General features: G+C 62.3%; 46 protein-coding genes and 2 rRNA genes (2 of these 48 only partly in view). 13 read left to right on the plus strand and 35 right to left on the minus strand.

Annotation, left to right across the window (positions count from 1 at the left end; genetic code table 11):
* From pseF to KP004_RS16090, 18 genes are all read right to left on the minus strand, one after another.
* On the minus strand, positions 1-461 hold the 5' portion of the coding sequence (pseF, locus tag KP004_RS16005; RefSeq protein WP_216799438.1) for a pseudaminic acid cytidylyltransferase. It extends 235 nt beyond the left edge of the window; the window shows 461 of its 696 coding nt (coding positions 1-461); its start codon is at positions 459-461; its stop codon lies beyond the left edge, outside the window.
* The gene (gene pseC, locus KP004_RS16010) at positions 458-1627 is read right to left on the minus strand and encodes a UDP-4-amino-4,6-dideoxy-N-acetyl-beta-L-altrosamine transaminase (RefSeq protein WP_216799439.1); all 1170 of its coding nucleotides are present in this window, start codon (positions 1625-1627) and stop codon (positions 458-460) included. The genes pseF and pseC overlap by 4 nt, the downstream gene beginning before the upstream one ends.
* Positions 1628-1637: 10 nt before the next feature.
* Entirely contained in the window at positions 1638-2648 is a 1011-nt protein-coding gene (gene pseB / locus KP004_RS16015; protein ID WP_216799440.1) for a UDP-N-acetylglucosamine 4,6-dehydratase (inverting), read from the minus strand.
* A 372-nt stretch (positions 2649-3020) separates the two neighbouring features.
* Complete coding sequence (gene waaC, locus KP004_RS16020; RefSeq protein WP_216799441.1) at positions 3021-4073, minus strand: lipopolysaccharide heptosyltransferase I; 1053 nt, start codon at positions 4071-4073, stop codon at positions 3021-3023.
* Positions 4074-4097: 24 nt separating this feature from the next.
* Positions 4098-5153: a tetraacyldisaccharide 4'-kinase gene (gene lpxK / locus KP004_RS16025; protein WP_216802652.1), complete on the minus strand. Its 1056-nt coding sequence runs from the start codon at positions 5151-5153 to the stop codon at positions 4098-4100.
* A gap of 25 nt (positions 5154-5178) precedes the next feature.
* The gene (locus KP004_RS16030; protein ID WP_216799442.1) at positions 5179-6486 is read right to left on the minus strand and encodes a 3-deoxy-D-manno-octulosonic acid transferase; all 1308 of its coding nucleotides are present in this window, start codon (positions 6484-6486) and stop codon (positions 5179-5181) included.
* 136 nt (positions 6487-6622) lie between these two features.
* On the minus strand, positions 6623-7549 hold the full coding sequence (locus tag KP004_RS16035) for a lysophospholipid acyltransferase family protein (protein WP_216799443.1): 927 nt from the start codon (positions 7547-7549) through the stop codon (positions 6623-6625).
* A 317-nt stretch (positions 7550-7866) separates the two neighbouring features.
* The gene (gene msbA / locus KP004_RS16040) at positions 7867-9609 is read right to left on the minus strand and encodes a lipid A export permease/ATP-binding protein MsbA (RefSeq protein ID WP_216799444.1); all 1743 of its coding nucleotides are present in this window, start codon (positions 9607-9609) and stop codon (positions 7867-7869) included.
* Positions 9606-10724, minus strand: a complete 1119-nt coding sequence (gene lpxB / locus KP004_RS16045; protein WP_216802655.1) for a lipid-A-disaccharide synthase — start codon at positions 10722-10724, stop codon at positions 9606-9608. Before lpxB ends, msbA begins: the two co-directional genes overlap by 4 nt.
* Before the next feature lie 111 nt (positions 10725-10835).
* On the minus strand, positions 10836-11612 hold the full coding sequence (gene lpxA, locus KP004_RS16050) for an acyl-ACP--UDP-N-acetylglucosamine O-acyltransferase (RefSeq protein WP_216799445.1): 777 nt from the start codon (positions 11610-11612) through the stop codon (positions 10836-10838).
* A 15-nt stretch (positions 11613-11627) separates the two neighbouring features.
* Positions 11628-12062, minus strand: a complete 435-nt coding sequence (gene fabZ, locus KP004_RS16055) for a 3-hydroxyacyl-ACP dehydratase FabZ (RefSeq protein ID WP_216799446.1) — start codon at positions 12060-12062, stop codon at positions 11628-11630.
* A 165-nt stretch (positions 12063-12227) separates the two neighbouring features.
* Positions 12228-13268: a UDP-3-O-(3-hydroxymyristoyl)glucosamine N-acyltransferase gene (gene lpxD, locus KP004_RS16060; RefSeq protein ID WP_216799447.1), complete on the minus strand. Its 1041-nt coding sequence runs from the start codon at positions 13266-13268 to the stop codon at positions 12228-12230.
* 216 nt (positions 13269-13484) lie between these two features.
* On the minus strand, positions 13485-14000 hold the full coding sequence (locus tag KP004_RS16065; RefSeq protein WP_216799448.1) for an OmpH/Skp family outer membrane protein: 516 nt from the start codon (positions 13998-14000) through the stop codon (positions 13485-13487).
* Between the two features lie 25 nt (positions 14001-14025).
* A complete protein-coding gene (gene bamA / locus KP004_RS16070) occupies positions 14026-16425 on the minus strand; it encodes an outer membrane protein assembly factor BamA (protein ID WP_437178132.1) in 2400 nt (799 codons plus the stop codon).
* 57 nt (positions 16426-16482) lie between these two features.
* Positions 16483-17163, minus strand: a complete 681-nt coding sequence (locus tag KP004_RS16075; RefSeq protein WP_216799449.1) for an ABC transporter ATP-binding protein — start codon at positions 17161-17163, stop codon at positions 16483-16485.
* Positions 17156-18406 (minus strand): lipoprotein-releasing ABC transporter permease subunit, encoded by a 1251-nt coding sequence (locus KP004_RS16080; protein ID WP_216799450.1) that lies wholly within the window; start codon positions 18404-18406, stop codon positions 17156-17158. Before KP004_RS16080 ends, KP004_RS16075 begins: the two co-directional genes overlap by 8 nt.
* A complete protein-coding gene (gene lysS / locus KP004_RS16085; RefSeq protein ID WP_216799451.1) occupies positions 18406-19884 on the minus strand; it encodes a lysine--tRNA ligase in 1479 nt (492 codons plus the stop codon). The genes KP004_RS16080 and lysS overlap by 1 nt, the downstream gene beginning before the upstream one ends.
* Positions 19885-20027: 143 nt before the next feature.
* Positions 20028-21365, minus strand: a complete 1338-nt coding sequence (locus KP004_RS16090) for an RCC1 domain-containing protein (protein ID WP_216799452.1) — start codon at positions 21363-21365, stop codon at positions 20028-20030.
* A gap of 171 nt (positions 21366-21536) precedes the next feature.
* Here KP004_RS16090 and ettA point away from each other — a divergent pair, with 171 nt between their 5' ends.
* On the plus strand, positions 21537-23222 hold the full coding sequence (gene ettA, locus KP004_RS16095) for an energy-dependent translational throttle protein EttA (RefSeq protein WP_216799453.1): 1686 nt from the start codon (positions 21537-21539) through the stop codon (positions 23220-23222).
* 104 nt (positions 23223-23326) lie between these two features.
* Here ettA and KP004_RS16100 read toward each other — a convergent pair whose 3' ends face one another.
* The 3 genes from KP004_RS16100 to bioF all read right to left on the minus strand — a co-directional run bounded on the left by KP004_RS16100 (position 23327) and on the right by bioF (position 26452).
* On the minus strand, positions 23327-24154 hold the full coding sequence (locus KP004_RS16100) for a methyltransferase domain-containing protein (RefSeq protein WP_216799454.1): 828 nt from the start codon (positions 24152-24154) through the stop codon (positions 23327-23329).
* A gap of 197 nt (positions 24155-24351) precedes the next feature.
* Positions 24352-25131, minus strand: coding sequence for an alpha/beta fold hydrolase (locus tag KP004_RS16105; protein ID WP_216799455.1), 780 nt, complete (start codon positions 25129-25131; stop codon positions 24352-24354).
* A gap of 136 nt (positions 25132-25267) precedes the next feature.
* Positions 25268-26452 carry an 8-amino-7-oxononanoate synthase gene (gene bioF, locus KP004_RS16110; RefSeq protein ID WP_216799456.1) on the minus strand — a complete coding sequence of 395 codons (1185 nt, stop codon included), beginning with the start codon at positions 26450-26452 and terminating at the stop codon, positions 25268-25270.
* A 274-nt stretch (positions 26453-26726) separates the two neighbouring features.
* Between bioF and KP004_RS16115 the strand changes: the two genes are divergently transcribed.
* From KP004_RS16115 to KP004_RS16125, 3 genes are all read left to right on the plus strand, one after another.
* Positions 26727-28034 (plus strand): 4Fe-4S dicluster domain-containing protein, encoded by a 1308-nt coding sequence (locus tag KP004_RS16115; protein ID WP_216799457.1) that lies wholly within the window; start codon positions 26727-26729, stop codon positions 28032-28034.
* 85 nt (positions 28035-28119) lie between these two features.
* Positions 28120-28632: a M48 metallopeptidase family protein gene (locus KP004_RS16120; RefSeq protein ID WP_216799458.1), complete on the plus strand. Its 513-nt coding sequence runs from the start codon at positions 28120-28122 to the stop codon at positions 28630-28632.
* Between the two features lie 133 nt (positions 28633-28765).
* Positions 28766-28951 (plus strand): hypothetical protein, encoded by a 186-nt coding sequence (locus KP004_RS16125; protein WP_216799459.1) that lies wholly within the window; start codon positions 28766-28768, stop codon positions 28949-28951.
* An 82-nt stretch (positions 28952-29033) separates the two neighbouring features.
* Here KP004_RS16125 and KP004_RS16130 read toward each other — a convergent pair whose 3' ends face one another.
* Both KP004_RS16130 and KP004_RS16135 read right to left on the minus strand, forming a co-directional pair.
* Positions 29034-29903, minus strand: coding sequence for a sterol desaturase family protein (locus tag KP004_RS16130; protein ID WP_216799460.1), 870 nt, complete (start codon positions 29901-29903; stop codon positions 29034-29036).
* Positions 29904-29955: 52 nt separating this feature from the next.
* Positions 29956-30471, minus strand: coding sequence for a DUF1440 domain-containing protein (locus KP004_RS16135; protein WP_216799461.1), 516 nt, complete (start codon positions 30469-30471; stop codon positions 29956-29958).
* Between the two features lie 216 nt (positions 30472-30687).
* Here KP004_RS16135 and KP004_RS16140 point away from each other — a divergent pair, with 216 nt between their 5' ends.
* Positions 30688-31137 (plus strand): hypothetical protein, encoded by a 450-nt coding sequence (locus KP004_RS16140; protein WP_216799462.1) that lies wholly within the window; start codon positions 30688-30690, stop codon positions 31135-31137.
* 4 nt (positions 31138-31141) lie between these two features.
* Positions 31142-31570, plus strand: coding sequence for a hypothetical protein (locus KP004_RS16145; RefSeq protein WP_216799463.1), 429 nt, complete (start codon positions 31142-31144; stop codon positions 31568-31570).
* Positions 31571-31576: 6 nt separating this feature from the next.
* On the opposite strand, the gene aroC is transcribed toward KP004_RS16145, so the two are convergent.
* The 5 genes from aroC to KP004_RS16170 form a co-directional block, all read right to left on the minus strand.
* Positions 31577-32659, minus strand: a complete 1083-nt coding sequence (gene aroC, locus KP004_RS16150) for a chorismate synthase (protein ID WP_216799464.1) — start codon at positions 32657-32659, stop codon at positions 31577-31579.
* 15 nt (positions 32660-32674) lie between these two features.
* Positions 32675-34807 carry a glycogen debranching protein GlgX gene (glgX, locus tag KP004_RS16155; RefSeq protein WP_216799465.1) on the minus strand — a complete coding sequence of 711 codons (2133 nt, stop codon included), beginning with the start codon at positions 34805-34807 and terminating at the stop codon, positions 32675-32677.
* A 104-nt stretch (positions 34808-34911) separates the two neighbouring features.
* Positions 34912-36462: an apolipoprotein N-acyltransferase gene (lnt, locus tag KP004_RS16160; protein ID WP_216799466.1), complete on the minus strand. Its 1551-nt coding sequence runs from the start codon at positions 36460-36462 to the stop codon at positions 34912-34914.
* 298 nt (positions 36463-36760) lie between these two features.
* The gene (locus tag KP004_RS16165; RefSeq protein WP_216799467.1) at positions 36761-37288 is read right to left on the minus strand and encodes a YMGG-like glycine zipper-containing protein; all 528 of its coding nucleotides are present in this window, start codon (positions 37286-37288) and stop codon (positions 36761-36763) included.
* Between the two features lies 1 nt (position 37289).
* The gene (locus KP004_RS16170) at positions 37290-37793 is read right to left on the minus strand and encodes a hypothetical protein (RefSeq protein ID WP_239026834.1); all 504 of its coding nucleotides are present in this window, start codon (positions 37791-37793) and stop codon (positions 37290-37292) included.
* Between the two features lie 283 nt (positions 37794-38076).
* Here KP004_RS16170 and KP004_RS16175 point away from each other — a divergent pair, with 283 nt between their 5' ends.
* Both KP004_RS16175 and malQ read left to right on the plus strand, forming a co-directional pair.
* Positions 38077-39615: a cytochrome B6 gene (locus tag KP004_RS16175; RefSeq protein WP_216799469.1), complete on the plus strand. Its 1539-nt coding sequence runs from the start codon at positions 38077-38079 to the stop codon at positions 39613-39615.
* Positions 39616-39692: 77 nt separating this feature from the next.
* Positions 39693-41180, plus strand: a complete 1488-nt coding sequence (malQ, locus tag KP004_RS16180) for a 4-alpha-glucanotransferase (protein ID WP_216799470.1) — start codon at positions 39693-39695, stop codon at positions 41178-41180.
* Positions 41181-41246: 66 nt separating this feature from the next.
* Here malQ and KP004_RS16185 read toward each other — a convergent pair whose 3' ends face one another.
* The 3 genes from KP004_RS16185 to KP004_RS16195 form a co-directional block, all read right to left on the minus strand.
* Positions 41247-41774 (minus strand): DUF4142 domain-containing protein, encoded by a 528-nt coding sequence (locus KP004_RS16185; RefSeq protein WP_216799471.1) that lies wholly within the window; start codon positions 41772-41774, stop codon positions 41247-41249.
* 283 nt (positions 41775-42057) lie between these two features.
* Positions 42058-42843: a DNA-formamidopyrimidine glycosylase family protein gene (locus KP004_RS16190; protein ID WP_216799472.1), complete on the minus strand. Its 786-nt coding sequence runs from the start codon at positions 42841-42843 to the stop codon at positions 42058-42060.
* Positions 42844-42920: 77 nt separating this feature from the next.
* The gene (locus KP004_RS16195; RefSeq protein WP_216799473.1) at positions 42921-43847 is read right to left on the minus strand and encodes a DMT family transporter; all 927 of its coding nucleotides are present in this window, start codon (positions 43845-43847) and stop codon (positions 42921-42923) included.
* Positions 43848-44068: 221 nt separating this feature from the next.
* Between KP004_RS16195 and KP004_RS16200 the strand changes: the two genes are divergently transcribed.
* Genes KP004_RS16200 through KP004_RS16210 form a run of 3 tightly spaced genes read left to right on the plus strand, consistent with a single transcriptional unit; the run spans position 44069 to position 47445 of the window.
* Positions 44069-44404 carry a hypothetical protein gene (locus KP004_RS16200; RefSeq protein WP_239027057.1) on the plus strand — a complete coding sequence of 112 codons (336 nt, stop codon included), beginning with the start codon at positions 44069-44071 and terminating at the stop codon, positions 44402-44404.
* Positions 44394-45269 carry an HDOD domain-containing protein gene (locus tag KP004_RS16205; protein ID WP_216799475.1) on the plus strand — a complete coding sequence of 292 codons (876 nt, stop codon included), beginning with the start codon at positions 44394-44396 and terminating at the stop codon, positions 45267-45269. Before KP004_RS16200 ends, KP004_RS16205 begins: the two co-directional genes overlap by 11 nt.
* On the plus strand, positions 45256-47445 hold the full coding sequence (locus KP004_RS16210) for an ATP-binding protein (RefSeq protein ID WP_216799476.1): 2190 nt from the start codon (positions 45256-45258) through the stop codon (positions 47443-47445). The genes KP004_RS16205 and KP004_RS16210 overlap by 14 nt, the downstream gene beginning before the upstream one ends.
* Positions 47446-47492: 47 nt before the next feature.
* Here KP004_RS16210 and KP004_RS16215 read toward each other — a convergent pair whose 3' ends face one another.
* The gene (locus KP004_RS16215; RefSeq protein WP_216799477.1) at positions 47493-47795 is read right to left on the minus strand and encodes a hypothetical protein; all 303 of its coding nucleotides are present in this window, start codon (positions 47793-47795) and stop codon (positions 47493-47495) included.
* A 302-nt stretch (positions 47796-48097) separates the two neighbouring features.
* On the opposite strand from KP004_RS16215, the gene KP004_RS16220 reads away from it, so the two are divergent.
* A complete protein-coding gene (locus KP004_RS16220) occupies positions 48098-49696 on the plus strand; it encodes a methyl-accepting chemotaxis protein (RefSeq protein WP_216799478.1) in 1599 nt (532 codons plus the stop codon).
* A 72-nt stretch (positions 49697-49768) separates the two neighbouring features.
* Here the strand turns inward: KP004_RS16220 and ung are convergent, their stop codons facing one another.
* Complete coding sequence (gene ung / locus KP004_RS16225) at positions 49769-50488, minus strand: uracil-DNA glycosylase (protein WP_496197161.1); 720 nt, start codon at positions 50486-50488, stop codon at positions 49769-49771.
* 243 nt (positions 50489-50731) lie between these two features.
* Here ung and KP004_RS16230 point away from each other — a divergent pair, with 243 nt between their 5' ends.
* Positions 50732-52228 carry a radical SAM protein gene (locus KP004_RS16230; protein WP_239026835.1) on the plus strand — a complete coding sequence of 499 codons (1497 nt, stop codon included), beginning with the start codon at positions 50732-50734 and terminating at the stop codon, positions 52226-52228.
* Positions 52229-52321: 93 nt separating this feature from the next.
* Here KP004_RS16230 and rrf read toward each other — a convergent pair.
* Positions 52322-52438 (minus strand): 5S ribosomal RNA (gene rrf / locus KP004_RS16235).
* A 124-nt stretch (positions 52439-52562) separates the two neighbouring features.
* A 23S ribosomal RNA gene (locus tag KP004_RS16240) occupies positions 52563-54983 on the minus strand (it continues 538 nt past the right edge of the window).

Genomic DNA, 54983 nt, shown 5'->3' on the forward strand with positions numbered 1-54983 from the left:
CCGACCCGGCCGTTGCCGTCGATACGGATGGCGCGCTGGATCGGAAAGGGATAGCTGGTGACCGAGAAGGCGTAGGAGCAGCCTGCCTCCCGGATCAGGTCGAGGCCGCGCTTTAAATCGGCCGGGGTCACGAAGGGGGCGGTGGCGTAGATGCAACAGGCGTACTCGGGGCGCTCCCCTTCGTTCGCCACCCACTCGACGGCGTGCCGGATCACGGGAATAGTGCCGGTGTGGTCGTCGCTAAGCTCGGCAGGACGCAGGAAGGGAACCTCCGCCCCGAACTTCCGCGCCACCTCGGCGATCTCGGCGTCGTCGGTGGAAACCAGCACCCGGCTGAAGCAGCCGCTGGCAAGCGCCGCCTCGATGGACCAGGCGATCATCGGCTTGCCGCAGAACTCCTTGATGTTCTTGCGGGGGATGCGCTTGCTGCCGCCCCGGGCGGGGATGATGGCTACGTTCACGACAGCGCCTCTTTGAGCGCGGCGACCACCCGGTCCTGCTGCTCGTCGGAGAGGCTGGAGAACATGGGGAGGCTGATCGCCTCGGCGTAGTAGCGCTCGGACTCGGGGAAGTCGCCGGGCTTAAAGCCCAGGCGCCGGTAGTAAGGCTGGGTGTGCACCGGGATGTAGTGCAGGTTGACCAGGATCCCCTGCGCACGCAGCGACTCGAACACCTCGCGGTGGCTCTTGCCGATCTGATCCAGTTTGAGCCGGATCACGTACAGGTGAAGGCCCGAGTAGCTGTCGGCGTGTTGGTAGGGGGTGACCACCGGGAACCGGGCCAGCAGTTCGTCGTAGCGCGCCGCCAGGCGGTGCCGCGCCGCCACGAACTCGTCCAGGCGGGTCATCTGGGACAGGCCGAGTGCGGCCTGCAGGTCGGTGATGCGGTAGTTGAAGCCGAGCTCGATCTGCTGGTAATACCAGGGGCCGTCGCTCTCCCACTCCATGAAGGCGGGGTCGCGGGTGATGCCGTGGCTTCTCAGGCGGATCAGGCGATCGTAGAGGTCCTTGCGGTTGGTGAGCACCATGCCCCCTTCCGCCGTGGTGATGATCTTCACCGGGTGGAAGCTGAACACGGTCATGTCGGAGAAGCGGCAGCCGCCGATCGCCTCCCCTTGGTACTTGCCGCCGATGGCGTGGGAGGCGTCCTCGATGACCGAGAAGCCGTACTCGCGGGAGAGCGCGGCGATCCGTTCCATCTCGCAGGGCTGCCCCGAGAAGTGCACCGGGATCACCACCTTGGGGAGTTTAGCGGCCGCCTTGGCCTGGACCAGCTTCTTTTCCAACTCGGCCGCGGACAGGTTGTAGGTGCGCGGGTCGATATCCACGAAGTCCACGCCCGCGCCGCAGTACAGGCCACAGTTGGCCGAGGCGACGAAGGTGTTGGGGGTGGTCCAGAGGGTGTCCCCCTCGCCGAGGTCGGCGGCGAGGCAGGCGATGTGCAGCGCGGAGGTGGCGCTGTTCACTGCCACCGCGTACTTCGCGCCGCAATACTGCGCCACCGCCTGCTCGAAGCGCTCGATGGACGGCCCTTGCGTGAGCCAGTCGGAGCGAAGGACGTCAACAACCGCCTGGATGTCGGCCTCGGAGATGGACTGCCGGCCGTAGGGGATCGGTGCCTGTTTCACGCCCTGCCTCCTAGTAGGTGAAGTTCGGATCGACGTGGGCCTTGATCAGCTCGCGCAGTTCCTCGACGTTGAGCCACTCGCTGTTGGTGCCGGAGTTGTAGCAGAAGCCGTCCTGGCACAGCTTGCCGTTGAAGGCCGCGGCGAACTTGTCCACGTCCCAAAGCGGGATCGAGGGGAGGATGACGAAGTACTTCTCGAACTCGACCGTGGAGATGGCGTCGGTCATGGTGATCATCTCTTCGTGCAGCTTCTCGCCAGGGCGGATGCCGACGACCTCACGCTTGCAGTTGGGACCGATCGCCTCGGCGATGTCGTTGATGCGGTAGCTCGGGATCTTGGGCACGAAGATCTCGCCCCCCCACATGTTCTCCAGCGCGTAGAGCACGAGCTTCACGCCGTCCTCGAGGGTGATGTTGAAGCGGGTCATGCGCTCGTCGGTGATGGGGAGGACGCCGGAGCTCCTCTTGTTCATGAAGAACGGGATGACCGAACCGCGGCTCCCCATGACGTTGCCGTAACGCACCACGGAGAACTTGATGTCGTGCTTCCCTTTGAAGTTGTTGGCGGCGACGAAGAGCTTGTCGGAGCAGAGCTTGGTGGCGCCGTAGAGGTTGATCGGGGCGGCGGCCTTGTCCGTGGAGAGGGCGACCACCTGCTTCACGCCGCGCTCGATGGCCGACTCGATCACGTTCTGGGCCCCGTGGATGTTGGTCTTGATCGCCTCGAACGGGTTGTACTCGCAGGCCGGGACCTGCTTCAGGGCCGCGGCGTGGATCACGATGTCGATCCCTTCCATGGCCTTGGAGAGGCGCTCGCGGTCACGCACGTCGCCGATGAAGTAGCGGATCTGCTTGTACTTGTCGTGGGAAAACTGCTGCGACATCTCGAACTGCTTCAGTTCGTCGCGCGAGTAGACCACCACCCGCTCGATCTCCGGACATGCCGTGAGAATGGTTTCCACGAATTTCTTGCCAAACGACCCGGTGCCACCGGTGACCAGAATGCTGCGATTTTTTAACACGTTCGTCCCTCGCTTGATGATTTATATGAATATCTTTTCAGTGGCACGATCACTGCCGCGCCCCTCGTTGCCTGAATCGCTCCCTCACCCTTAGACGGGCTCCGGGCAAAACAACGCACAACATAGCAGAAACGCCACAAAAAAGCGAGCAAGGACAGCGTCTGCCGCCATCCTTGCCCGAATTAACCTCTTTGCCTATTTCTCCCTCCCCCCTTGCGGGGGCCATCAGAGGATTCCGGGGAGAACTGCGTTGGATCCCCCCTCCCCTTGCGGGAGGGGGTGAGGGGGTGGGGGAACTGGCCATGTCTTCCACTGCTTGCAGCTTCACCCACCCCCTTGCCCCCTCCCGTCAAGGGAGGGGGTGGGGTAGTTTTACCCGCACGACGGCGCCAGCAGGCGCAGCACGGCGGAGAGCATTGCCTCCACCTTGATGCTCTCGCGGCACTTGGCGTCCTTGTCGCAATGTTCCCTCAGGCAGCCCGCGCAGTGCATCGGGGACTGCAGGGCGACGTGCCCCTCGCCGCGCGGCGCGCTCCTCTTGGCGAGGGTGCCGCGGTAGAAGGAAACGGTCGGGGTTCCCAGGGCCGCGGCCATTTGCACCAACCCGGCGTCCCCACCCACAACGAGATCGACCTTCTTCAAGAGGGCGACCAGCCCCTTCAGGGAAAGGCGGTCCAGCACCCGGCAGCCGGGGCCGACGGCGGCGGAGATGGAACACGCGGCCTCGCGCTCCGCTTCCGTGCTCCACGGGAGCAGGATGGAGGCGTCGTGAAAGCGGTCCAGCACTTCCTTGCCCAGCTCGGTCCACCCCTTTTCGCTCCACGCTCCGGTCGGCTGCGCGGCACCGTGGTGGAACAGGAAAACCAGCCCGTCCGCCAGCGTGGCGAGCAGCGCCTCCGCGTTGGCTTCGTCCTCCGGCGAGCTCTCGAGATGGCTCGCCAGCTCCATGGAGCGGAAGTCCTTGGCGAGGGGGATGCTGACCATGCGCAGGGCGCGGTCGACGTCGTGGAATTCCTGCCTGCGCACCGGGATCAGGCGGGTGTTGCACAGCGTGTTGAGAGGTTCCCTGACCGCCTCGCGCTCGAACCCGAGCCGGTCCGTACAGCCGGAGCAGCGGGAGATCACCCCGCTCACCTGGTCTCCCTGGAGGTCGAATACCAGGTCGTAGGAGCGCTCGGCAAGGATCTTCTGCAGCGCGGAGATGCCGCGCCAGGTTTTCACGGCGAAGCGGTGCCTGCGCCACCGGGCCGCGGGGACCGGGTGCAGTTGGCTTACCAGCGGGTGTCCCGCCAGCAGTTCCTGCAGGCTTTCCTCGATCACCCAGTCGACCTCGATGCCCGGAGCCGCCTGATGCAGGTAGTCGAGCACCGGCAAGGTCTGAATGACCTCCCCCAGGGAGGATGGTTTGATGATCAGTACGCGCATGAGAATAGTTCGCTAAAGGTTAAATTACCGGGAGCCGAGGCCGGGCAATGCAGCCAGGGCATCCTCCAGGGGACGCGAGTCCCGGAACTCCAGTTCCAGCACCACGGCGAAGCAGCCGGGGAGCTTGTCCGCGTGGGGCAGCAGTTTCACGGCATCCTTCTGGGTGGTGAGCAGCACCGTGGAGCGCGAAGCGGTCTTCAGCCGGAGAATGGCGGCGATCTCGGGCTCAGCGTAGCTCACGTGATCCGGGAAGGAGAGCGTGGTGACCGGCCGCACCCCGACCGCTTCCAGGCCGTCGAAGAAGGCGCCGGGGTTCGCGATCCCGGAAAAGGCCATGACGCGCGGGCCCTGGGCCGCGTCGAAGCCGGAGACGGGGCCGCCGCCGAGCGGGATCATGCCAGAAAGGCGATGCTTTGTCCAGCAGGTCGGCTTGCCGGGAACGGGGGGCGAGGCCCCCTCTCCTTCCGGCGTCCTGGTGCAGACCACGAGGTCCGCGCGCCCGGCCGCCGCCGGCGCCTCGCGCAGGAAGCCCCCCGGCAGGGTGAGGCCGTTGTCGAAGGGTTGCGTCGCGTCCAGCAGCAGGAGGTTCAGGTCCCGCTTCAGCTTCAGGTGCTGGTAGCCGTCGTCCAGGATGAAGACGTCCGGGTTGAGCTTTTCCAGGGCGTGGAGCCCCGCGCGATAGCGGTTGGAACCGATTACCACCATGAGGCCCGGCAGCATACCGGCCAACTGGCACGGCTCGTCGCCCGCCTCTTCGGGAGTGAGCAGCAGCTTCTCGCCGTCGGAAACGATGCGGATCTCCCCCTCGGCGCTGCCGCCGTAGCCGCGGGAGAGCACGCAGACCCGCTTGCCCTGGCTCATAAGCCGTGCCGCCAGCCAGGCGACGGTCGGGGTCTTGCCGGTGCCGCCCAGGACCAGGTTGCCGACCGAGACCACCGGGCGCGGCAGCCGGTGCGAGGGGATGAGTCCGAGCCGGTACCCGAGCGCCCTCAGCCGTAGGACGCCCGCGTAGGGGCGGGAGGAGAGCCGCAGCAGGCCGAGCAGCAACTTGTCGCCCAAGCCGCTGCGCTTACCCGCCATCAGGTCGCGGTAATAGGTTTCCAGGTCAGCCACGTTTTCCTCCTTGCCCCAGCAGGGAGGCCATCACGTCCAGGTGGCGGCCAGTGGCACCGGCGCTCTCAAGGAGGATGCCGGCGCCCCGGCGGCCAAGATCTTCCCGAAGCGAGCCGTCGGCGGAGAGCCGCAGCAGCTCAGTCTTGAGCGCGGCCAGGTCGGCGGACTGCACCTCCGCGCCGCAATGCTTGACGAACAGTGCGGCGATCTCGCGGAAGTTCTCCATGTGCGGTCCGAACAGCACCGGCACCTGGCAGGCGGCCGGCTCCAGCGGGTTATGACCACCGGTCGGCACCAGGCTTCCACCGACGAAGACGAGGTCGGAGGCGCGGTAGAGACCGGCCAGTTCGCCCACCGTGTCCAGCAGCAGGATTCCTCCCTCCGGCAGCGGCCCGGAGCCGTCCAGGGCGGAACGGGACTGGAAGGGGAAGCCCTCTTTCTTGATCAGCTCGGCAACGCCGGGGGCGCGCTCCGGGTGGCGCGGCGCCAGGATCAGGAAGCTCTGGGGATCGCGTGCCAGCAGGTCGCGGTAGGCCGACAGGACCTGCGCTTCCTCCCCCTCGTGCGTGCTCGCCGCCGCGAAGACGAAGCAATCCTTGGGGACCTGGTATTTCGCCTTGATCTCGGCCACCTGCTCAGGCGACGCCTTGACCACCGGGATGTCGTACTTCAGGTTGCCGCCCACGTGCACCGCCGCGGCCGGAGCCCCGATCGCCGCGATGCGCTCGGCGTCCACCGGCGTCTGCATGCAGAGCGCAGAGATGCGCTGCAGCACCGGGCGGAAGAACCAGGACAGACGCAGGTATCGCCCGAAAGAGCGGTCCGAGATGCGGCCGTTGGCCAAAAGCACCGGGATCCCCATCTCGCGCGCGACTCCGATGAAGTTCGGCCAGATCTCGGTTTCCATGATGACCACGACCTCCGGGCGGATCAGTTCCAGCACGGAGCGGACGGCGAAGGGATAGTCGAAGGGGAAGTAGATGCAGAGATCGGCGGCCTTGCTCTTTTGGGCGACGCTGCGGCCGGTCTCGGTGACGTTGGAGATGACGATCTTCTTGCCGGGGAAGCGGGTCCGGATCCCTTTCAGGAGCGGCAGCGCGGCGTTGGTTTCGCCGACCGAAACGGCATGAACGAAGACCACGCCCCCGTCGCCGATCAGTTGGAGCTCATCGGCCGGGATGCGGCCGAAGCGTTCCATGAAGGCGGTCCGGCGCCCGCGGGACAGCGAGCGGTAAGCGTGGTAGGGAACAAGCAGCGGCAGGATGAGCCACAAAAGCAGGTTGTAGATGATGTTGATCATTGCAGAAACATCCTTGGTCAAAACTCCTCCCCCCGGAGGGGGGAGGCTGGGAGGGGGGAAGCTGTTTGTAAATGCCGCTGCGCGCCCCCTCCCTGACCCTCCCCCTCCGGGGGAGGGAATGTTGCCCCAAAGGTGGCTACTTGGTCTGGCTGGAGGCGGCCGGCGGCGCGTTCTTCCAGCGCTTGTGCACCCAGTACCACTGTTCGGGATGCTGCACCACGTAATCCTCGATGTAGCGGTTCAATCCCTTGGCATCTTCTGCGGCGGCGACCTCAGGGTCCTCTGCCGTCGAAAGCAAGTACTCGGGATGCAGGGTGATTACACTCTTGCTCCCCTCCCGGTGGATGAAAGCGGGGACCAGCGGCGCTCCGCTCTTCCTGGCGATCAGGGACGGCATGCGCATGGTCCAGGCGGGACGGCCCAGGAAATCGGCAAGAATGCCCCACTCGGACTGCACCGCCTGGTCGATGAGCAGCCCCACCACCTCGCGTTTCTTGAGCGCAGAGAACATCGCCCTCAGCGCACCGTCCTTATAGATGAGCCCGTTACCGTAGCTTTTACGGATCCGCTCGATCATCCGGTTCAGGTAGGGGTTGTCCTGGCGTCGGGCCACCACCGAGAGATCATGCTTGCGCACCCCGAAGGCGAGCGCCAAGAGTTCCCAGTTGCCGCTGTGGGCCGTGATGAAGATGAGCCCCTTCCCCTTGGCGAAGGCCGCGTCAAAATTCTCCGTGCCGCGGATCTCGACGTTGTCGATCAACTCCTGGCCCCGCCCCCCGTAGATCTTGCAGACCTCGACGATGCAGCAGCCCAGGTTCTCGAACACGCCGCGGGCGATGTCCCTGGCTGAGCCTCCTTGCCACCCCGGCTGGCTCTCCAGGAAAGGAAGGCTCGCTTCCAGGTTGGTGATGGCGACCCGGCGCCTCCGCCCCAGGAAAAGGAAAGCGGTCCGTCCCAACCAGCGTCCTACCGACAAAGCGATGCTGTTGGGGAGCAGCGCGATTGTGAAGGAGATGACCAGGAAGAATGCGGTTTCAAGATACCAGCGCAACTGCTTCAGCATCGATATTCCTCAAACGCCCAACGGGAAAGTGATTGGTGACGATCTTCCGCTACCGGCCACTCCCCCCTTTGCGAAGGTTCATCCGGAAATTCTGGGGAAGCTTTGCCGTAGCTGGCCACAAGGTTGCACAAGGCATCACGTCCCCCCCTTTGCGAAGGGGGGACAGGGGGGATTTGCCTCTCCCGAACCAAAAGCAAAATCCCCCTAAATCCCCCTTCGCAAAGGGGGACTTGTACCAGCGGACGATTGTCACTGATCGGGACAGGAAAATGAATTCTTACGTTTCCCCCTCCCGTCGAGGAGGGGAGGAGACCCAATTACGCCCTGAACTGCATGCCGTGCAGGCGGCTGTAGATCCCTTCGGCCTGGAGCAGGTCTTCGTGGCTCCCCATCTCGGCCACCGCCCCCTTCTCGAGCACCACGATGCGGTCGGCATGGGTGATGGTGGAGAGCCGGTGCGCAATGACGAAGGTGGTCCGGTTCTGCATCAGGTTGTTGAGGGCCTGCTGCACCATCTGCTCGCTCTCGGTGTCCAGCGCGCTGGTGGCCTCGTCCAGGATCAGGATGGGCGCGTCCTTGAGTATCGCGCGGGCGATGCAGAGCCTCTGGCGCTGGCCGCCGGAGAGGCGCACGCCGCGATCCCCGATGTTGGTCAGGTACCCCTCGGGCAGTTCCTGGATGAAGTCGTGGGCGAAGGCGGCCCGGGCCGCGGCCTCGACCTCGGCGTCGGTCGCGGTCATCCTGCCGTAGCGGATGTTGTTGGCGATGGTGTCGTTGAACAGGATGGTTTCCTGGTCGACCAGCGCGATCTGCTCCAGCAGGCTCTTCATGGTGCGCTCGCGGATGTCCACGCCGTCCATGAGGACCTGGCCGCCGGTCGGATCGTAGAAGCGGGTGATCAACGAGACCAGCGTGGTCTTGCCGCCACCGGAGGGACCGACGAGGGCGATCACCTCGCCCCGCTTGGCGGTGAGGTTCACCCCCTGCAGCACGTAGTCGTCCTCGTACTTGAAGCGGACGTCGCGGAACTCGACCTCGCCGCGCGCCTTGCCGAGGTCGCGGGCGTTCGGCGCGTCCACGATCTCCGGCTTCTCGTCCATGACCTCGAAGACCCGCTCGGCGGCGCCCATGGAGCGCTGCAGGTTGTTGAACGCGGTCAGGAGCCTTTTGATCGGGTTGAACACCAGCACCATGGCGGTGATGAAGGAGAAGAACTCCGAGGCGCTCTTGGTGCCGTGCATGACGTTGCTGCCGCCGACCCAGATCACCGCGGCGATGCCGAAGGAGGTGATGAACTCCATGATCGGGGTGGAAAGCCCCTCGTACTTGATGTTCTTCCGGGTGAAGTGGTAGAAGTCGCGGTTGCGCGCCCGGAAGCGCTCGATCTCACGATCCTCCAGGCCGAACGCCTTGACCACCTTGATGCCGGAATAGGTCTCCTGCAGGATGCTGGCGAGATCCCCCATCTTCTCCTGTCCCTGGCGCGCCACGCGCTTGATCCTCTTGCCGATCTTCCTGGCCGGCACCACGGTGAGCGGGATGACCACGAACGAGATCAGCGCGAGCTGCCAGTCACGGTAGAAGATGACGCCCAGAAGCGCCACGGCGGAGAGGCCGTCGCGGAACAGGCCGGTGATCACCTGCCCCACCCCTTCCTGCATCATGCTGACGTCGGAGAGGACGCGCGACATCAGCGTGCCGGTCTCGTGGCGGTGGAAGTAGCCGATGCTGAGGCTCATGTTCTTCGCGTAGAGGTCGTTGCGGACGTCCTGGACGGCGAGCTGACCGGCACTGCGGATGAAGTAGTCGTTGGTATAGCGGCACAGGCCGCGCAGGGCGTAGAGGAAGACGATCCCCAGCGGGAGCAAAACGAAGATGGCCGTCTCCTTGCCGGAGAAGATCCTTCTCAGGACCGGCTCCACCAGGTAGGCCATGGCGCCGTCCATGCCGCCCACGCCGACCGAGCCGAGCGCGGCGAGCGCGATGCGCCAGCCATAGGGACGACTGTAGCCTAACAGTCGTTGAAATACGTTGGTTTTTACGGGTGCTGCACTGCTCATTTCATCATCTCCAAGGCGAGTCGGGCCACCCGGCCCAGGGCCCCGCCGTTACCAAGCTTTACTCTCATCGCCGCGAAATCCTCGCGCATCTGAGCGGCGTATCCCGGCCGGTTCAGCAGTGCGTCGATCTCGTCGGCGATCGGCGCCGGCTCCGCCTCGTGCTGGAGCAGTTCCTGGACCATGCGCTTTTCCGCGACGATGTTGCTGATGCCGATGTGCGGCACGTTGATGACCCGCTTCCCGATCTCGTAGGTCAGCGTGGACATCTTATAGATGATCACATGGGGAACCCCCACCAGGGCGAGTTCCATCACCACGGTCCCCGAGGCGGCGATGACCGCGTCGCAGCCGCTCATCACGTCGTGGTTGCGCCCGGCGACCACCTTCACCTCGAGCCGCGAGCCGGAGAGGTAGGGGGCCAGGTCCTCGTCCTTGAGGGACGTGGCGCGCGGCAGCACGAACTGCAGGTCCGGCATGCGCTCCTTCAGAATCCGCGCCGATTCCAGGATGATGGGGAGGAGTTTCTGGAGCTCCGAGCGGCGGCTTCCCGGGAAGAGTCCGACGCAGCGGCGCTGCGGGTCGAGCCCCAGCGAGGCGAGCGCTTCGTCCCGCTTCATGGTCGGCTTGACCAGGTCCAGGAGGGGGTGCCCGACGAAGGTGACCGGGACGCCGGCCTTCTGGTAGAAGGGGACCTCGAACGGGAAGAGCACCGCCATCATGTCCACCACCCGGCCGATGCCGTGCACGCGGTGGCTCCTCCAGGCCCAGACCTGCGGCGAGATGAAGTAGAGCACCTTGATGCCCGCCTTCTTGGCCACCTTGGCGAGCCGCAGGTTGAAGTCCGGGTAGTCGATCAGGATCAACAGGTCGGGGGGATCGGTGAGGAGTTTTTTCTTCAGGGTGGTGAAGCCGCTCACGATGGTCGGCAGATGCGCCACCACCTCGACCAGCCCCATCACGGCCATCACGTTGGCGTCGACCAGGGTCTCGACACCGGCCTCGCGCATGCAGTTGCCCCCCATGCCGAAGAAGCGGGTCTCGGGGGACAGCGCGCGGATGGCGCTCGCGATCTGCGCGCCGTACATCTCGCCGGAAGCCTCACCGGCGACGATCATCACTGATTGTTTCTTCTCTTGCAAAAGAACCTCTTAAAGACAGGTTGAGGTTGAGGTTAAGGTTGAGAAAAAGCATCTTCCTTGACCTCAACCTTAACCTTAACCTGCCTTTTACCGTGCGACCCCGCGCTTGGAGCTCTCGATGAACTCGATGAAGTGGTCCACCTCGGGGCATTTCGGCACGTCGCTCTTCATCTTCTCGACAGCCTCGGTAAGCTTCAGCCCGGACATCGCAAGCAGCTTGTAGGCCTTCTTCAGGCTGGAGATGGTCTCGTCGGAGAACCCGCGACGCTTCAGCCCGATCAGGTTCAGGCCGCGCAGCCGGCTTTCGGAACGGTCGCCGGTGATGATGGTGTAAGGGGGGACGTCCATCGGAACGGAGGTCATGCCGCCCACCATCACGTGCGCGCCGATGCGCATGAACTGGAGCACTGCGCAGAGCCCGCCCAGGATGGCGTAGTCCTCGACGGTCACGTGGCCGGCGAGGGTCGCGGAATTGGCCATGATCACGTTGTTGCCGATGTGACAATCGTGCGCCACGTGCGAGTACGCCATGAAGAGGTTGCCGTCCCCGACGGTGGTCTCGCCGTCGCCGGTGACGGTGCCCAGGTGCAGGCTCGCGAACTCGCGGATGGTGTTGCCGTTGCCGATCTTAAGCCAGGTCTTCTCGCCGCGGTACTTGAGGTCCTGCGGAATTGCTCCGACGGACGCCATGTGGAAGATGGTGTTCGCCTCGCCTATCTCGGTCCAGCCGTCGATGACCGCGTGCGGACCGATCTTGGTCCCCTTGCCGATGCTGACGTTTTCGCCGATCACGGCGTACGGGCCGATTTCGACACCCTCGGCGATCTTGGCGCCCGGGTGGATTATTGCGGTGCTGTGGATCATAAAATTCTCCGTGTACTACTTGTCGCCCAGCGTTGCCTTCAGTTCCGCCTCGGTCATCAGGGTTTCGCCGACGTAGGCCTTGGCGCCGCAGCTCCAGATGCCGCGCTTGCTGAACAGGGTCTCCACCTCTATCCTCAGGGTGTCGCCCGGCTTCACCGGCTTTCTAAAACGTGCGTTGTCGATGGCCATGAAGTAGCTCACCTTCTCCTTGGCTTCCGCGCCCATGGCGGTGTAGGCCAGGATGGCGGCGGACTGCGCCATGGCTTCGATGATGAGGACGCCCGGCATGACCGGGAAGCCCGGGAAGTGCCCCTGGAAGAAGGGCTCGTTCATGGTGACGTTCTTGATTGCGACCACGCGCTTGCCCGGCTCGAGTTCGAGGACCTTGTCGATCAGGAGGAACGGGTAACGGTGGGGCAGGATTTCCATAATCTGGACTATGTCGAGCATGCTGATTTCTCTCCTTGCATCGGCGCGAAGCCCGTCGGGCTTGAGCCGAAGTAATTGCATTCTAGTGCTCCTCCCCCTGGAGGGGGGAGATTGGGTGGGGGGACGCGCAAAGCCCCCTCCCTAGCCCTCCCCCTCCGGGGGAGGGGACAAATATCGTGTTTAGTGTTACGCGCCTTTTTGCGCCAGCTTTTCCTCCAGCTCGGCGACCCGTTTCTCCAGGGCGGAGAGGGTCTTCCTGAACTCGGGGAGCTTGGGGACCAGGGTGGAGCTCTTCAACCACTCGCGGTGCGGCATGACCGGGGTTCCGGAAAGGACCTGGTTCGGCTCGACGTTACCCGGGACGCCCGACTGGGCGCCGATCATCACGTTGTCGCCGATCTTGAGATGCCCCGCGACGCCGACCTGGCCGCCCAGGATGACGTGCTTGCCGAGCTGGGTGCTGCCCGATATGCCCACCTGGGACACGATCATGCAGTCCTCGCCGATGACGCAGTTGTGAGCGATCTGGACCAGGTTGTCGATCTTGGTGCCGCGCTTGATGCGGGTCACTTCCAGCGCCGCGCGGTCGATAACCGCGTTGGAGCCGATCTCGACATCATCCTCGATCACCACGATGCCTATCTGCGGGATCTTGTACCAGGAGCTGCCGTCGGGGGCGTAGCCGAAGCCGTCCGAGCCGACCACGGTGCCGTCGTGGATGGTGACCCGGTTGCCGATACGGCAGCGCTCGCGGATGCTGACGTTGGCGTAGAGGGTCACGTCGTCGCCCACGCTGGAGCCGGGGTAGAGGACCACGCCCGGATAGAGGGTGACGCGGTCGCCCACGGTCACGCCGGGGCCGACGCTGGCGCCGGGATAGATGGTGACGTCCGCCCCGATCTTGGCGCCGGGAGCCACGAAGGCGCCGGGAAGCACCCCCAGCCGCGGCGGCGGGGCCGTGTAGAACAGGGTCAGGAGTTTCGCGAAGGCCAGGTAGGGGTTGGTGTGGAAGATGGCGTTCTTGCCGTGGGTGTTGCCCCCCATCCCCATCAGCACGGCCGAAGCGTTGGTGGTGGCAACCTTGCCGGCGTACTTGGGGTTGGCAAGGAAGGTGAGCTGCCCTTCCCCTGCGTCATCCAGGGTGGCCAGCCCGTCGATCAGTATCTCGCCGTCCCCGGCGACGGTGCCGCCAAGGTGTTCTGCTATCTCACGAAGGGTCTTTTTCATGCAAACCTCAAAAAACGTTCAACGTTCAATGTTCAACGTTCGAAAAAGTGGGTGCCGTCAGACAACGTCCAGCGTGACTTGTCGCCTCTCAAAACGACAATTCCCCCGAGCTCGTAAGGGCAGGAAGACTGCGCCGCGTCACTGTGCGGTTGCAGCCCCTGCCCCCCTTCGGCAAGGGGGGAGGGTCTTAACGTCGAACGTTGAACGTTGAACGGCTTATTTCTTCCTGCTCTCGTTGAAGGCCTTCAGCACCGCGTCGGTGACGTCGGCGGCAGGGTCCACATAGACCATGGTCTCCCTGCTGAAGATGACGGTGTAGCCGCTCTTGCGACCGAAGTCCTGGACCACCTTGCCGATCTCGTCGAGAATCTTGTTGGTGTACTCGGTGTTCTTCAGCTGCAGGTCGTCCTGGGCATCCTTCAGGAAACGCTGGTACTCCTTCATCCCCTTCTGGTAATCACGGTCCTTGGCGCTGCGTGCGGACTCGTTCAAGAGCGCGGTACCCTGGCTCTCCAGCTCCCCCTTCAGCTTCAGAAGCTCTGCTTCCTTGGCCGCCTTCTCAGCTTCATACTTGGAAGCCTTCTGCATCAGCTGGTCCTTCGCCTCTTTACCGGCATCGGACTGCGAGAGCACTTTCTGGATGTCCACGGAACCGACCTTGGACCCGTCGGCAGCCAGTACCGACAGCGGAAGTGCCAGAATCAGCGAAATTGCGACGATGAAATGTTTCATGACTTGCTCCTTGCAGTACTTGGATTTAGAAAATGCTGCCGATTGAGAACTCCAGTTTGCCGCCTTTGTTGTCGATCCCTTCCCTGGGATTGAGGGGCACGCCGTACTCGAGCCGCAGCGGTCCGATCGGCGAGAACCACCTGATGCCTCCGCCGTAACTGGTCAGCACGTTGCCGAACGTCTTGTTGAAGGAGTTGTCACAGTTGCCGGCATCGAAGAAGACGACCCCTTTGAGTCCCGCTTCCTTGAGCAGCGGGAAGGACCATTCCACGTTGGCCACCGCTTCGACGGCGCCGCCCAGGTAAACGCGGTTGTCCTTGGTGCCGTGGGTGCCGGTGATGTCGTCGACGTCGACCGGTGTGACCTTGAAAGGACTGACCGTCCTGGAGGAATACCCGCGCAGCGAGCTGATGCCCCCCAGGTAGAACTTTTCGTCGATGGGGATCTCTTTGCCGCCGTAGGACTGGACATACCCCACCGTGCCGCGGATGGATCCCACGCCGTAGAACAGCGGGTGGAACAGGGTGTGCTCGGTGATGTACTTGATGTAGCGGTTGCTACCCCCCACGCCGGCGAACTCGATGGAGAGGGTGTTCAGCATCCCTGTGGAAGGATCCAGTCGGTAGTCGGTGCTGTTCCTGGAGATGCTGGCCACGATGGCGCTGGTGGTGGATTTGGTCTCAGGCGCCAGCACGGTGCCGCTGCTGATGTTCTTCAGCAGGTCGGCAGACTCGTCGAAGATGTCCTTGATCTCGTACTTGTAGAGCCAGAAGGTGCTGACCGTGTCGGAGAGCGGGTATCCCGCCTTGATGTCACCACCGGTCGCCCTGCGGGTGTAGTCGAGATACTGCCGCTCGTTGCGGTAGATGTCCGCGCCCAGGGTCCACTTGGTGTCCATGAAGTAGGGATCGGTGAGGCCGAGGTTGTAGGTCTGCGACTTGCTCCCCAGCGATGCAGCCGCGGTCATCTTGAGTCCCAGGCCCAGGAAGTTCGCCTGCTGAACCGATCCCTGCCCGATGATGCCGTCCAGCGAGCTGTAACCGGCGCCGATACTGAAAGTGCCGGTCGGCTTCTCCTTCACCTCGACGTTCAGGTCGAGCTTGTCGGCGGCGCTCCCCTTGGCGGTGGCTATGGTCGCCTCCTCGAAGAAGCCGGTGTTCATCAGGTTCTGCTTGCTCTTCTTCAAAGCGGTGGAGCTGTACTGATCACCCTCGTCGAGCCGGAGTTCGCGGCGCACGACCTTGTCGCGGGTCTTCACGTTGCCGGTGATGTTGATCCGGTCGATGCTGACCTTCTGCCCCTTCTCCATGTCGAAGGTAATGTCGATGGTGTGGCTCTCCGGGTTGAGCTTGGTGAGCGGAGAGGCGTTGGCGAAGGCGTATCCCTGGTCGGCGTAGAGGTCGGTCAGGGCGAAGACGTCGGCGCGCAGGTCGGCGCGGCTGAAAAGCTGACCGGACTTTTCCTTGAGCTTCTCGTTCAACACGGTCTCGCTCTCGAGGAGCTCCCCCTTGAAGCCGAGCTTGCCGATGCGGTACTGGTCCCCTTCGGTGATGCCGATGCTCACCTTGAGCCCCGTGCGGTCAGGGAGCAGCTCCACCTTCGGCTCGCCGACCTTCACGTTGACATAGCCGTTGTTCATGTAGTGTTCGGTGAGGAGATTGACGTCGTTTTTCAGCACCTCTTCCTTATAGGTGCCTGCGCCGGTCAGCCAGGAAAGGAACCACTTTTCGCTGGTCTCCATGGTCTTTTTCAGCTTCTTGTCGGGGAAGGCGTGGTTCCCCTCGAACTCGATATGCTGGATGAGAACCTTGTCCCCTTCCTTGATCCGGAAGATGACATGGACCTCGGTATCGGAGCGGATGCTCAGGTCGCCGGAGACCTCGGCGAGGTAGTACCCCTCGTCGGCGTAGAGTTTCTTCACCTTCTTGATGCTCTTTTGCAGGTCCTTGGCGGAGAAGACGGTGTTGGGCTTGATCTCGATCGCCTCGCGCACCTTGTCGGCGGAAAGCTCCTTGGCCCCTTCGATCTTCACCTCGCGCACGATCGGCTTTTCGGTGACCACGTACTCGATGACGACACCGCCGTCCTTGGGCTCGCTCTGCGCCTTGACGTCGGTGAAGTGGCCGAGCTTGTAGATGGCCCGGATGTCGGCGTCGACCTTCTCGGCGGTGGCGACATCGCCGGCGTTGAGGCGCACGGCCTGGAGGATGGCCGCGGTTTCGATGCGGTGGTTGCCGCTGATCTTGACCGCTACGATCTTGTCGCCCGCCGCTTGCTCGCCGGCAGCCTTGTCGGCAGCGGCCTTGCCCGCAGGAGTTGTATCGGCGGCCTTCCCGGCAGCAGCTTGCTCGGCCTGGGCGGCGGAAACCGTCAGACAAAGCATGAGCTGAGCGGCAAGCAGGGTAGATAACGATTTACGCAGCAAAGGGTCCCCCGAAAAAGCCAAAGAAAATAATCATCGATCAATAATGACGGCGCCGCTTCAGGCCGCCTCTACTACCTTGCCGTCGACCATCCTGACGGTGCGCGCCATGCCGGCGGCCAGCTGCTCGTTGTGGGTCACGATGACCAGTGAGATGCCGGTCTGGCGCTGGATCTCGTACAACAGCGCATGCACCTCTTCGCTGGTCTTCATGTCGAGATTGCCGGTGGGCTCGTCGGCCAAAAGCAGCTTCGGCTCGCGCACCAGGGCGCGTGCGATAGCCACCCTCTGCTGCTCACCGCCGGAAAGCTCGCCCGGCCGGTGGGTCACCCGGTGCCCGAGCCCCACGTCCTTGAGAAGCTGCAGCGCCCTCCCCTCGCAGCGGGAGCGTTTCTCGCCGCCGATCAGAAGCGGCATCATCACGTTCTCCAGCGCCGAAAACTCCGGCAGCAGGTGGTGGAACTGGAACACGAACCCGATGGAGCGGTTGCGGAATGCAGCCAGAGGCTGGTCCGCAAGGTTGAAGACCTTTTGCCCGTCGAAGAGGACCTCGCCGGAAGTGGGACGGTCGATGGTCCCCATGACGTGCAAAAGCGTGCTCTTGCCCGCGCCGGAGGGCCCCACCAGCGCGATGGTGTCGCCGACTCCCACGGTGAGATCGATCCCCTTCAGGACCTCCACCTTGGCCTCGCCGGTCCCGTACGACTTGAACAGGTTCTTTACCTCGAGCAGGTTACTCATAGCGCAGCGCCTCGGCGGGGGCCATGCGCGATGCGGCCCAGGAGGGGTACAGTGTCGCGGCGAAGGAGATGAGCACTGCGGTGACGCTTATGAGCACGACGTCGGACGCGACCACCTGGGACGGGAAGTGGTCCAGGTAGTAGATGTCCTTGCTGAAGAGCTCGAAGCCGGTCAGCTTCTGGATCACCGAGACGATCGGCTCCAGGTTGAGGGCGACCAGCAGCCCCCCCAGCACGCCGATGATGGTGCCCAGGACGCCGATGATGAGCCCCTCGAAGACGAAGATGCGCATGATGCTGCGGCTGGTCGCCCCCATCGATTTCAGGATGGCGATGTCGCGGGTCTTCTCCATGACCACCATGAACAGGGTGGAGGCGATGCCGAAGGCAGCCACCAGCACGATCAGGGTCAGGATGATGAACATCACGCTCTTCTCGGTCTTCAGCGCGAACAGGATGTTCTTGTTCATCTGCATCCAGTCACGGGCATGGTACGGGGGGCCCAGTTCCCGGTCGATCTGGCGGGCCAGCTCCCCGGTCTTGTACACGTCGCGCACCTTCAGCTGGATCCCGGTCACCACGTCGCCCAGTCCCAGGAACTGCTGGGCCTCCTTGAGCGAGACGTAGGCCAGCGTCGAGTCGTACTCGAACATGCCGGTATTGAAGATGCCGGTGATGCGGAAGCGGTTCAGCTTGGGCATCATCCCCAGCGGGGTGATGTTCCCCATCGGGGAGATGACGTCCACCGTGTCACCCAGGAAAAGCCCCAGGTTCTTGGCGAGCTCCTTGCCGATGACCACCCCAGGCGTCTTGCCCACCTCGGCTTCCAGCGACTTCAGGTCGCCCTCGACCATCGACTTGTGCAGGTTGGTCACCTTGGCGTCGGTGGCGACGTCGATGCCGCGCAGGACGACGCCGGAGACGTTCTTGCCGGTGGAAAGCATCACCTGGTTGTAGATGAAGGGGGTCGAGGCAACCACGCCGTCGACACCCTGCAGCTTCTTCATCAGCTGCGGATAGTCCTGCACCGCGCCGACGCCGCTTAGGACCACGATGTGGGCGTTGGTGCCGAGGATCTTCTCCTTCAGATCTTCCTCGAACCCGGTCATCACGGCCAGAACGATGATGAGGGCCATGACGCCCAGCGCCACGCCCGCCACCGAGATCAGGGTAATCAGCGAGATGAAGGTCGATTTGCGCTTCGCCTTCAGGTAGCGCAGCCCTATGAAGAGCTCAAAGGGCATTATTTGCCCTCTTTACGCAACTGCGGGAACAGGATGACGTCGCGGATCGACGGAGAGTCGGTGAGCAGCATGACCAGGCGGTCGATGCCGATCCCCTCGCCGGCGGTGGGCGGCAGACCGTACTCCAGGGCGCGGATATAGTCCTCGTCCATGTAGTGCGCCTCTTCGTCGCCTTTGTCCTTGGCGGCGACCTGGGCCAGGAAGCGCTCCTTCTGGTCGCGCGGGTCGTTCAGCTCGGAGAAGGCGTTGGCCATCTCGCGGCCGGCGCAGAAGAACTCGAAGCGGTCCACGTACTCAGGGTCGTGGTCGTTCTTCCTGGACAGCGGCGAAACCTCGGTCGGGTAGTTGGTGATGAAGGTCGGCTGGATCAGCTTGGTCTCGGCGACCTCCTCGAAGATCTCGGTGATCAGCTTGCCGTAGCCGATGTCCTCGGGGAGCTCCAGCCCGATTTTCTGGGCGTAGGCGAATGCCAGGTCGCGGTCCTCGAGGCTCTTGGCGTCGATGTCGCCGTACTCGAGGATCGCCTCCTTCACGGTGAACCTCTTCCAGGGGCGCTGGAAGCTGATCGCCTCGCCGCCGTAGGTGAAGTCCAGCGTCCCCAGGAGTTCCTGGGCCACGTGGCAGAGCAGTTCCTCGGTGAAATTCATCAGGTCCTCGAAGGTCGCGTAGGCCTGGTAGAACTCCATCATGGTGAACTCGGGGTTGTGGCGCACCGAGATACCTTCGTTACGGAAGTTGCGGTTGATCTCGAAGACGCGCTCGAAGCCGCCGACCACCAGGCGCTTCAGGTAGAGCTCCGGGGCGATGCGCAGGAACAGTTCCATGTCCAGCGCGTTGTGATGGGTCACGAACGGTTTCGCGGTGGCGCCCCCCGGGATCGGGTGCATCATCGGGGTCTCGACCTCGAGGAAATCGTTTTTGGTCATGAACTCACGGATGAGGTGCACGACCTTGGAGCGTTTGTAGAAGACTTCGCGCACTTCCGGGGAGACGATCAAGTCGACGTAGCGCTGGCGGTAACGGGTCTCGACGTCGGTCAGGCCGTGGAACTTCTCGGGCAGCGGCAAAAGCGACTTGGTCAAAAGGCGCACGGTGGAAACGGCCAAGGACAGTTCACCGGTCTTGGTGCGGAACGGGGTGCCGGTGGCGCCGATGATGTCGCCGATGTCGTAGTTTTCGAACTCGGCGAAGAGTTCTTCGCCCAGGGTGTCCTTCTTCAGATAGAGCTGCATGCGCCCCTTGCGGTCCTGCACCTGCACGAAGGCGGCCTTGCCGAAAGAGCGGCGCATGATGATACGGCCGGCAACCACGAAGGTCTGCGGATCGTCTTCGATCACTTCCTTGTCGCCGTAGGCGTCACGCACGTCGGCGGAGGTATGCTGAGGTTTGTAGTCGTTCGGGTACGGGTTGATGCCCGCCTCCCACAATGCATCTACCTTGCGTCTTCTCTGCAGCAGCAGTTCGCTCAACTCTTCCATGTTATCTGCAACCTTTCTTTACCGCGTTGGGCTGTGAAACAATCCGTCAAACTAAACTATTTGCGTCAACCAAGTCAAGGGAAAAGGGGGTACGGCTCAGCCCGTGACACAAAGCTAAAGCCGTATCCGTCCTGACAAATGTGCTACTTGAACTTGACTGTGACCGGTGTCTTGAAGTAGGGAATTCCCGACTTGGTATCGACCGTGTTGCCAAGCTGCCCCATGCTGTTATTGCCCCAGCCGTACCAGACTCCGGCGACCAAGGCGAAAGAGCTCTTGCCGAAGGCGGCTACGTCGGAAACGTCGGTCATCGGGGCGCCGCTCGCCATCAGGGTGGAGACGAGCGCCGCACTGCTGGTGCTGGTGCCGTCGCCCAGTTGGCCGGCGGAGTTGAGGCCCATGGCTTTGACGTACCAGGTACCGTCGTTTTGCGTGCTATTAAGCGACCCCATGAGCAGCAGGATGTGGTTGGTGCCGTTCACGATCTTCTTGATGACGCCGTCTCTGACATCCGTGATCTCGAGCACCTTTACCGGCGTGGCGCTGCTCGTTTTCACAGGGATGTTGGGTCCCAGTTCGCCTCGGTCGTTGTACCCCCATCCCCAGAGCGTCTCGCTGGTGATGTTGCCTGCGTCGTCCCGACGTACCTGCAGCGCGAGTCCGGCGCTGGCAAGTGCGGAGATCTGCTCTATCTTCTCCGTGCCGGAGGTGACGCCGGAGGCCGGGATGGTCACCTTCTTCGGGCTGGAGCAGACGGATGAGTACGCGCCGAAGGGGACCAGCAGGTTGACGTGCTCCGACTTGGTGAGATCCCTGTTGTTACCCCAGACATAAACGTCACCATTGTCGAAAAGCGCCATGGAGAACACGCCGCCTGCGGCAACCTTCCTGGCGGTCAGGGCGGCAAGATCCTCGCCGTCGTGGCCGAGGCTGATATGGACGGGGATCTTGGAGTTGGAGGTCAGACTGTTGCCCAGCTGGCGGTACAGATTCTGGCCCCAGCTGTAGACCTGGCCGTCGGCGACAGCGAGGGAGTGATCTCCGCCTGCGGCGATGTCGGTCACCGCGGTGACCGCGGGCTCGAAGGTCACCGGGACCGGGGACTTTTTGTAGGCATCCGGGTAGGTCGTCGAAGCGTCCTTGTTGCCCAACTGGCCGTACAGGTTGTAGCCCCAGGAATACACCGTGCTGCCGTTGGTAACCATGGTGTGCGCATTGCCTGCCACGGCCTGCGTCATGTACTCCATACCCGGCACCGGGACGGCGATCTCGCGCTTGGTGAAGGTGCCGTCACCGAGTTGCCCGAAGCCGTTGTACCCCATGGTGAAGGTGGTGTGGTTCCGGAAGATGACGCTGTGCTCGTAAAAAATGGTGACGGTGGAGGGGATGTGATCGTTGGAGGAGGAACCGCCGCAGCCGGAAAGCGCGGCGGTAAGAAGCCCGGCGCAGATCAAAAGCCTGAAACGCCTGCGATTTTGCATATGAGAGACCCCTTGAAGGTTAATTCAATCCGGCGGATTTAACTATACATAAAAGGGAATGTCAAGGACGGACTCCGGGGTGATCGCAGTTGACAGGCCGCAGTACTTGCATGTAATAATGGCCATTTTACAAAACGATACAAAGCTTAATAAAACAATACGGAGGAAGTCATGGCTATCGAGCCGAACAAGGTCATCTACTCGATGATCGGTGTGAGCAAGTTCTACGATAAGAAACCGGTGCTGAAAGACATCTACCTCTCCTACTTCTACGGCGCTAAGATCGGCGTGCTCGGCCTGAACGGCTCAGGCAAGAGCTCGCTCTTAAAGATCCTTGCCGGCACGGACAAGGAGTTCAACGGCAAGACCATCCTCTCCCCGGGCTACACGGTCGGGTTTCTGGAGCAGGAGCCGACCCTGGATCCCTCCAAGACCGTGCGCCAGTGCGTCGAGGAAGGCGTGCAGGAAGTGGTCGACCTGGTCAACGAGTTCAACGAGATAAACATGAAGTTCGGCGAGGAGATGACCGACGCCGAGATGGAGAAGCTGTGCGACCGCCAGGCCAAGGTGCAGGAGAAGCTGGACCACCTGGACGCCTGGGACCTGGACAGCCGCCTGGAACTCGCCATGGACGCGCTGCGTTGCCCGCCCCCCGAGACCAACGTCGCCAACCTCTCCGGCGGTGAGAAGCGCCGCGTGGCCCTGTGCCGCCTGCTTTTGCAGAAGCCGGACATCCTTCTTCTGGATGAGCCGACCAACCACCTCGACGCCGAGAGTGTCGCCTGGCTGGAGCAGCACCTGCAGCGTTACGCCGGCACCGTCATCGCCGTGACCCACGACCGCTACTTCCTGGACAACGTCGCTGGCTGGATCCTGGAGCTCGACCGCGGCCAGGGGATCCCGTGGCAGGGTAACTACTCGTCCTGGCTGGAGCAGAAGGAGAAGCGCCTGGCCCAGGAGGAGAAGACCGAGAGCGAGCGCCAGAAGACCCTGAAGCGCGAGCTGGAGTGGATCAGGATGTCCCCGAAGGGTCGCCACGCCAAGGGTAAGGCGCGCATCAACTCCTACGAGGAGATGCTGAACACCGAGAGCGAGCAGCGGGCCAAGGACCTGGAGATCTTCATCCCGCCCGGGCCGCGCCTGGGCGGCGTGGTGGTCGAGGCGGAGAACGTCAGCAAGGGGTACGGCGAAAAGCTCCTCATCGAGGGGATGGAGTTCCGGCTCCCGCCGGGCGGCATCGTCGGCGTGATCGGCCCCAACGGCGCCGGCAAGACCACCCTGTTCCGCATGATCACCGGCGAGGAGAAGCCGGACTCCGGCACCTTCAAGACCGGCGAAACCGTCAAGCTCGCCTACGTGGACCAGAGCAGGGACGCGCTTGACCCGGACAAGACCATCTGGGAGGTCATTTCGGAGGGGCAGGAGCAGTTGCAGCTCGGCAAGCAGCTGGTGAACTCCCGCGCCTACGTGGCCCGTTTCAACTTCTCCGGCGCCGACCAGCAGAAGAAAGTCGGCATGCTCTCCGGCGGCGAACGTAACCGCGTGCACCTCGCCAAGATGCTCAAGGAGGGCGGCAACGTGATCCTCCTGGACGAACCGACCAACGACCTCGACGTGAACACCATGCGTGCGCTGGAGGAAGCGCTGGAGAACTTCGCCGGCTGCGCCGTGGTCATCTCCCACGACCGCTGGTTCCTGGACAGGATCGCCACCCACATCCTCGCCTTCGAAGGGGACAGCAAGGTGGTCTGGTTCGAGGGGAACTACTCCGAGTACGAGGAAGACCGCCATGCCCGTCTGGGTACCGCGGCCGACCAGCCGCACCGCATCAGGTACCGCCAGCTCACCCGCGCCTAGGCGGAGGCGACAATGAGAAAGGGGGCGGCCGAAAAATCGGCCGCCCCCTTTTTTTTTGCAGCTGCTGCTTTTTGTCCGACATCGGACCGGTCGGACCAGTCCGACTAGTCCGACTGGTCCGAGTCAGACAGCTGTTCCTTCCTCGCCACCCCGTACACCACCTCGTAGGTCGCCGGCACTCCCGCCTCGCTGCCGAACTGCTTGCGGTAGCTTGCCATCATCTCCAGCATCACCCGCCGCTCCGACAATCCCTTACCGCTGGCGGGCGCCGTGCTGCCCGCGCCGATCCTCTTCAGCGAGCGCAGCAACTCCGGCACATCCGGGTGCAGTTCGACCTCCAGCTCCGAGCTGACCCGCTGCACACCAAAGCCTGCCCGCCCCAGCGCGGCCGACACCGCTTCGGCGGCAAAAAAACTGTGGGTCCGGTCGGTGCCACCTCCCAACACCGCGCGGTAGGACTCGCGCAGTTCAAACAGAGTACGCTCTCCGAAGAGGGCGAAACAGAACACCCCGCCGGGCTTCAGCACCCGGTGCGCCTCCGAGAACGCCTGGTCCAGGGTGGCGAGCCATTGGTAGGTCGAGGTGGAAACGACAACGTCGAAGCTCTCCGCTTCAAAGGGGAGCGATTCCGCGTCGGCGTTCACGACGCGAACGCGTCTGCCGGCGAGGTTCGCGGTGGCGGCCTGGCACATCCCCGGCGCGAGATCCGCGCCGACGGCATCCATGTCCGGATAGAGGTCGGTCAGCCGCGCCAGCAGCCTTCCCGTCCCGGCGCCGACGTCCAGCAGGTGAGCCGGGCTCACCCCTTCCCCCTGCAGCAGCCCGAGCAGCTTCTCCACCACCCGCCCCTGGACCACGGCGTGCCGGTCGTAATCGGTCGCCTGGCGGTGGAACGATTCCCGCACCTTATCTCTGTCTATCTCTGCTGCCATCGACACCTTCTGAATTAAAAACCAGTGGAATCCGCTACCTGTAGCTCCCCCCTTTGCGAAGGGGGGCGGGGGCGGGATTTGCCTCTCCTACCGAAAGCAAAATCCCCCTAAATCCCCCTTCGCAAAGGGGGACTTTTGCCATTCTCTTCTTGCCAAAGGGGCAGCATCTACCAGCGGAAGCTACTTGCTAATCGGCACTACAGCCCTGCGATGAACCCGCGCAGCACCGCGTTGAACCGCTCCGGCCTGGTCATGAAGGGGGCGTGACCGCACCCCTCAAATATCTCCAGCCGCGCCATCGGGAGCTGCTGCGCCAGATAAGTCGAAGCAGCAAGGGGGCATACGGTGTCCAGCTCGCCGTGGATGACGAGCACCGGCCGGTCCACCTGGGGCAGTTGCGCCCGCAGGTCCGCCGTGGACAGGATGTTGAGCGATTGCATGACCGCCTCACGATCGGCCGAGCGCCCCCCGAGCACGATCTCGTGCACGATGCGCTGGTACAGATCGTGGTCCAGTTCACCTTCGGCGAACATTCCCTTGAAGAAATCCCCCATGGTCTTCTGGTGGTCGCGCCTGAGGCGCAGCCCCATCCCCTTCACCTCGACCGGCGCTTTCCCATGCGGATAATCGTCCGTGCTGGCGTAGCGGGCGTTGCCTCCCACGAGCACCATCCCGGCCAGGCGGGAGCGCAGCGCCGGGAAGGCCTGCAGCGTCACCTGTACCCCCATCGACCACCCCACCAGGACCGCGTCCCGCAAATCCAGCTCTTCGAAGAATCCGGCCAGATCCGAGGCGTAATCGTCGATGGTGTAGGAGGGAGCCGGCTCGGAATGGCCGTGGCCGCGCATGTCCAAAAAGATGAGCCGCCCCGTGTCCTGCAGCTCCTGCTGGAAACGCCAGGCCCGCCCGGACATCGCCCAGCCGTGGACAAAAACGACCGGTCGTCCCGCTCCGGTTTCCTGAAATTGCAAGGTCATCTGAATATTGTTCCTTCTACAAAAGATGAAAAGCAGTTACGCAAAGAACACGAAGTATGCGCGAAGCACGCAATGAATGCCTGGCCTGGGTTACCTTTGAGCTCTCTGCGGCTACTCAGCGTTCTTTGCGTAACTGCTATTTAATATTGTTCCAAACTACCCCAACCTTCTTCCCCACCCGTGCGATGGTGTCGGCGGCGGCTTCCAGATCGGCGGCCTCGTGGGTCGCCATGATGGTGCAGCGCAGACGACAGCTCCCGGCCGGTACGGTGGGAGGCCTGATCCCCTGCACGAAGATCCCCTCGTCCAAAAGCTCCTTGCTGAACTGCATGGTCGCCTCGGCCGGCCCGACGAAAATCGGGACGATCTGCGTTTCGCTCCCCATGGTGTCAAAGCCCGCGTCGGCCAGTCTCTTCTTGAAAAGGGCGACGTTCGCCGCCAGCCTGTCCCGCAGCTCCTTCCCCTCCGGGGAATCGACCAGGTCCAACGCCGCGATGGACGGTGCCAGAACCGCCGGAGGAAGCGAGGTGGAGAAGATGAAGCTGCGCGCCTTGTTAACCAAGTACTGGCAGATGGTTTCCGATGCCGCAGCATAGGCGCCGAAACTCCCCAGCCCCTTGCCCAGCGTTCCCATGTGGATGTCGACGCCGTCCATCACCCCCAGCAGCTCGGCGGTGCCGCGCCCGGTCGCCCCCAGGACCCCGGTGCCGTGGGCATCGTCGACCATGAGCAGGGCGTCGTACTGCCGGGCAAGCCGCACCATCTGCTGCAAAGGGGCGATATCGCCGTCCATGCTGAACACCCCGTCAGTGACGATCAGGCGTCGCCCGGTGCCCGGTTTTTCCTGCAGCAGCCGCTCCAGGGCCGCCATGTCCCGATGCGGATAACGGTGGAAGTTCGCCCGCGACAGCAGGGCCCCGTCCACGATGCTGGCATGGTTCAGCTTGTCCGAGAAGATGGCGTCGCCTCGACCGACCAGCGCGGAGATGATCCCGGTATTGGCGGCATAGCCGGAGTTGAAGACCAGCGCCTTTTCGGTTCCCTTGAACCGGGCGATACGCTGCTCCAGCTTCTCGTGCAGATCCATCGTGCCGGAAACCAGGCGCGATGCCCCGCTTCCGGTCCCGAAGGCCGCGCCGAATACGGCGGCCCGGCGCAGTGCGGCATGATCGGCCAGCCCGAGATAATTATTGGAGCAAAGCAGCAGCACCCTTTTACCGTCCAGGTCGACGTGACTCCCCTGCGCCCCTTTTATCACCTTCAGGCTGCGATACAGGCCCTCGGAGCGCAACTGGTCCAGTTCTTCTGCGAATGTCTGCACAGCTTCTCCTTTCCTGCCAGGGGTAAAAGCGGAGTCATTGTTATTAGCACAGGCGCCCCTATTCGTCAACCTGGCAACCGTCAGCGGTTGACAAATATATACGCCAACCTCTATAGTGCTGTTTTACAATGACATTCCAGCCACACACAACCCGAAGCAGCACCGGTCCCCGAATTGCGCCCCCTCCGAACAGGGATATACTCTTAAAGTTTTTTTAACCGAAAAACTGTCAGATCCGCTACTCACGCCGCACAGGACCATCAGGAGAGCTGCCATGCCGCACCTCCAAAGCCGCAACGGATACACCTCGCTGATGGAGCGCCTGGAAAGGTTCCCCCAGGGAGCTCCCCCATCCGAATTGCTCGCCAAGATTCTCGCCCTGCTCTTCACCGAACAGGAGGCGAAGCTCGTGGGGCAACTCCCCATGCACCCGTTCTCCGCGGCACGGGCGGCCCACGTCTGGGGGGTGAGGGAGGTCGAGGCCTTTCGTATCCTGGAAGCCCTGGCGGAGCGGGCCTTGCTGCTGGACACGGAACACGAAGGGGAAAAGCTCTACATCCTGCCGCCGCCCATGGCAGGGTTCCTCGACTTCGTGCTGATGCGGGTCAGAAAGGATGTGGACCAACCGACCCTGAGCCGACTGCTCGACCAGTACCTCAACCAGGAAGAGGAGTTCATCCGCGACCTCTACACCGAGGTCTCCACACCCGGCACCAGGATCATGGTGGACGAGGAACAGGTCCCCTCCTCCAACCTGGCGCGGCTCTTCAACTATGAGCGCGCCACCGAGGTGATCCAGGGCGCCAGGCGGATCGGCGTCGGCACCTGCAGCTGCCGCCACAAGATGAGGCATGTAGGCAGGGCATGCGCCGCCCCGCTGGAAACCTGCATGGTGTTCGACGACCGTGCCGATTCCCTGATCCGGCACGGGCACGCACAGGAAACAGGCGTGGAGCAATGTCTCGAACTGCTGCAGCAAAGCAGGGAGCAGAACCTGGTCCAAGTGGCGGACAACGCGCAATACGGCGTCAGCTCCATCTGCAACTGCTGCAGCTGCTGCTGCGAAACCCTGATCCGGGCCCGCAAGTTCTGCAACCTGCAGCCGGTCTGCAGCACCAACTACGTCGCGGAGCTCGAAGCGCAACGCTGCAGCGGTTGTGGCCGCTGCGTCGACGCCTGCCCCGCCGAAGCGATGAGGCTGGTTTCGGCCAACGATCCGCAGCACCCCTGGCAACGCAGGTGCGTGCAGGACCAGCAGCGCTGCCTTGGCTGCGGTGTCTGCGTGAGGGTGTGCCGCACCAACTCCCTTTCTCTTATCCCCAGGGCCGAGCGGGTGGTGACGCCGGTCGACAACGCGCACCGGCTGGTGCTGATGGCGCTGGAACGCGGCAAGCTGCAGCACCTGATCTGGGACAACCGCGCCATGTTCAACCACCGGGCCATGGCGGCCGTGGTCGGTGCCATACTCAGGCTTCCCGCGGTGAAACAGAAGCTGGCGGCGAGCGAACTGGGATCCCGCTACCTGGGCGGCATGATGCAAAGGGTGGCCGAGCGCTCCAGCAGGATGCCGTTGCGGCTTTGATTCCGGTTGTCTCGTCGTTTGCACTTCCCGGGACGATGTGCTACCTTCGCGACTGGTCGCACACCATCATCCCGGGAAGACAGCAATGCGCGGATTGAAATACCTGGCAGGATATTCGGAACAGGTCACCTCCAAGGTGGCGCGCCTGCTGGCCGACAACGAACTGGGGGGCGTGTTGCTGGCCAAGTACCCTACCCCGCACCAGATCAGGACCGACCGGTCACTCTACGATTTCACGGTAAGCCTCAAGAACGAATTCCTGCGCAAGTCGCAACCGATCAGCAAGGTAAGCTACGACCCCAAGATCAGCGTGATCAACCACGCCCTCGGCCTGCACTGCTTCGTGTCCCGGGTCCAGGGGGCCAAGCTGACGGCGAAACACGAGATCAGGATTGCCACGGTGTTCAGGACGGCTCCGGTCGAGTTCCTGCGCATGATCGTGGTGCACGAACTGGCCCACCTGAAGGAGAAGGAGCATAACAAGGCCTTCTACCAGCTCTGCGAGTACATGGAACCTGCCTACCACCAGCTCGAGTTCGACACCAGGCTGTACCTGACCCACCTCGACGCCTTCGGCGCACTCTACCAGGAGCCCTGAGCCCCCGGTCACCCAGCCCGCAGCGTCTCACCCGCCATTGACAACCGGACCCCTCCCGCTAGCATTAACACTGCACAAAATTAACAACAACCAACGCTGCATCGACTGCCCATCCCGGCAAAAGGAGGATCCCATGTCGTTCGCGCTCTACATCATCGGGTTCATTCTGATCATCTCCGGCGTCGCCTGGGCTCTGGTCACGGCAGGGGTGGCGATGTTCAAGATCGCCATCGTATCCATCATCCTGCTGGGCGTCGGCATCCTTACCGGTGTCGTGAAGACGCGCCCCAAAGACCCGCCGCGGGGGCCGATGGCCTGACCCGTCACCGCCAACCGGCAAAAAAGAGACCCATCTGGAACTCCCGATGGGTCTCTTTCGTTTCTCCTATTGGAGGAGCGGGTCAGACTGCCAGCACGGTCGGCGGCACCGGCAGCGGTTCGCGCTTGGGACCTTCCTCCTCCACCTGCGGGGTGAATGGCATCGCCAGCACCCTCCCCAGGCCAAGCTGCTTCGGATCCTGGAAACCCGCGACGCCGATGTCGACCGAATCCTGCAGGACATTGAGCCGGATGGTCCCGTGCAGGTAATCAGGCCAGGAAAAGATGGTGGACCAGTTGGCATCCCTTTCCTCCCTGACCACCGAATGGTGAATGCCGTGCATGCGCGGCGTCACGATGAAACGGCACAGCCGCCGCTCGATGCGATGGGGGAGCCTCAGGTTCGAGTGATGGAACAGGATCTCCATCAGGGTAAGGGTCTGCCACAGGGCCAGCGCGAAGGGGGAGACGCCGATCAGGCGAACCTGCGCCGCCCGCCAGGGCACCGACATCAGCAGCTCGCCGAAATGAAAGCGAAGCGCTGTGCTGGCATCGAGGTCGAGATCGACGTGGTGCGGCCTGTGGAAGCGCCAGAGCCAGGGGACCTTGTGGGTGAGGACGTGCCAGATGTAGAGCGTGTAGTCGAGGAGGATGACGGAGAGCGCGACTTCCGCCCAGGCGGGGAGAGAGATGAGTTTCAGCAGCCCCAGGCGCCTTGCCTGTACCCGCAGGGCAAGCGGCCCCACGACCGGCTTCTCGGCGAGTGCGACGGTCGTCGCGGCCAGCACGGCGAAGGCGGCGTTACGTTCGTTGCGCCGCAGCTTGTCATCCTTCTCCCTTCGGAGCGGACGCCTGAGCTCCATGGCCGCGACTACGGCGAAGGTGCCGAAAATGAGCGCCGTGTTCAGCCACTTGGGGAGCTCTCCCCTTAGGTCATCTCTTCGAGCGGACATCTCTTCACTCCCTCCCGCGACGTCGGTCGCCTTGCACTGCAGCCGCCATTGTTCAACGTCTCTCGCCCGCCAGCCGGTGCACCAGCTCGGCGGCGGCGGTCCAGGCGACATGATTCCCGAGCTCCTTCGCGCTTGGCTGCCACGGAATGCGATGCAGGCCGGGGGAGACACCCAGGGTCGGCGCAATCATCCCGTCGCAGGCGCAGAAAAAGGGGACGGCGAAGGGAAGCCCGCCCCAGCGGGTGAGGATGGGGAACCGCCTGGTCAGCCGGCTGTGGATCACCCCCCAGCCAAGGCCGTAGAGGACACCGAAAAGCGCCCTGGCACCCCCCTTTTCCCGGGGGCTCAACCTGCGGTGCAGCAGCTTCGAGGCGAAGTACGGTCCCGCCGCCTGGTGCGCCGGGGCCTCCCGCACCCGCCGGTCCCGCCTCTTCTGCTTTGAGCTCACCAACCCGTCCAGCATCCGGTCGCTGGCGGCCGCCACCACACCGGCAACCAGGCCGGCCGCCATGGCCACGACTACGGGGTGTGCTTCCGCCACGGACCGCAAACCGCCTTGCTTGGACATGACAGCCTCCTTGGGGCCTGCTTCGGTGTTTGATTTTCCGGTGGTCCAAAACAATTTCCACATTGTAGCCCCCGCACTCCCGCTGTCAATTTCGCCTAAACCGCCACCAAAGCCAAGGTTTTCCGGGGCTCAGCCCGCTTGACCACGTAACAGAGCGTTTTATACTTACTCGGCTGATCAGAAGGCGCAGCGCAACGACACGATCAGGAGGCTCCCATGCTGGTCCGCACCCTGCAGGTGGTGGTTCATTGCGAGCACAAGACACTGTGGAACATGCTGATGGACAGGCTGCAGCACCCGGAACGCTACATGCTGGGGGTGGCCGAGGCACGGCTCACCGAGGAAGAGACCGGCGTCTTCATTTCGGAGATGACGCTCCACGGTGAACGGGTCAAGGAACGGGTGCTGGCGCGTCCTTACGAGGGGGAGTTGCGCCACGAGCTGCTGGAGCACCCGCAGTTCACCGGCTTCATCGTGAGGAAGATCGTCAAGTCGGCGCGGCAGAGCCCGGTGGCCCCGCTCTACCTGGAGTACGACCTGGACCTCTTGCGCAAATCGCTGAAGGTCCAGGGTGTGGTGAGGGGGGAAGAGGAAATCCTGACCGATCTGGAAACGGAGATGCAGAAGGTGAAACTGCGGGCGGAGGAAGCGGACTCGAGGGGGTGACCGGATGCGAGCGTTCTTTCTTGCCACGTTATGCGCAGGCGCCCTTTTCTCGACCGCGGCCTGGTCTGCTGTGCCGGACTGGTTTCTCCTGGACCAGAACTCGGAGTCCAGCTTCTTCTACGACAAAAGCGGCGGCAACAAGGTCAGGGAAGGGGTGATTCAGGTCAGGACCCGGATCGTCTACAGCGAGGAGGGGAGGAAGGAAGCGCTCAAGATGCTGAAAGGGCTGCCCCAGTCAGCGGTTCTGCACGAAACCCTCTACAGCTACGAGATCAACTGCGAGGAACGCGAGGGGCACCTGCTCGCCGCGAGCCATCTGGACAGTACCGGCAACATCCTCAAGACCAGCGACCTCGCCGCCGTCACGCAGTGGCAATACCTGCCGGCCGACACGCGCATGGGACTGGTCCTTCAGCAGGCATGCCAGCCCTAGCCGCTCCTACCTCTTGCGGTATTCCTGCCGCAACAGCAGATCCATCAACACCAGCGCCGCCATCGACTCCACCACCGGCACCGCCCTCGGCACGATGCAGGGGTCGTGGCGCCCCTTCGCCTCCAGCACCGCCTCACTGCCGTCGAAACGCGCCGTCTTCTGCGGCAGGGCCACCGTCGCCGGCGGCTTGAAGGCCACCCGGAAGTAGACCGGCTCCCCGTTGGAGATCCCCCCCTGCACCCCTCCCGAGTGATTGGTAGCCGTCCCCAGCCGCCCCCCCTTGTCCACGAAGGGGTCGTTGTGGGCACTTCCCAGCATGCGGCTACCACTGAACCCCGAACCGATCTCGAATCCCTTGGTCGCGGGGATGGACAGCATGGCGTGCGCCAACAGGGCCTCCAGCTTGTCGAAGACCGGTTCGCCCAGCCCGGCGGGGAGGTTGCGGCAGACGCAGCAGACCGTCCCCCCGATGGAATCGTCCCTGCTTTTTACCTGGGCGATCAGGTCAGCCATGGCCTGCGCCATGGCGGGATTGCCGCAGCGGACCGGGTGCGCGTCCACCTGCCGGCGGTCGATCCGTTCCAGGTCGATATCCCCCGCCTCCAACGCCCCGACGCTATCCACCCAGGCGACGATCTCCACGCCGTGGCGCTCGGCCAGGTACTTCTCGGCGATGGCGCCGGCCGCCACCCTGGCGATGGTCTCCCGGGCGGAGGAACGACCGCCGCCGCTGGAGGCACGCACCCCGTACTTCACCTGGTAGGTGTAGTCGGCATGCGAGGGGCGCGGGATCTGGGACATCTCCTGGTAGTCGCCGGGGCGCTGGTCGCGGTTATGCACCATGAGGCCTATCGGGGTGCCCAGGGTGATGCCGGCTTCCACGCCGGAGAGGATGGTGACCGCGTCCTCTTCCTCGCGCGGGGTGCTCAATTCGCTCTGACCCGGGCGGCGACGGTCCAGCTGCCGCTGGATGTCGGACTCGCACAGCCGCATGCCGGCGGGCACGCCGTCGACGATGGCGCCCACGGCCGGGCAGTGGCTCTCGCCGAAGGTGGAAACTCTGAACAGGGTGCCGAACACGGAGGACATATCAGCTCCTTCTCCTCACGGGGCGGCCGGGGTGACCGGCCGGGGGGAATTTCGGGCGTACCGCTTCGCCACCAGCACCACCAGGCTGCGCGGCGGAAGCCGATACCTGTCGGGGTCGACGACCGGGGTGGCGTCCCAGGGGGTGATGTCGTCGGGTGCGGCCAGCGAGGTGTCGATCCAGCGGTGCCAGGCGCCCCCGGGAAGCCTTTTCGGCGGGGGGAGCGTGAAGCTGAGCGGTTCCCAGTAGGCGTTCACCATGTAATGGAACACCAGGTGTTTCGACGCGCTCCACACGGTGAGGGCGATACTGTGGGACTGGTAGCTCCAGTCAGGGGTGCCGAGGTGGACGCCGTGCCACTCCAGGCGCGCCTGCCCCAGCAGCTGGTTGAGGGTCAGCGTCTCCGTGGGGGTGTCGCTCTGCCTGAGCCGCGCCCTGATCAGCTCTTTGGTGAAGCGGTGGATGTCCGGGTGGACGGCGAGCTGGTCCCAGTCGAACCACCCGAGCTCGTTGTCCTGGCAGTAGGCGTTGTTGTTGCCGCGCTGGGTGCGGCGCATCTCGTCTCCCATCAGGATCATCGGGGTCCCCAGCGCGAGCAGGGTCACCGCCATGAAGTTCTTCACCTGGCGGTTGCGTAGCGCCTCGATGTCCGGATCCGAGGTGGCTCCCTCGACGCCGCAGTTCCAGCTCAGGTTTGCGTCGGAGCCGTCCCGGTTCTGTTCGCCGTTGGCCTCGTTGTGCTTGTCGTTGTAGGAGACCAGGTCGTTCAGCGTGAAGCCGTCGTGGCAGGTGACGAAGTTGATGCTCTGCTCGGGCTCGCGCTCCTGGTGCCCGTAGATGTCGGGGCTTGCCAGCATCCTCGCGGCGAAACGCGACACCACCCCCTCGTCCCCCTTGAGGAAGCGGCGCACGTCGTCGCGGAACTCCCCGTTCCACTCCTTCCAGCTGTCCCCGATGAAGCTCCCTACTTGGTACAGGCCGCCGGCGTCCCAGGCCTCCGCGATCAGCTTGATCCCGGCCAGCGCCGGATCGGACTCGATGTCCCAGAGGATGGGAGGGTTCTTGAGCGGGCGCCCCTGGCCGTCACGGGACAGGATGGAGGCGAGGTCGAAGCGGAAACCGTCGACGTGCATCTCCTTGACCCAGTAGTGCAGCGAGTCGATGATGAGCCGGCGCACCACGTGGTGGTTGGCGTTCAGGGTGTTGCCGCAGCCGGTGTGGTTGATGTAGCTGCCGTCGGCGTCCAGGGAGTAGTAGACGTCGTTGGCGAAGCCCCGGAAGCAGAAGGTGGGGCCGTTGTGATCCCCCTCGGAGGTGTGGTTGTAGACCACATCCAGGATCACCTCGATGCCGGCCTTGTGCAGCGCCTTGACCATGTCGCGGAACTCGTCCAGCGGTCCCAGCGGCCCCTTCTTCGAGCTGAAGGCGGCATGCGGCGAGAAGAAGGAAACCGGGCTGTAGCCCCAGAAGTTGCGCAGTCCCAGCGGGGCATCGAGCGGGTCGAACTGGAATACCGGCAGGAGCTCGACGGCGGTGACGCCGAGGTCCTTCAGGTAGGGGATCTTTTCCACGAGGCCGGCATAGGTGCCGCGCTTGCCCTCGGGGACGCCGGAGGAGGGGTGCTTGGTGAAGCCGGCGACGTGCATCTCGTAGATGACCGTCTTCGAGTAGGGGCGCTTGAGCGGCAGGTCCCCCTCCCAGTCGTAGCCGCGCGGGTCCGCCACCACGCTCTTCATGGCGCTCCCGGCGTTGTCGCCGGGCAGGCAGGCGTCGCCACGGCAGTACCGGTCCGGCACGGCGACGGCGCGTCCGTAGGGGTCGATGAGCACCTTGCCCGGGTCGAAACGGCGCCCCCGCTGCGGCTCGAACGGGCCGGCCACGCGGTAGCCGTAGAGCTGGCCGGGGCCGATCCCGGGGACGAAGACGTGCCAGTAGTGGTAGGTGCGGTTACGCTGGGGGTCGAGGGGGATCACCCGGGAAGGGGTGGCGTCGTCGGCGTCGTCGAAGAGGAGCAGCTCCACGCCGGTGCAATCCCTGGCGAAGACGCTGAAGTTCACCCCGCCGCGGGTCACCGTGGCGCCTAGCGGCGAAGTGTTTCCCTTGGGAAGTTCGCCGTTTCTCGTGCCTGCTCTTCCAGTCGTTCTCGCCATTGTTTCCTTCCGACCGATCACATAGCCTGAACGCGCTCTCTGTGAGGGTGAGACTGTAACTGAGCTTTTCACCCTGTGAGACTATAGATGATTCTGTTTTTCAGTCAAACCGCGGCGCGCGCTTTTTTAGAAAGAGTCGCTGCGGCGACCCCGCACACCGAGATGACGGCGCAGAGCCAGCCGATCCAGTCTCCCGCCGCACCGTACAGCGTCCTCCCTTCCATAAGCGGCACCCGGTCCACCAGTACCTCGCGGGTCCAGACCCCGGTGCGGCTGACGATGCGCCCGGCCGGATCCACGAAAGCCGATATGCCGGTATTGGTGACCCGCACCAGGGAGCGGCGGTTTTCGATGGTACGGAAGGTCGCCAGCGCCAAGTGCTCCATCGGCTCGACCGATTTGCCGTACCAGGAGTCGTTGGTCAGGTTGAACATGACCGCCGGGATGCGCCCCTCGCGCCCGCCGCGCATCAGCTTCCTGATGTGGGTCGGGAAGATGTCCTCGTAGCAGATGCTCACCGACAGCAGGTGGTTGCCGAGTTTCAGTGGTTCCGTGCTCCGCCCCGAGAAGAACTTGGCGCTGTACGGGGACCAGGCATAGAGCTGCGGGAAGATGTCGCCGAAGGGGATGTACTCGCCGAAGGGAACCAGCACCGTCTTGTCGTAGCTCCCCAGGATGCGCCCCGAGGCGTCGGTCAGGAGCGCACTGTTGCAAAAGCGGGTCTCCCCCTCCTCCTTGATCTGCAGGCAGGTCCCGAACAGTAACGGAGTGGCCAGGTCGCCCAGTGCCCAGGTGGGGAGGCTCCCCTCGCGGGAGGCGAGGCTCACGCTCAGGACGCCTTCAGGCCAGACCACCAGGTCGGGTTTTCGTGCCGCAACGAGTTCCCGGGACAGGTCGCGGTGCTCCTTCTGCATGAGATCCACGGCCAGGTGGTTGTCGGCTGCCCCCCTGTTGGTCTGGACCAGCCCGACGGTGAGCCGTTGCGCCGTGGCAAGCTTGCCGTCAACCTCCCTGATGCGCAGTTCCCCGTACCCCAGAACCAGCACGAGCGTCACGGCCAGGGCCGAAACGGCGCGCCATGGCACGCCCCTCTGCTCATGCCACCTCACCGTGACCCAGAACAGGGTGGCGTTCATGTAGACGACGAGGAAGGAGACGCCGAGGATGCCGGCGAAGTCGGCGATCTGGGTCAGATGCGAGATGCGGTACTGGCTCGCCCCCAGGTAGTTGGGAAAGACCTCGGGCCACACCTTTTCCATCGCGGTCCAAAGAACCGGCGCCGCCCAGAGCACATACCACTGCCGGTCGCGGGTCAGCAGCCGGGTCCCCCAGGCCCACACCGCCAGCACGATGCCGTTGGCGGCAGCCAGGAGCAACAGGCCGAACACTCCAGCGAGCCAGGGAGCGCCGGCGAACTGCTGGAACATCTGGATGATCCAGTAGAAGCCACCGCCGTGCCCGACGATGCCGGCCAACCAGCCGAGCCAAAAAGCGCGCGCCGGTCGCTGGTTCCGCAGCGCCCACAAAAGGGGTACCAGGAAGAACCACTCCAGGTAGAACTGATCGAAACCGGCGTAACCGAGGAACATGAGGATGCCGGTCAGCACGGCGGCACCCCACGGGAGCAGGAAGTTGAACTTGGCTGAATGTCTCAAGGATGGGACCTCTTGTCTGGATGGCTGCAATCTGCGGGCAGCGCCCCGCAGTTTGCGCAGGCTGGCACGATAGCACAGCCGCTTGATAATCACAATCAAGGGGACTGGCTCCGCCAGGTGCCTGCCCCTTGGTGCTTTGGGGGGGACTGGCTCCGCCAAGTGCCTGTCCCCTTCGCTCTTTATGTTTGGGGAAGATGGCTGAGCTGAAAGGAGCGCGCCGCTAAAGAGACAGGCACCTTACGGAACCTGTCCCTTCTACCAACAAAGAAAGGGCGCCCGGGAAGGCGCCCCATGTCTTTCACCGTTCCGGATAGTAATCCGGCGGCACCGAGTACATGTCCGGTGGTGGCGGCGGGGTGTACGGCCGCGCCCGGCGCACCTTGCGCATGGAACCCGGGACCTGGTTCCCCTTGGCGTACATGCACTGTACATAGGTGTTGTCGTAGCGCCGCTGGGCCTCGTAACCGTAGACTCGCCCCGACTCGGAACCGCTCGCCGCGCCGAAAAGAAGGCCGGTACCGCCGCCGATCGCCGCGCCGGCACCCGCGTTGCCGCTGGCGGCACCCAATAGGGCCCCGACACCGGCCCCGACGGCACCGCCGACCACCGCGCTGGTGGCAGTATTCTGGTTCGCCGTATCCTGCGGGCTCATGCCCAGGTTCTGCTCGGCGTACCTGCGGCAGAGTGCGTCTTCAGCCATGAATTGCTCGAAGGATTTTCCCGGGGTCGGCAGCACCCTGACGCTTGGGCCCGTGGGCATGGTGGCGCAACCGCCAAGCACCAGGAAGGCTAACAACGACCAAACTGTTATCCTGGTTGTTCTCATGTCAATCCTCCTTGTCTTCCTCTGACTGCGACGGTGGTGTGGTATCGGGTACGACCTTCATCCAGCCGCTCGGGCAGCGCTCCACGTATGGGTAATATCCTTCCGGCTTGCGGCAGTAATACCAGTACCCGGTCTGCTCGGTGTCGGTCCCGGTGTCCGGGGAAATGTACTCCTGCGGTTCCTGCGGCACCACCACCGTCGGCGGAGTGTAGTAGTACGGATAGGCCGGGTAGCTGTAGTAGTAGGGGTAGAAGAAGGGATCCCATCCCCAGCCCCACCCCGGACCGATATAGACGCTGCCGGAGAAGTGGCTGCCGCCCCTGTGGCCGCCGTAGCTGTACCCGCCGCGGCTGTAGCCACGGGTGTAGCCGCCCCGCCCTGACGTGCGGGCCACGACCTCACCGCCGCCTCGACCCGCAACGCGCGTGAAAGCTTCGCCGCGTGCTCCCGAATCGGCATAGCTCGTGGTAACCGAACCGGTCACTGACACAGCGATCAAGAACAACGGAAGTAGAAGGATGCTAATCCGGATCTTCTTCATGACCTAGCCCTCCTTTGAGGGATCTTTTGCAGCGTTTTCAGTATACTACCAGCCCGAATTATCTGCAAAAACTAACCCGGAGACAACATACCTTGAGGTGCCGCCCCTGTCAATGTGCAGCCGGCACGGTTGATACAGCGCGGAGCCGTCGCCGCCGCCTACCCACAAGACGTTTGACTTCTCTGCCGGCCATGTAAAAATTAGCAGGTTTTTAAAAACACCCCCCCCGCGAAGGAGGAGCTAACGTATGAGAAAAGATGCAACGATCGTCTCGTCCCTTTTTCTTGCAGCAGCTCTGATAGTTCCCACCGTGAACTCGTGGTCGGCCGAGCCCCCCCCCTCCCACAAGCCCCCACCGGACGCGGTCCAGGAGGTCCAGACGCAGAGGGAGGTGGCACGGACCCGTCCCGAGCAGCAAAAAAGCCAACACGACAATTCACCGTTTTTCAAGGAATCCAATGCAGAACTTGCGTCGCAGGCTTTCAAGAACCAACCCGACGAGGGAAGGCACTTGGGATTCGAGTTCTACCGTGACCCGCTCAATGCGAAAAAGCCCTTCACGACCTTCGAGGAGATATATCAAAAGGATGTCGCCGCAAAGCCCAAGGTGGCCGAGATCCATCAGCGCCTGCTCGAGATGAGATATGAGCTGAGGCCCAGACTATCTCCGGATGTGAAGATGACACGCGGCAAACCTATAGCCATCGGCCCGACAGCAAGGCTGCCGCAGGGAACGACATGGGAAAAGCTGAGTGCGATGTCTCCGGTGCAGATAAGGTCCGCCAACCTGTTCCCCTACCCCCCGCTTCCTCATCCGAACAACGCCAATGGGGGGCAAGTTTTTCCCCGGATGCAGATCGACATGTTCCCGCGGCTACAGCGCTTCGACATAGATTTCGACCTTCCCGAGGCGTTCCTGCCTGAATTCCCTCCTGCCATGTTCCTGCAGAACAGGCCGGAACTGGGCGATGTCTCACGAGGAGAGGTGGTGTCCATAAACAATTTTTACCGGCTCTTCAAGGACATACTGACGCCCGTCCAGTTGAACGGGCTCCAGTTCCTGCTTACGCCGCTACCCCAGGAAGAGTTCAACCCCACCGACGACCGCAAAACTGCTCAGCCCGTCCTCGGCGTTGCCTGCCTCGATTGCCATATTAACGGCCACACCACGGGCCAGTTCCATCAAAGCCCCGACTTCCGCCCTTGGGAGCGGCGTTTCAGGCTGGACACCGTGAGCCTGCGCGGCATGTTCAACCAGCAGATCCATGGGTCCAAGCGAAGCCTGCGCTCCGTCGAGGACTTCACCGAGTTCGAGTTCCGGACCGCCTACTTCAATGGCGACCCCATCCACGCCATGAAGAAGGGGTTCCCCATCATCGACCGCATCCATGTCTCGCACATGGCACAGATGCAGAATATGTTTGACTTCCCGCCGGCGCCCAAGCTTGATCCGTCCGGACGTCTGGACCGCAGGCTGGCTACCCAGCAGGAGATCACCGGCGAGGAGATCTTCAACGGCAAGGGACGGTGCGCGAACTGCCATCCGGCCCCCTTCTACCTCGACCACATGATGCACGACCTGAAGTTGGAGCGCTTCACCAGGGAGCCCGGTGACGGCCCGATCAAGGCTTTTACCCTGCGCGGCATCAAGGAGAGCCCACCCTACCTGCATGACGGCCGCTGCTTCACCCTCGAGGACACGGTCAAGTTCTTCGACCTCGTGCTGGGCTTGAGGCTCAACCAGCAGGAGCAGGACAACCTGGTCGCCTTCCTGCGCGTGCTCTAGCCTCGTCACGGCAGCAGCCACCATCTCGCAGCCAAAGCCCCACTTTCCAGGAGGTGGGGCTTTCTTTCGGAGGAGATATGAAGAAGCGCTCCAGCGGGATCCTATGCCACATCACCTCGCTCCCCTCCCCCTTCGGCATAGGCGACCTGGGCCCCGACGCCTACCGTTTCGCCGATTTCCTGGTCGCCGCGAAACAGAACTTCTGGCAGGTCCTGCCGCTCAACCCGACCAACCGGAAGTACCTCGACTCCCCCTTCAGCAGCATCTCTTCCTGTGCCGGGAACACCGTGCTCATCAGCCCGCAACTGCTGGTCGAGGATGGCCTGGTGACGCCGGCGGAAGCAGAGGACCACCCGGGGTTCCCCGACCGGGTCGACTACCAGGCGGTGTCGCGCTTCAAGCGGCAGTTGTTCGGTCGTGCCCATGCCCGCTTCAAGGAGCAGCGCCGGGAGGATGGCGCGTTCGCCGGGTTCTGCCGGGGCAACGCCGGGTGGCTGGAGGACCACGCCCTGTACACGGCGCTTGTCGAGCGATTGGACGCGAGACCGCTGCACGAGTGGCCTGCGCCGATCAGGAGCCGGGACAATGGTGAACTCGCGCGCCAGCGGGAGCAACTGCATGAGGAGATCGAGCGGGAAAAGTTCCTTCAGTTCGTCTTCTGCAGGCAGTGGCACCGCCTGAAGAGCTACTGCAACGACCGTGGCATTCGGATCATCGGCGACTTCCCGATGTTCATGAACTATGACGCCGCGGACATTTGGGTCGCTCCCGAACTGTTCAAGGTGGACCATGAGCTGAAGCCTCTTGTCCTGGCCGGCAGCCCTCCCGACACCTTCAGCGAAAAGGGGCAGCTCTTCAACTGCGCCGTGTACGACTGGAACCGGCTCCGTGAAACCGGCTTCCAGTGGTGGCTGAGACGCTTTCGGCGCCTGTTCGAACTCTTTGACCACGTCCGGATCGACCACTTTCGCGGCCTCACCTCCTGCTGGGAAGTCCCGGCCGGCGCGGAGAACGCCCAGCAGGGGAGCTGGCAGCCGGTCCCGGGGAGCGAGTTTCTCGACGCGATGGTGCGGCAGTATCCGACCTTCCCGGTGATAGCGGAAGACCTGGGCGTGATCACCGCGGAAGTACGAGAGCAGATGTGCCTTTACGGGATCCCCGGTATGAAGGTGCTGGTAGTGGCCTTCCAGGACGACGCCGCCATCTATCTCCCCCACAACCACAGCGTCGACAGTGTGGCCTACACCGGCACCCACGACACCAACACGGTGCAGGGGTGGTTCGATGCCGCCGCTCCCGAGGAGAAAGAGCGGCTGGCCCGCTACCTGGGTCGGGCGCCGGAGGGGGACGCCTGCTGGGAGGTGATCCGCCTGGCCCTCATGTCGGTGGCGCGGACGGCCGTGATCCAGATGCAGGACCTGCTGGGAGGGGGAGCGGAGACGAGGATGAACACGCCGGGGCGGCCCGAGGGAAACTGGCAGTGGCGGCTGCCGCCGTCGTGCGATCTTCCCGGCATCGCGGGGCAACTGGCGGACCTGACGGTCAGGTACAACAGGGCCCGCTGAAACGAAGAGGGGCTTCGTCCCAGGACGAAGCCCCTCAGTCTTTGCACCGTGCAGTGTGGACCGCTGCTATTTCTCGGCCACGCCCAGCTTGTGGGCCATGTCTTTCGCCTGCTGCAGATGCTGCTCGAGGACCGGAAGGGTCTTGTCGATCCAACCCTTCAATTGGGGGTCCTTCGCCTTCTTGCTTTCTTTCCTGAATTTCTCCACGTCCTTTTTGTGGTCCTTCACCATGGTCTCGGCGTACTTCTTGTCGAACTCATCGGCCGAGGCGTTGGCGATCTTGTCCACGGTCGCCTTGTGTTTGAGCTCCAGCTTGGTCGGCAGCTTCACCCGGTTGCCCACAACGCTCTTCAGCTCGTCGTTGGCCTTGCCGTGATCGGTGGCCATCATCTGCCCGAAGTCTTTCACCTCCTGCGATTTGCCCCGTTCCTTGGCCATCTGCCCCAGTTCGACCTCCATCATCCCCGAGCTCGCCGCTTCCTTCACGAACGACTTCTCGCCCATGGTCAGCTTCTCGGCCGCCAGCGCCGGGAGAACCAGACTGCACACCGCAAACAGGGAAACCACCGCCATCCACACCATTTTTCTCTTCATGTTGCCTCCTTTTTGTGGCCGAAGCCGATGGTATGTCAGATTAGCAAAATCTAACCATCTAAAAGTAGCGGGCTTCGTCCTCTTGTCAACCCGCTGGCAGCCGGTAGCCGCGCTGCGGCAGGTGCATGAAACGAAAAAGCGCCCTGACGGGCGCTTGATGAGAGTCACAAAATTCCTCTTGGATAAAGGGGTATTCAGGGGGATTTCCTTGGAGCGGCAGTGTCGGAAGATGGCCCCTCATGGGCAACGGAATGAGGGCGGGTTCTGCAGGAAGGCGCGGCGGTTACTGGTACAGCAGCTGCTCCTCCGTGTAGTAGGTGCGCTTGGACTGCACGTTCTCCTTGATGATCCTTGCGCCGGTGGGCGACGTCTTCAGCTCGGGACGGTGCACCTTCAAGAATTCGCGGTACTCGCCGGACACCATGTCGGGGTGCCGCTTCCTCAGCTCGGCTATGGCGTCTGTCAGCACCTGCGGGATGGCATCCGCCAGGGCCCTGATCGCTTCGGCGGGAAGCTTTCCGGCCGCGGACTTGGGGGAGATGCGCGCGGTCCAGAGTATCTCGTCGGCGTAGGCGTTGCCGATACCGCCGATGAGCGCCTGGTCGAGCAGCAGCGGCTTGATCAGGGTCCTCGGTTTCTTCCGGCACAGCAGCTCCAACTGCTCGGCGGTGACGGCAAGGGCGTCGGGTGCGTCCTTCTCGTCGGCGGGGTTGAGCGCCACGCTGGCCCACCCCTTTTCATCGGTGACGGCAAGGACGGCATCGTCCTCGAAGGTGACGGTGAGCACCGGGTAGCGCAGGCGGTCGAGCTGCCGGGAGTCGGTGAGGACGAAGCCGCCGGTCAGCATCAGGTGCACCCGCACGACGTTGCCGTTGTCGAACCGGAAGGCGACCTGCTTGCCCGCCCTCTCCACGCCGGTCAATTCGGCTCCGGCCACGGCGCGGGAAAGTTCCGCTCCCGGGACGTTGAGTTTGCCCCTTTGGTGGTACGCCACCTGGTGCACCCTTTTCCCGGTGAGGGCTGCGGCGAGATTTTCAGCGTAGACGGTGAGGTCGGGGAGCTCCGGCATACGTTCCTCCTTAACGGCACGGGATCACTGGGTGAGCGTAGCCCGCGGCGGCGCGATGTCAACGCCGGGGGGCGGGATCAGTCGGCGGCGGCGCCTTCGGCGCGGTAGTCGATGCCGAGCTGCCGCTCGCGCAGGCGTTTCACCGACAGGGGAAGCACGACGGCGGCGAAGATCAGGGCACAGCCGGTCCACTCCTCGGTGGTCAGCCGCTCGCCCAGGAGCAGCGTCCCCCCCAGCATGCTCCAGACCGGGTCCATGGTGTAGATGAGCCCCGCCTTGGTGGGGGTGGTGTAGCGCTGGTAGGTGTTCTGCAGGGTGAAGCAGATCACGGTCGGAAAGATGGCGCAGTAGATGAGCGACCCCAGCGAAACCCAGGTGACGGTGAGGGGGACGGAAGGAAGCAGCAGGTCAAGGGTTCCTCCGACGACGGTCACCGTGGCGAACTGGACGAAACTCAGCAGGTAGATGTCCTCGTCGCGCAAAAGCTTCGACACCGAGATGATGTGCAGCGCGATGAACAGCGCACACAAGGTCGACAGCAGGTCCCCCTTGTTGAATCCGTCCACACCGCCGCGGGCCAAAAGCCAGAGTCCCGCCAGGGCCAGCACCAGTCCCGCGCCGCTCAACCGGTCCAGCCGCTCACGCCAGAAAGCGAAGCACAGTAGCGGAATTAGGAGCACGAACAGATTGTTCAGGAAACCGGCCCGGGAAACGCTGGTCCCGCTCACTCCGAGCACGAAGGAAAGATTGGTGGCGGCAAGGGCGAGGCCGACGATGAGCCCGGTCCTGAAGGTCCGCCGGTTGAAACGCCTGAGCCGCGGCAGGCACAAAAATCCCATAAGGAGCGTGGCCAGGGCGAAGCGGTAAAACAGGAACGTGACCGGGGGGATTTCGCGAAAGCCGATCTTGTTGAAGATGAAACTGCCGCCCCAAAAGACGGTGGTCAGTATCAGCCAAAAGGTCGCGTTGGATGAACGGTGATCGTGTTGAATGGATTTGTGCATCCGCATATTAAAGACAGGGGCGACTACAGATGTCAACTCTTGTGATGCCGGCGGGTCAGAGACTTAGTTTTTTTTAAGCCTTCGGAGACAAAAACGCATTGTCACTGCGGCAGGGCGGGCGCACCTTGATCTTCGCTAAAGTAAATTCTGCCGCCGGCCGATATAGTGACAACAGGCTAGTGTGCAGCCAAGTAGCAACAAGAGGAGGCATTGCGTTGGCAGTGGTCCACATCGACAACCTTACCCCCGGCATGGTCCTCAGCCGCAACGTCTGCGACCGCAGCGGCCGGATGCTCCTTCCGGCAGGCGCCGAGCTCACCGAAAAGCATTTCTCCATCTTCCGCATGTGGGGCGTTCTCGAGGTCGAGGTGGCCGGGGAAGCCGTCGTGGAAGACGCCGAGGCTCCTGCGCCCTTGAGCCCGGAGATCGACCCGGAGCTCCTTGCCGAAGCCCGGGCGGAAATGGAGCGGCTGTTCATCTACAACGATCCGGAGCATCCCGCCATCAAGGAACTGATGCGCATCTGCACCGAGAGGAGGGCTAACCGTGCTGCGTAAGCCCCAGCTTTCGGTGGAACACATGGTCGAGGACGTCTCCACCATCCATTCCCTCCCCCTTTTCTACTCGCAGTTGTCGGAGGCGATCGATCACCCCCGCAGTTCCATCGGCGACATCGCCAAGATCATCGCCGAGGACCAGGGGCTCACGGCGCGGATACTGAAGCTCGCCAACTCCCCGCTGTTCGGCTACTTCTCCAAGATCGACACCATCACCCAGGCCGTCACCATCATCGGCGTCCTCCAGGTGCGCGACCTGGCACTGGCCCTCTCGGTCATGGACGTGTTCAAGGGGATCCCCGAGGATCTGGTCAACATGGAGCAGTTCTGGAAACACAGCATCGCCACCGGGCTCGCCTCCAGGTTACTGGCCACCAGCCAGCGGGAGTCCAACCTTGAGCGTTTCTTCGTGGCCGGCATACTCCACGACGTGGGGCGGCTGGTGATGTACGTCAAGATCCCCGAGATCTGCCTGGAACTGCTCGAGCAGTGCCGCGCCACGGGCTCCCTGCTGCACCGCGCCGAACGCGAGAAACTTGGCTTCGATCATGCCGAGGTGGGGAGCGCCCTCCTCAAGCGCTGGAAGATTCCGCCGCGGGTGGCCGAGCCGGTAGGAACCCACCACGACAGCAGCAAAGGTGACCAGTACCCCAGAGAAGGAGCAATCCTGCATTTTGCAGACCTGATCGCCCACGCGCTGCAGATAGGCAACAGCGGCGAGGTCTTCGTACCGGAACTGGACCACGGCGTGTGGGAACGGCTGCAGATTTCCAGCTTCTACCTCCCGACGCTGGTGAGGCAGGTGGACTCCACCTACGAGCAGACCGTTTCCGCGCTCTTTGGGGGGGAAGATGCCGCCCGATGACACGAGGGACATACAGATTCGCAAGCTGCAAGAGAGGGTCAATTTCCTCGAGGAGAGCAACCTCAACTACCTGAAGACTCTCGACGTCCTCACCGCCTGCAGCGACTTCCAGTCCGACATCTACCGCCTCAAGGAATCCTCTTTCGTCATCAAGGCCGTCTTCGGCCAGTTGAGGCGACTGATTCCCTTTGTCACCCTCTCCATGTTCGGCATCGACGAGGACTCATCCTTCGACCTGACCGTGTGCGAGCCCGAGCACGCCAAGGCGGGGGTCCGTAAAGAGGTGCAGGCACGGGTGCAGGACGGCACCTTCGCCTGGGCGCTCAACCAGAACCACCCGGTCGTGGTGCCCACCATCTCCGGCAGCGAAACGCTGATCCTGCACGTCCTGGCCACCAACAGCCGCATCAGGGGGATGTTCGCCGGCGTCATGCCGGGCAATCACCTGAGCACCGAGGTCTCGACGCTGAACGCGTTGAGCAGCATTCTGATCAATACCGCCTACGCGGTGGAGAACTCCGAGCTCTACGACATGCTCCAGGAGCACATGCAGAACCTGGAGCTGAAGGTGCAGCAGCGCACCACGGAACTGGAGCACGCGCTGGTGCAAGCGGAAGCCGCCACCGCCGCAAAGAGCATCTTCCTCGCCAACATGAGCCACGAGATCCGGACCCCGATGAACGGCGTTATCGGCCTGGCCCGGCTGCTCATGGATACCCCCCTGGACCAGGTGCAGCAGGATTACCTGGGGTCGCTGTCGGACTGTGCCGAAAGCCTGCTCACCATCATCAACGAGATTCTCGATATCTCCAAGGTCGAAGCGGGCATGATCACACTTGAGAAGATCGTCTTCGACCTGCATCGGTTCCTGGTCCGCTCCCTGCAGCCCTTCATCCTGCGCGGCCAGGAAAAGGGCGTGCTGGTCCGGTTGGAGATGGGGCAGGGGCTGCCGCAGCTGATCGTGGGCGACTCCGTGCGCATCGGGCAGGTGCTGGCGAACCTGGTGGGCAACGCCCTCAAGTTCACCCACAAGGGAACCATCACCGTCAGCTGCCGTCTTCTGGAGCATACTGCCGGCGGCGCGCTGCTGAAGTTCGCCGTCGCGGACACCGGGATCGGCATAGCCCCGCAGGCCCTGGATGTCATCTTCGAGAAGTTTTCCCAAGCCGACAGTTCCACCACGCGGCTCTACGGCGGTACCGGCCTCGGCCTCTCCATAAGCAGAAGCCTCGTGGAACTCATGGGGGGCACCCTCGGCGTGGAGAGCCGGCTGGGCGACGGGAGCGTGTTCAGCTTCACCCTCCAGGCGCGGCTGCCGCTGCCCGGAGAGATGCCGACCGAGGACGTGGAAGAACAGGCAGCGGAGGCGCTCGGCCCGCTGCGCATACTGCTGGTGGACGATGTCGCCATCAACCAGCTCATCTCCCTGAAACTCATCGCCAAGACCGGCAACCACCAGGTCGACTGCGCCGGAAACGGCGAGGAGGCCCTGGAGAAGTGGGGGCAGTCGCCTTACGATCTCATCTTCATGGATGTGCAGATGCCGATCATGGACGGGCTTGAGGCAACCAGGATCATCCGCTGCCGTGAGAAGGGAACCGGGCAGAGGGTACACATCTGCGCCATGACGGCAAACGCGATGAAGGAGGATGTGGAGATCTGCCGCCAGGCCGGGATGGACAGCCACATCTCCAAACCGGTACGGGAGAAGGAGCTGAACGCAGTGATCAGGAAAATCTGCAGCGAAGTGGTAAGCACACTGCAACCGCCCGAGCCCCCCGCGGGGCCTGAGCCGGCACCAGTGGTGACCAGCGAGGATCCCGATTTCGACCTGGGGGACCTGTTGGAGCGGCTGGACGGCGACCAGGAACTGGTGGGGATTTTCGTCGCGAAATTTGTCGAAGCGGTGACCGAGCACCTGCGCCTGCTGGATGAGGCACTGCAGCGGGGGGACCACGAGACCTGCTTCTTCAAGGCACACACCATCGCGGGGACCGCGGCCAACATGGGCGCACCGCGCGTGCGCAGGATAGCGGCGCAGATGGAACAGGCGGCAAAGAGCAGGAACATGGCCCCGCTCCCCGCACTTCTAGACCAGTTGCATAAAGCGTTTGCGGCATTCGTAGCTGTATCGGCGCCGCCACCGGAGACAGGAACAACAAAAATGGAGGCTTAAAACCCAGCCCCCATCTTTGTCGAACCGGCATGTGGTGCAAATACGGCTTACGCGCCGCCGCGGGTCAGTACCTCCATGGTCTGAACGGCGTCTTTAAGCTGGAACTCCAGTGATCTCAGCTCCTCCTTGGTGTACACGCTGGTACCTTTACTGATCTCGCGTTGGAGCCTGTCTATCCTTTGTTGCAGGGAATCCACACTGTCCCGGCAAGTCTGTGCTATCAGCAGGCATTCATCTTTCTGTACATTATCGCCCGGGCTCATCCCCATACCTGTTTCAGCAGCGACCGGGAGGGCGGATATGAGAGTAACTGTTACGAGGAAACCCAATTTCCTGACAACACCTTTCATGACGAACCTCCTTTTTTAACGGCAATTCAGGATATTATGAGTATAAGAAAGGCCATTTAACTTTGCAAGTGAATTTCGATATCACACACTGAGACTGAGTTCGCATCCGCTGTGACTTCCCGCCTCCCCTCCTACCCTCCTCTATGCCAATGTCCGCCTTAAAAACAGAGAGTGGACTGCAATCGGCATACTGTATACAAATTTTTCTGCAAATTACCTAAATATTCTAGTGTCTAAGTCGATACGTATTACAAAAATGACGGGACGACACTTTTCATCCCAGTGACAAGAGGTTGCCATCAATGAACATCAGCAAAAAGATTTTCATCGCCAACGTAGCGATCGTCCTGATCGCGACCATCACGACATCGGCTGTCACGCTTTACGTGATCAGGAAAGAAATCACCCGCCAGGTCACCGTCGGCCTCACGTCACGCACCAAGGCCTTTCGCGAGCTCGTCGCTCCCAACGGTTCCGGCTTTGCGGTGGTGGATGGCAAACTGCAGGCAAACGGCACCGTGCTCGATGGTCGCAACGATTTGACCGACAAAATGAAGGAGATTTTCGGAGGCGAAGCAACCATCTTCCGCGGCGACCTCCGCGTCGCCACCACGATCAAAAAGGATGACGGCAGCCGGGCGGTAGGCACCTCGTTGCAGGGGGCAGCCAGGGAAGCTGTGATCGACCGGGCGTCACCCTACCTCGGCGAGGCCAAGATACTGGGCACCCCCCACTTCGCGTCGTACCTGCCGCTACTGGACAACCAGGGCAAGGTCATCGGGGCCCTCTTCGTCGGGGAAAAGAAGTCGCAGTTTCTCGCCGTGTTCGACGATCTGAAATACCTGAGCCTCGGCATCTCCGTGCTGCTGGCGGGGCTCCTGGCGCTGGTCGCCTTCCTGGTGATGCACCGCGCGCTCGAGCCGATGCGGGCTCTGATCGCGACCCTCAAGCACGTCGCCGAAGGGGACGGGGACCTGACCCGGCGCCTGGCCGAGTCCGACGATGAAATCGGAACCGCAAGCCGCTACTTCAACATGTTCATCGAGCGCGTCCACGCCATCGTCCAGACCGTCGCCGACAACGCCAACTCGGTGACCGAGGCCAGTTCGGAACTGCACCGCAGCACCGAACAGTTGGCGCGCACCACAGAGGAAGTCGCGGGACAGACCGAAACCGTCTCTACTGCCGGGGAAGAGATGGCGGCCACCTCCGCCGATATCTCCAAGAACTGCCTGCAGGCAGTAGCGAGCGCGGAGCGCGCCTGCGACATGGCCACCATCGGCTCCGCCGACGTGGAGCGGAGCATCCGCGGCATGCAACTCATCAACGAAAAGGTGCGCCTAACCTCCGAAAGCGTGAGCAGCCTGGGGGCCATGTCCCAGCAGATCGGGGAGATCATCAACACGATCCAGGACATCGCCGACCAGACCAACCTGCTCGCGCTCAACGCAGCCATCGAGGCCGCCCGGGCCGGTGAGCAGGGGCGCGGTTTTGCCGTGGTCGCCGACGAGGTGCGCAGCCTGGCCGAGCGGACCACCCACGCCACCAAGGAAATCGAAACCAATATCCGTTCCATTCAGGACGAGACCACGCGGGCGGTTCAGGTGATGCAGGAAAGTGCGAGAGAAGCCGCCAAAGGGGCGGAGGATTCGGTGAAGTCAGGGCAGAGCCTGGAAGGGATCCTGAAGCAGATCAGCGAGGTGACCCAGCAGATTGGACAGATCGCCACCGCGGCCGAAGAGCAGAGCGCAACCAGCCGCGAGATCAGCAACAACGTCCACCAGATAACCGGTATCATCCAGGGGACGGCCAGGGCCAACCGCGAGTCCATGGCCACGGCCGACAAACTGAACTCCCTGTCGGCAAACCTGAAAGGACAGATCAGCAGGTTCAGCTACTAGAGGAAAAGGGTAGCGAGATACGCGAACGGCCCGGCATGATGCCCGGGCCGCTTTTTTTGGAGTGGGGAGCGGTCAGGACAGGCGCCAGTCGATCGGGTCCAGGCCGTGCTGCACTAGGTAGGCGTTAGCCTTGGAGAAATGTCGGCACCCCAGGAAGCCCCGGTGTGCCGAAAGCGGTGAGGGATGCGGGGCGCGCAGGACCAGGTGCCGCGTCTCGTCGATGACCGCACCCTTCTTCTGAGCATAGGCCCCCCACAGCATGAAAACGACATGCTCCTTCCGCTCGTTCAAAAGGGCGATGACGCGGTCGGTGAAGACCTCCCAGCCCCTCCCCTGGTGCGATGCCGCCTTGCCCGCCTCCACCGTCAGCACGCTATTTAGAAGCAGGACACCCTGGTCAGCCCAGGCCTTGAGGTGGCCGTGCCTGAAGTCGGCCGGCGCAAGCCCCAGATCGCTCTGTATCTCCTTGAATATGTTTATCAGTGAGGGAGGGGCTTCAATGCCGTGCGGCACGGAGAAGCAGAGCCCGTGCGCCTGGTCCGGCCCGTGATACGGGTCCTGTCCCAGGATGACGACCCTCACGTTGTCGAAGGAAGTTGAGTTGAAAGCGTTGAAGTATTCATTCCCCTTGGGGTAGATGATCTTTCGCCTGGACAGCTCCTGGCGCAGGAACTCTCTGAGCTCGCGCATGTAGGGCTTGTCAAACTCGTCCACAAGACAGCATTTCCAACTCGGCTCCAACCGTATCTGCGTTTCAGTCGACATCGTGGCAACCTCGATTGTCTCATCCATGGAATAGGCAAGAAATTAGCACACCCGTCCCCAGCCAGCCAAGCCCAATCTACCACCCGCACCTGTTATGAGTGCGCCATCGCTCTTGAAGCCACGCCGCGCAACTTTTGTTGCTATGCTACGCCCTGCAACCACAAACATTGACAGATTTTAATGCCGAAGTAGACTGGTGTGGTTGAAAAACAGAGGCGATATTCGAAGGAGGAAACCATGCCATTGGAATGTTCCGTTTTAGGCAAGGATTTGGCTATCACAGAGACCACTGTTCCCGTTATATCCCCCTACTGGCGCCTGAAACGAAATGGTCATTGGGCCCTGCTATGCCGCTACGAGCAGGAGCAGCTCCGCTACTCCATGCTGTCCCCCAAGATGGGTGCTACGCTGGCACTAATGGATGGCAGACTGACCTTCAGACACCTCTCCATGATCGCCCAATACGCCTTCGACCTGGAATCGCTCGAAACCTCTCAGGAATTTGTCAGGCAGGTCATCATGGCGGCCAACGGGGAGGACGACGCAGTGGTCAACATGACCCCGGAACTGGAGCCTTTCGTCAAGCGCATCGACCCCTTTGAGTTCGCCGTCAAGACCTCGAAATGGAAGGCTCAAGAGAGACCCGCCGTGCCCCTCTCGTTGAACCTCATGTTTTCCAATGACTGCCACACCAACTGCTCGTACTGCTTCGCCAAAGGGCACTGTGTTCCGGAGAGCAAGCTGTTGTCGACCGAGCGCTGGAAAGAACTGCTGCGCGAAGCGAAGACGCTGGGCATCGACCAGGTCTTCCTCTCCGGAGGCGATCCGCTTTTCAGGAAGGACGCCTTGAAGCTGATCGAAGAACTGATCGATCTGGAGATGCTCTTCGTTCTTTCCACCAAGTGTTTCATCACCGAGGAAATAGCGGACCGCCTGGTCTCGATCGGCATGACCCAACCGGTCAACCAGTATGTGCGCGAGATCCAGCTGAACATGGACCCCAATGAGTCTACGGCGGACAACCTCGCCGGGAGCCCCGGATACTATCACAGAGCGGTTCATAGCATCAGGAACCTGTTGAAGCGTGGCTTCAATGTCAGGGTGAAAGCCGTGGTCACAGCCCTGACGGTTCCTCACATCTATGAGTGGGTGGATGAGTTGGAGGACATGGGGGTACGCCAGATTTCGGTGGCGGCCTATAACAGGAGCCTCAACGGCAGAAACGAAAGCTTGTTCTTAGGTAAGGAAGACAGAGCGTCCATCATCGACCAGTGTCGCCGAGCCAGGATCGATTTCCCGGAAATCGATTTGAGGACCATAGGATGCGAGCCCATGCATGACGGCGCAGCGGTGCAAAAAAAGGCGGTCACCGAAACTGTGCCCGCTCTCCCCGGCGAAGACTCTGAAATCCACGACAAGATCAGACGTTGGCGGGAATGGGATCACTCTTTCGGCACGCAAAGCAGCATAACCATCACCCCCGACGGCAAGGTGATGCTCTACGACACGGTCCCGCAGGACGAAGCACTCTTTGTAGGCGACGTATCGACCAGTTCGATCGTCGAGGTATGGAACAGCGATCCCTTGTTGAATTACCCATTTCCAAAGACGGAACAGTTCAAGGGTGTCGCGTGCTACGACTGCAGCAACCTGGCACAATGTCAGAGCAAAGCAGGATTCTGTTTCCGAGATGCCTATTTCCGTTCGGGGAGCGTGCTGGTGCCGCCGGCGCAGTGTCCGATGGTGCAGGGCGAGAGCGCCTTCTGAACATGCTCTGAATAAGGCACGTAAGGTGGGCAGCGCGTGCTGCAAACGCGAAAAAGCCCCGTCTGGAATCAGACGGGGCTTTCTCTATTAAATTCCCTGCGGCGACCTACTCTCCCACATCGTTTCCAATGCAGTACCATCGGCCCTGAGAGGCTTAACTTCCGTGTTCGGGATGGGAACGGGTGTGACCCTCTCGGCATAGCCACAGAGAAACTCGTAGCTTGGGCTTTCGCCCGCGCAATATGTTTCTCACAATCGCATTTCGTGTCTGTAGGATTTTTTGGCAGTGTATGATCGGGGGGTGGAGGTCCACCCCCCTCTCTAAGAATTTTTTATGGTCAAGCCTCACGGCCGATTAGTACCGGTAAGCTGAACGCATTACTGCGCTTACACACCCGGCCTATCAACGTTGTGGTCTACAACGGGCCTTCAGGGGATTGCTCCCGGGGATACCTAATCTTGAAGGAGGCTTCCCGCTTAGATGCTTTCAGCGGTTATCCTTTCCGTACATAGCTACCCAGCGACTGCTCCTGGCGGAACAACTGGAACACCAGAGGTACGTTCAACCCGGTCCTCTCGTACTAAGGTCAACTCTTCTCAAGTATCCTACGCCCACGGTAGATAGGGACCAAACTGTCTCACGACGTTTTAAACCCAGCTCGCGTACCGCTTTAATTGGCGAACAGCCAAACCCTTGGGACCTACTTCAGCCCCAGGATGCGATGAGCCGACATCGAGGTGCCAAACCTCCCCGTCGATGTGAACTCTTGGGGGAGATCAGCCTGTTATCCCCGGCGTACCTTTTATCCGTTGAGCGACGGCCCTTCCATACAGAACCGCCGGATCACTAAGACCTACTTTCGTACCTGCTCGACTTGTTGGTCTCGCAGTCAAGCTCCCTTATGCCTTTACACTCTACGGCTGGTTTCCAATCAGCCTGAGGGAACCTTCGCGCGCCTCCGTTACTCTTTGGGAGGCGACCGCCCCAGTCAAACTACCCATCAGACAGTGTCCCCGATCCGGATGACGGACCTGGGTTAGACATCCAAACAAACCAGGGTGGTATTTCAAGGATGGCTCCACCGAGACTGGCGTCCCAGCTTCAAAGCCTCCCACCTATCCTACACAAGCTTATTCGAATGTCACTGTCAAACTGTAGTAAAGGTGCACGGGGTCTTTCCGTCTTACCGCGGGTACTCGGCATCTTCACCGAGAATTCAATTTCGCTGAGCCACTGGTTGAGACAGCGCGGAAATCGTTACGCCATTCGTGCAGGTCGGAACTTACCCGACAAGGAATTTCGCTACCTTAGGACCGTTATAGTTACGGCCGCCGTTTACCGGGGCTTCGGTTCAAAGCTTCACCTTGCGGCTAACAAATCCCCTTAACCTTCCGGCACCGGGCAGGCGTCAGACCCTATACGTCGTCTTGCGACTTTGCAGAGTCCTATGTTTTTAGTAAACAGTCGCTACCGCCATTTCTCTGCGACCCTCTTCAGCTGTGCGAGCGAATCGCCTTCACCAAAAAGGGCATACCTTCTCCCGAAGTTACGGTATCATTTTGCCGAGTTCCTTAACCAGTGTTCTCTCAAGCACCTTAGGACATTTATCCTCACCCACCTGAGTCGGTTTACGGTACGGTCACCTGCTGTCTGAAGCTTAGAGGCTTTTCTTGGAAGCATGGGATCGACGACTTTGCGGGGATACCCCCTCGTCATCAGTTCTCAGCGTTGAATGGAAGAAGGGATTTGCCTCCTCTTCCCGCCTACAACCTTAAACCTGGACAACCAGCGCCAGGATCGTCTACCCTTCTCCGTCCCCCCATCGCAACAACAGGTGGTACAGGAATATTAACCTGTTTCCCATCAACTACGCCTTTCGGCCTCGCCTTAGGGACCGACTAACCCTACGCAGATTACCTTTACGTAGGAAACCTTGGGTTTTCGGTGACAAGGTTTCTCACCTTGTTTTTCGCTACTCATGTCAGCATAATCTCTTGTGATACCTCCAGCCGTCCTCACGGTCGACCTTCGCAGGCTTACACAATGCTCCCCTACCACTTGATCCTTAAGGATCAAATCCGCAGCTTCGGTACTATGCTTAGCCCCGTTACATTTTCCGCGCAGACCCACTCGACCAGTGAGCTATTACGCTTTCTTTAAAGGGTGGCTGCTTCTAAGCCAACCTCCTGGTTGTCTGGGCATTTCCACATCGTTTTCCACTTAGCATAGATTTTGGGACCTTAGCTGGCGGTCTGGGCTCTTTCCCTTTTGACTACGGATCTTATCACCCGCAGTCTGACTCCCACAATAACAGTTAGCGGTATTCGGAGTTTGGTTAGGTTTGGTAACCTGGTGAGGCCCCTAGCCCATCCAGTGCTCTACCCCCGCTACTTACTTTGTGAGGCTATACCTAAATATATTTCGGGGAGAACCAGCTATCTCCGAGTTTGATTAGCCTTTCACTCCTATCCACACCTCATCCCCTGGCTTTTCAACGCCAGTGGGTTCGGGCCTCCACGAAGTGTTACCTTCCTTTCACCCTGGACATGGATAGATCACCCGGTTTCGGGTCTACCCCCAGCAACTAATTCGCCCTATTAAGACTCGCTTTCGCTGCGGCTCCGTTCTATGAACTTAACCTCGCTGCTGAGGGTAACTCGCTGACTCATTATGCAAAAGGCACGCGGTCACACTGGATTGCTCCATAGTGCTCCCACTGCTTGTAGGCATACGGTTTCAGGTTCTATTTCACCC

The organism is Geomonas oryzisoli (assembly GCF_018986915.1).
Taxonomy (GTDB): Bacteria; Desulfobacterota; Desulfuromonadia; order Geobacterales; family Geobacteraceae; genus Geomonas; species Geomonas oryzisoli.

Coding starts and splice junctions, on each gene's coding strand:
- waaC (WP_216799441.1), bottom strand. CDS start 4,073: ATGCGCGTACTGATCATCAAACCATCCTCCCTGGGGGAGGTCATTCAG.
- lpxK (WP_216802652.1), bottom strand. CDS start 5,153: ATGGCGGGTAAGCGCAGCGGCTTGGGCGACAAGTTGCTGCTCGGCCTG.
- KP004_RS16030 (WP_216799442.1), bottom strand. CDS start 6,486: ATGATCAACATCATCTACAACCTGCTTTTGTGGCTCATCCTGCCGCTG.
- KP004_RS16035 (WP_216799443.1), bottom strand. CDS start 7,549: ATGCTGAAGCAGTTGCGCTGGTATCTTGAAACCGCATTCTTCCTGGTC.
- msbA (WP_216799444.1), bottom strand. CDS start 9,609: ATGAGCAGTGCAGCACCCGTAAAAACCAACGTATTTCAACGACTGTTA.
- lpxB (WP_216802655.1), bottom strand. CDS start 10,724: ATGATCGTCGCCGGTGAGGCTTCCGGCGAGATGTACGGCGCGCAGATC.
- lpxA (WP_216799445.1), bottom strand. CDS start 11,612: ATGATCCACAGCACCGCAATAATCCACCCGGGCGCCAAGATCGCCGAG.
- fabZ (WP_216799446.1), bottom strand. CDS start 12,062: ATGCTCGACATAGTCCAGATTATGGAAATCCTGCCCCACCGTTACCCG.
- lpxD (WP_216799447.1), bottom strand. CDS start 13,268: ATGAAAAAGACCCTTCGTGAGATAGCAGAACACCTTGGCGGCACCGTC.
- KP004_RS16065 (WP_216799448.1), bottom strand. CDS start 14,000: ATGAAACATTTCATCGTCGCAATTTCGCTGATTCTGGCACTTCCGCTG.
- KP004_RS16075 (WP_216799449.1), bottom strand. CDS start 17,163: ATGAGTAACCTGCTCGAGGTAAAGAACCTGTTCAAGTCGTACGGGACC.
- KP004_RS16080 (WP_216799450.1), bottom strand. CDS start 18,406: ATGCCCTTTGAGCTCTTCATAGGGCTGCGCTACCTGAAGGCGAAGCGC.
- lysS (WP_216799451.1), bottom strand. CDS start 19,884: ATGGAAGAGTTGAGCGAACTGCTGCTGCAGAGAAGACGCAAGGTAGAT.
- KP004_RS16090 (WP_216799452.1), bottom strand. CDS start 21,365: ATGCAAAATCGCAGGCGTTTCAGGCTTTTGATCTGCGCCGGGCTTCTT.
- ettA (WP_216799453.1), top strand. CDS start 21,537: ATGGCTATCGAGCCGAACAAGGTCATCTACTCGATGATCGGTGTGAGC.
- KP004_RS16100 (WP_216799454.1), bottom strand. CDS start 24,154: ATGGCAGCAGAGATAGACAGAGATAAGGTGCGGGAATCGTTCCACCGC.
- KP004_RS16105 (WP_216799455.1), bottom strand. CDS start 25,131: ATGACCTTGCAATTTCAGGAAACCGGAGCGGGACGACCGGTCGTTTTT.
- KP004_RS16115 (WP_216799457.1), top strand. CDS start 26,727: ATGCCGCACCTCCAAAGCCGCAACGGATACACCTCGCTGATGGAGCGC.
- KP004_RS16120 (WP_216799458.1), top strand. CDS start 28,120: ATGCGCGGATTGAAATACCTGGCAGGATATTCGGAACAGGTCACCTCC.
- KP004_RS16125 (WP_216799459.1), top strand. CDS start 28,766: ATGTCGTTCGCGCTCTACATCATCGGGTTCATTCTGATCATCTCCGGC.
- KP004_RS16130 (WP_216799460.1), bottom strand. CDS start 29,903: ATGTCCGCTCGAAGAGATGACCTAAGGGGAGAGCTCCCCAAGTGGCTG.
- KP004_RS16135 (WP_216799461.1), bottom strand. CDS start 30,471: ATGTCCAAGCAAGGCGGTTTGCGGTCCGTGGCGGAAGCACACCCCGTA.
- KP004_RS16140 (WP_216799462.1), top strand. CDS start 30,688: ATGCTGGTCCGCACCCTGCAGGTGGTGGTTCATTGCGAGCACAAGACA.
- KP004_RS16145 (WP_216799463.1), top strand. CDS start 31,142: ATGCGAGCGTTCTTTCTTGCCACGTTATGCGCAGGCGCCCTTTTCTCG.
- aroC (WP_216799464.1), bottom strand. CDS start 32,659: ATGTCCTCCGTGTTCGGCACCCTGTTCAGAGTTTCCACCTTCGGCGAG.
- glgX (WP_216799465.1), bottom strand. CDS start 34,807: ATGGCGAGAACGACTGGAAGAGCAGGCACGAGAAACGGCGAACTTCCC.
- KP004_RS16165 (WP_216799467.1), bottom strand. CDS start 37,288: ATGAGAACAACCAGGATAACAGTTTGGTCGTTGTTAGCCTTCCTGGTG.
- KP004_RS16175 (WP_216799469.1), top strand. CDS start 38,077: ATGAGAAAAGATGCAACGATCGTCTCGTCCCTTTTTCTTGCAGCAGCT.
- malQ (WP_216799470.1), top strand. CDS start 39,693: ATGAAGAAGCGCTCCAGCGGGATCCTATGCCACATCACCTCGCTCCCC.
- KP004_RS16185 (WP_216799471.1), bottom strand. CDS start 41,774: ATGAAGAGAAAAATGGTGTGGATGGCGGTGGTTTCCCTGTTTGCGGTG.
- KP004_RS16190 (WP_216799472.1), bottom strand. CDS start 42,843: ATGCCGGAGCTCCCCGACCTCACCGTCTACGCTGAAAATCTCGCCGCA.
- KP004_RS16195 (WP_216799473.1), bottom strand. CDS start 43,847: ATGCACAAATCCATTCAACACGATCACCGTTCATCCAACGCGACCTTT.
- KP004_RS16210 (WP_216799476.1), top strand. CDS start 45,256: ATGCCGCCCGATGACACGAGGGACATACAGATTCGCAAGCTGCAAGAG.
- KP004_RS16215 (WP_216799477.1), bottom strand. CDS start 47,795: ATGAAAGGTGTTGTCAGGAAATTGGGTTTCCTCGTAACAGTTACTCTC.
- KP004_RS16220 (WP_216799478.1), top strand. CDS start 48,098: ATGAACATCAGCAAAAAGATTTTCATCGCCAACGTAGCGATCGTCCTG.
- ung (WP_496197161.1), bottom strand. CDS start 50,488: ATGGATGAGACAATCGAGGTTGCCACGATGTCGACTGAAACGCAGATA.